The following is a 47,237-nucleotide window of genomic DNA, read 5'->3' on the forward strand; positions in this document are numbered from 1 at the left end:
AAAGAAAGCTGCGCCACAGCCTTGGCAGGCCATCGCGCAGCGATTTTGTTCAACTTGAAGTTGTAGGTTTCTTTGCTATTATATCTTTAAAATTCGTTTTGCTTTCGCATTAACAAATTGGATAATCGGGCCTGAAATGATAACTGTAATGATTGTGCATATGCCAAACTTCCCGCCAAGCAAAACACCTATTATCACAACCAGAATATCTAATGCTATTCGAACAATTTTAACTTGCCAGTTGTTCTTTTCTGCCAAGGCAAAAGTAACTGCTTCATAAGAGCCACGACCAAGTGAGGCAGACGCATATAGTCCGGTCCCGACAGCAAACAAAATAACACCCAGCAACATGATAAAGAAGTTGAACCATCGATATGTACTGTAGACATGGCAGGTGGCAAATACATCTACACAGGTGCTGTATACAATTTGATATAGCACCGTCCCAATATGGATTTGACTTTTATCGTAAATTAATGCAAACAAAATCATCCCCACTGCTACAACAAAAGATGCCATACCGATGCTCAAGTGAAACGTTTCAGCGATACCCTGCCATAGCACTGCGAGCGTGGCGCCACCAAATCCTGCATACAGTGCAAGTGTAATGCCATAGGCTGCAACAATGGAACCTATCACAATAATTATCAATTTCTTTAATAAGTCCCGCAATAGCAAGGATTCCCTTTTGTGCTTATCAAACATCATAATTCCTCTATTCTACAAATTCCGATTTTAATGTCTCTATTATACCATAATGATACTATTATAAAAAAGGAAAAAGAGCTCCTTCGAGCTCTTTTGATTCAGTTCTGTAAACTTGAATTTGACTTGCCTATTTTCTTAAAATCTCATGTGGAGCTTCTATTTCATTTGCCAAGGTATGCTCTGTTAATTCTGACATCAATTTCAATTTTTTATTAATCAATGGTCGCATACAATTAGGAACATGTTCCTGATGCGCTCTGTGGATTGCTACACATTCCTTACAGTTTCCGTGATAACGACAGGCTTTCAGGCAAGGACAGTGATCTTTGTCTTTATACTCCTTACGAAATTCCGCTGCAAATTCTTCTTGCAGTCTCAGTCCCTCGACACGGTTTCCCTTATGAAATTCTACCATTGCATCCAGTTCTTTCTGGTTCCCTTCAATCTTCATGTTATTATAGCGCCTCCATTTCAACTATTCTTCATTTTCTGATAAATTCCGATTTCTATTTTCGTTTCCATAGCATAGTGTACTCTTTTTCACCAGTAGCTTCATCCAAGCCTTCATATTGAATAATGAACCCTTCTCTTTGGTAAAAAGAAATTGCTCTGGCATTCTTCTGGTATACATTTAATCGTAAGCTAACTTTTTTATCCTTAACATAATCTAATAAAAGCTTACCTATGCCACATGACTGCATTTCATCGGAGACAAAAATACCTTCTATATATTTATCATTTAGTCCTACAAATCCTTGTATCATTTTATCTGCTTCAAACACATAAACTTCGTATTGTGACATCATTTCTTTTACTAATTCATAATTACTTTTCCAGTATTGATTGGAAATAAAATAATGGGCTTTCAGATTTGTCTTTAACCATATGTCAGCAATTCTATCGATATCTCCGTTCAGCAACTTTCTAATCATAACAAATATTCTCCACAACTACATCCTTTATGCTTTTCTCTTTTTTCCATTCTATCACAAGCTCACCATTAATCATCAATTTTTTGATATTTTTTCTTTTTCCCCACTGTAAAACAGCCTCTGAGCGTTTCGTTATATAGAGGGATACAAATAAGAGCAAGATCCACCCAGGTATTACCGTATCGCCATTTTATGGCTACGGCATACCTCCGGGTAAGTCTCTTGATGGGGATTCCGATTCCCCATACCCTCGTACAGACATCAAAGATATCTGTTGGCTCTCTATCAAAGATAGTCGCAGCACTTTATATAACCGGAAGGGACAGCCGGTTAAAAAGTGTAATCGCACATCCAAGATGTCTTATCAAAAAAGAAGGAGGACTATGGCACCAAAGAAGAAAGAAAAGAATCTCAAGAGGAGTAACATCATCACATTAAAATTAACGGATATTGAATTGGCAGTATTAAATGAAGCCGCTGACGTTACAGGACTTTCTCGTTCTGAATATGTGAGAAAACTACTACTTGAAAAGCAAATCAATCATCAGATTGAAGTGGTTGCAGACATGAATGATCTCAGAAAACTGGTCAGTGAATATGGAAAAATTGGATCGAATCTCAATCAGATTGCCAAGCATTTTAACAGCGGTGGCAGTCAGTCACGTGCTATAGAAAATGAAATCCATCAGTGCATCACGGACTTATTCCTATTGAGAAAAGAGGTACTGAAACTGGCAGGTGGTATGAATGGCAATCGTAAAACACATTAAAAGCAGAAATGCAAATTACTCAGCTGCTATCAATTACCTTCTGTTTGAACATGATGAAAAAACCGGGAAAAAGATTGTAGACGAATCCGGACGAAGCATCATGCGAAAAGAGTTTTATATGGATGGGCTGAACTGTGATCCGATGTCTTTTGACAAGGAATGTGAACTGACAAATGCTCATTTTCACAAAAATAAGAAACGTGCAGATATCAAAAGTCACCACTACATTATCAGCTACGATCCAGCCGATGTTACAGAAAATGGACTTACCGGACCAATAGCACAAGCAATCAGTTTGGAACTTGCAAAGCAGATGTTTCCTGGATATCAGGCACTGGTGGTTACTCATACTGACGGTCACAATGAGTCCGGAAATATCCATACCCACATCGTCATAAACAGTGTGAGGAAGACTGCAGTGGAAAGGCAGCCGTATATGGATAAGCCACATGAGGAAGCTGCCGGTTACAAGCATCGTTCCACCGATAAATTCATGAACGCATTCAAGAAAACAGTCATGGAACGGTGTCAACAAGAAGGATTTCACCAGATAGATCTTCTTGTTCCAGCTGAAAGAAAAACTACTCAAAAAGAATATATAGCACAGAAACATGGTCAGCAAAAACTGGATGAAATCAATCAGAAAATTATCGAAGATGGTCTCAAACCAACATCCACTGTATTCCTTACGCAGAAAGAATATTTGCGAAATGCGATTGATGAATGTGCTTCCACATCCAATAGTTTTGATGAATTCCAATCCAAACTTCTGGAACAATTTCAAATCTCTGTAATTGAGCATCGTGGCAGATACAGCTATCTTCATCCTGATCGACAGAAGCGGATTACTGAACGTTCACTGGGAACACGATATGGAAAAGAACACCTGAAACAGACCTTCTTACGCAAGGATCCATTGGCCATTCTCTACGTCAGATCTCACCTGCGCCTGGTTGTAAATCTCCAGACAAATGTGAAAGCAATGCAGAGCCCGGCTTATGCTCATCGGGTAAAACTTTCTAACCTGCAGCAAATGGCAAATACCATTATCTACGTGCAGGAACATGGATTTGATACGCAGTCAGATTTGAAAAATACACTGGTTGCATCAAAGCAGGAATTGAAAGAAATGCAGACACAGTTTGCTCAGCATCGTTCCGATCTAAGGATCCTCAACGATCAGATTCGTTATACCGGTCAGTACTATGCAAACAAGGAAGTTTATTCCCAGTTTTCAAAAGCAAAGTACAAAGGAAAGTACCGAAAAGAACATGCGAAGGAAATTCAGAAATATGAAGAAGCCAGAAATTGGCTGAAATCCTTTTATCAGGATGGAAATATGACAAGCCTAAAAACCTTGACTTTGCAAAAAGAAAAACTGCAACAGCAGATAGCTTCCGAAGAAGAAGCAATAAGCAGCTTGAAAGAAAAATTAAAAGATCTGGATACTGCCGATCAGAATGTTGATGCCATTCTTCAGATGCAGATACCAGAACCAGTAAGATCAAAAAACAAAGATCTCGAACGATAACTATCACAAAACAAAGGAGGAACTATCACATGACACAAGAAGAATTTAATATTGTATTTGAACTTCAGATGAGAAAGTGTGCCGATATTCTGGCACATAAAAAGAAAGAATATACCGGTGACAATATTGACCGCCTCAGTGCATTCAAGATTGCTGCCGCCTTACAAAACTGCGATCCAAAAGCAGCACTGGCCGGTATGATGTCGAAACATGTCGTATCCCTTTACGATATGTGTTATTCCACTCTGTTACATTTTGACATGGAACAGTGGGATGAAAAAATCACAGACTGCATCAATTATCTGATCCTTTTAAAAGCTCTGGTAAAGGAGGAACAGGCCTATGGATCACATTGAAACAGCTATCTTAAACTGCTATGGAATCCGGGAAGCAGAACAGAATATGGTCTTTGCTGCCAGACTCACACAACACGGTCATACGATCCAGAACATGGCAGATCTGATGGATCTTTACCGTCAATCCTACAGTCAGAAGACTGTAGAAAACATTGCAGGGCTTCCGCATCCAACCGTGCAGAAATTCATGGTCATTACCGTAGCTGTTGTTGGTGCAAGCAGACGCTTCCTGGCACAGATCACAAGACATCAGAATGAAGTAAAGTACATGAGTGCATCTCTGCAGTACAGCAATTATTCCGGTCATGCTGCATTTGCTATTCCATATGGAATCATGAAAGCAGATAAAGAAATCCAGGATATTTACAAGAAAAGCTGTCAGTCAGATCTGGATCATTATGCAGAGCTTTGTGCCTTAGGCATTGATCATGATTCAGCCGGATATGCCACACCTCAGGGACTTCGAAACGTACTGATCATCAGCGCGACACCTTACCAGTGGAAGCATATGATTGGTCAGAGAACCTGCAGAAGGAATACGGATGAAACCAGGATTGTGATGCTCTATATCTGGCAAAGATTGTACAAATTAAGCCCGATTCTTTTTGCACCAGATCTGACCGGTCCATTCTGTCAGAGAGGAAGCTGCATGGAAAAACAGATGTCCTGTCAGAATCCCATTTCAAAACTTTGGATGCCTGCAGATATCTTAAAAACAGATTATCCATTGCTGATCCGGAAGGAGATGAGCAGCCATAAAGATTAAACTGATTGACTTTGGTCTGAAAGCAGATCATCATCCATTCCGGCCACATGAAAATGATGCCGGTGCTGATGTATTCATGCCTTATGATTGCGTATTAAAACCAGGCGAGGTTGCAAGAATTCCGCTTGGATTCGGTCTCATCATCCCAGATGGATTTGCCGGATATGTCTTTCCACGAAGCAGCATGGCAGCAAAAGGACTGGTATGTGAACTTCCACCGATTGACTCCGGTTATCGTGGTGAAATCCATGCCATTATAAGCAACGTGAGCACATCTTCTCAGACCATTCATAAAGACACACGCGTCGGTCAGCTGGTGATTACACCGGTCGTGATCGCAGATTTTGTCCTGGACCTTGGTGAAGAACGAGGAACTGGGGCATTCGGAAGCACAGGAGAATAATACTATGATTACATTTGGAAGAAAATTAAAACACTTAAGACAAAAAAATCATCTCACCCAAAAAGAACTTGGCATGGCTGTTGGATTTCCCGACAGCTGTGCTGATGTCCGGATTGCTCAGTATGAGAGTGATGTCCGAACACCGAAAGAGGATCTTATGAAGCTCTTCGCATCAACACTCGGTGTTCCGGTTGAACTCTTTACCGTACCGGTACTCTCAGAACCCAGGGAGTATGAGGCGGCGGAGTATTGGAGGTATGAGTTAGGGGCGGAACTAGATTAAGTGTCGTATACTGTAATGAGGCAACGGATTATCCGCTGCCTCTCTTTTATCATTTTAGGGGTAATAATTGAAAATAACCTGTATTGAGCAATCCTCTTTTTCTGCGCTTTATCTACATATCTATATATTTCACTTTATTTCTGTTCCATCGATAAGAAGCACATATTTATCCGGATTATGAACAAGATCATAATCTTTTCCATATTCAATCGGTCTAAATTCTATTTGCATAATGGATTCGCCATTTTCGATATCTTCTTTCCAAGAATATACGGTCATATCAAGGCTGGTTGCATATCCATGATCTGTAGAAAATTTTATTGAATGAAATGAATTCTCTTTGTACATTTTTAAAAGCAGTCTTGCAAATGCTTCTTTATCAGAAATATTTTTTCTGTTAGCAACTACTGTAAAATTTTCATCTCTATTCATAGAAAAACTGCCAACTACATCTGGCTCACCTTCTTTATACTTTAATAAGCTTTTTCCAATTATCATTCCAACAATAATCGAAAAAACGATAGCAACAAATACAAGTGTTATATTATTTTTCTTCATTTTATTAAGTTCCTTAGAATTATATAGTTGAATTAAATCTGTATTTCAAATAAAACGCCTACAAAGTGGGCGTTTTATTATCTTAATACTATTTAATTTTTTTCATTTCTTCAACAAACTGTTCTTGTGTAATTCTCGCATTTAATACATTTTTTCCTAAAAACAATTCATCTTTATCACATGTAGCAAAACATGATTTTACCCAATTAACTTTTTTATTTAATTTTAAATAATGTATGAAACCAGATAAGGAGAAAACGTAAATTGTGTTAATGATAGCAGACATGAGTATGGAGTGAATATCTTATTTGGAGGAAAAACAAATGGTACAATCAATCTTTGAGGAAATGGGCGGCAGATACGAACGGCAAGGCGAATACATTTTACCCTGCCTTACCATACCACCCGAAAAGGAACAGTCGATAGACTTATTCGGACGGCGGCACTTGGACTATCTGCGGGAGTACCGCAAAATTACATACACCAATCTTCTCACAAGCGGCAGGCTCAATGCTTACCTTGCCGACATTGACAGACAGGCACAGGAACACTTTGAACGGCTCATAGAGGGCATGAAGCAAGCACAGGGCATAACGGAATGCCTAAAGGAAGAAAACGCCTTAGAATGGACTGGAAGAACGAATAACATAAGGGCTTGTGCGAGGGAGATTGTGGAAAAGGAAATTATTTTTGCATAAACAGATGATTAGTGGCAGGGGGAAATCCTGCCGCTTTTTCTGCTTTAGTTTGTCAGCTTGACAAATAAAGGGTTAAGGAATATAATTAGATTCAGTATTATACAAGGAGTTAATAAATATGCGGCAAGGTATTCTTAAATAAACTGTCAATTTGATAGTGGGAACAAAAAGTAGCAGTCCCGTTTCACTTTTAATATGGGGCTTAGTTTTTTGTACCCAGTTTAAGAATACTTTTATCATGTAATTTTATATGCCCGAAAACATATAAGTGTTTTGGGGCTATTGGAGTTATTTACCCAGTGATAGGAGTATTTATCACTGGGTATTTTTATGCCCTTTTTTGGGTGTTGATAGGAGGAAAATCACATGAAAATAATTAACTTAGGCATTCTGGCTCACGTTGACGCAGGAAAGACAACATTAACGGAGAGTTTATTGTATACCAGTGGTGCAATTGCAGAACCAGGGAGCGTAGATAAAGGCACAACAAGGACAGATACAATGAATTTGGAGCGTCAAAGGGGAATCACTATCCAGACAGCAGTGACATCTTTTCAGTGGGAGGATGTAAAAGTCAACATTATAGATACGCCAGGCCATATGGATTTTTTGGCGGAAGTATACCGTTCTTTATCCGTATTAGACGGAGCAGTATTATTAGTTTCTGCAAAGGATGGCATACAGGCACAGACCCGTATACTGTTTCATGCACTACAGACAATGAAGATTCCGACAATTTTTTTCATCAATAAAATTGACCAAGAGGGGATTGATTTGCCAATGGTATATCAAGAAATGAAAGCAAAGCTTTCTTCGGAAATTATAGTGAAGCAAAAGGTTGGGCAGCATCCTCATATAAATGTAACGGACAATGACGATATGGAACAGTGGGATGCGGTAATTATGGGAAACGATGAACTATTAGAGAAATATATGTCAGGGAAACCGTTTAAAATGTCAGAACTGGAACAGGAAGAAAACAGGAGATTCCAAAACGGAACGTTATTTCCCGTTTATCACGGAAGCGCTAAAAACAATCTGGGGATTCGGCAGCTTATAGAAGTGATTGCCAGTAAGTTTTATTCATCAACGCCTGAAGGTCAATCTGAACTATGCGGGCAGGTTTTTAAGATTGAATATTCAGAGAAAAGGCGGCGTTTTGTTTATGTGCGTATATATAGCGGAACATTGCATTTGAGGGATGTTATTAAAATATCTGAAAAAGAGAAAATAAAAATCACAGAGATGTGTGTTCCGACAAACGGTGAATTATGTTCATCCGATACAGCCTGCTCTGGTGATATTGTAATTTTACCAAATGATGTTTTGCAGCTAAACAGTATTTTGGGGAACGAAATGCTGTTGCCGCAGAGAACATTTATTGAAAATCCTCTCCCTATGCTCCAAACAACGATTGCAGCAAAGAAATCTGAACAGCGGGAAATATTGCTTGGGGCACTTACAGAAATTTCAGATGGCGACCCTCTTTTAAAATATTATGTGGATACTACAACGCATGAGATTATACTTTCTTTTTTGGGGAAAGTGCAGATGGAAGTCATTTGTGCCATCCTTGAGGAAAAATATCATGTGGAGGCAGAAATAAAAGAGCCTACTGTTATATATATGGAAAGACCGCTTAGAAAAGCAGAATATACCATCCACATAGAAGTCCCGCCAAATCCTTTCTGGGCTTCTGTCGGGTTGTCCATAGAGCCGCTCCCTATTGGAAGTGGAGTGCAGTATGAAAGCAGAGTTTCACTTGGATATTTAAACCAATCGTTCCAAAATGCGGTTATGGAGGGGGTTCTTTATGGCTGCGAGCAGGGGCTGTATGGATGGAAAGTGACAGACTGTAAAATCTGTTTTGAATATGGATTGTATTATAGTCCTGTAAGTACCCCCGCAGACTTTCGGCTGCTTTCCCCTATCGTATTGGAGCAGGCTTTAAAAAAAGCAGGGACAGAACTATTAGAGCCATATCTCCACTTTGAAATTTATGCACCGCAGGAATATCTCTCACGGGCGTATCATGATGCTCCAAGGTATTGTGCAGATATTGTAAGTACTCAGATAAAGAATGACGAGGTCATTCTGAAAGGAGAAATCCCTGCTAGATGTATTCAAGAATACAGGAACGATTTAACTTATTTCACAAATGGGCAGGGAGTCTGCTTGACAGAGTTAAAAGGATACCAGCCAGCTACTGGTAAACTTATTTGCCAACCCCGCCGCCCGAATAGCCGTATAGATAAGGTTCGGCATATGTTCCACAAGTTAGCCTAACAGCTTGCATAAGTCGTATAAAATGAGATTTGAAAGGATTAGAAGCTAATTATGATGAAATGCGAATGGATATTATGTCCTGTTTGTGGGAGCAAAACCCGTAATAAAATTAGGAAGGACACTGTTTTGAAGAATTATCCCCTTTATTGTCCAAAATGCAGACAAGAAAGATTGATTAAAGTTGACAACTTGAAGATAACTGTCATCAAAGAGCCAGACGCTTAAGACGCAGAGCCGATGAAATTGTGGAACAATTCACGAATCATCGGCTCTTTTTGTTTCGTATTTGAAAGAACAAACTCACCAAATAAAAAAAACGATATTCGGGTGGGTTATTTTGTTATACCCTAAATTACCCTCTGAATTTGTTTTTAAATTTGGAGGGTTTTTATGTTCCTTTTTTCGGGCGGTTGCCCATCTGCTTATATAAAGCAAAGTTTATTTATACATAGCACATCAGGGAATGGCGGGAAGCCAGTTAAAAAAATCCCTGCCAGTGCAACGGTACTTCCCACCATGAAGGTAGAAGTACAATCTCCATACAACAGAATTAGTATTTCCCATAACCGTAAAGGTCACAAAGCCTTTGCGGTTTTTCTTTTGTCGTTTTTGGTTGGAAAGTGCCGCAGGACTATTATTGGTGTTAAGTGTCGTTCGCCGCCTTTCAATCTGGATTTTTATGTTTTCAAAGATTCAGATTGATTGGAGGAAAAAAGAATGGCATATAACAACGGACGTGAGGACAGGAAGTGGCGTATCTGGAAAGAAGCCGAGGAAAAAGTGTTGCGGGAACATGGAGTTGATGAAGCTACCATCGAACAAATCCGTATTGACGACAGGGCAGACTTTAATTCCAACAGGTGGTTTTACCATTGGACAAGCGATTTCGGGGAATACCTTGAGGGAATGGCAGACAGGGAACAGTCAGCCGAAGTAAAGACCGTTGAAGATTTACTGGATGAAATCGAAGATGAAAATCTGTATCAGGCATTACTTACGGTGGACAGGCGTACACTGCAAATCGTTCTGCTGAAAATGAAAGGGTATTCCACAAAAGAGATTGCCCCGCTTGTGCATTTAACGACGGGTGCTATCTATGCACGGTTAGACCATCTTAGAAAAAAGTTGCGGAAGATTTTATAGTCATCTAATACAGCATGCTTTCTTATGGGCTATTGGGTGGGGGATAAAATTCTCCCACCCAATTTTAGAATAAGTGAATAAAATCCCTGTCCATAGAGAATACTAAAAAGTTTGTGCAAAATCTTGACAGCCATATTGCCGCTATGGTATTCTGAAATACCAATGGGGAAATTGGAAGATTGAAAATTAAATAAGCACATAGATATAAGATTGAAATGTCAGCCAATCGGCAAGGCTGACATGGGTTTTGAATTTCAAAGCCGCTACATAGCATTGCGAATCAGAGCGGGAGGGAATCCTCTTGTCGTTCGTGATGCAGTGTGGCGGCTTTTTCATTTATCCAAAAGTCAAAGGCAATAAAATCCAGAACGGAGGTGGAAAGGACATAGGATTTCCTTTTCGGAGGGTAAAGGCAGGCATTAAGAAAGCCGTTACACAGAAAAATGCTCTGCGGAGTTGTCCACAGAGATAGCGAGCATCGGATTGTGTCAGCCACAATCCAATCCACACCCTAAAGGCGTGTGGACTAACTTAGGGGACAACCCCTAGCTACCCCGATAAAAGGAAAAATAAAACTGGAGGATTAAGAAAAATGAGTAGAGAAAAATCAGAAAAAGTATGCATTACTTTTAGATTGAGCGAAGAAGAACATGAAAAATTAAAGCAGTATTCATCCGCCTGCGGTCTGTCCACCGCAGAATTTATGCGTCAGTTATGCAGGGGAAACGCACCGCAGCCACAGCCAGAGAAAGAATTTTGGGAACTATTAGGCACGCTTTACGAAGTACACGTAGCCTTTAAAAAGTGTATCCCCTACGCCCCTTCCGCTGATGAAATATGCAGGGAGATTGAGGATTTTATCTTGGAACTGCAACGGAATTATACCCTCCCACAGCAGTTTGACATGGAAAAATTGACGGAACAGGGGGCAGTCTGATATGGCGGCAACGAGCCTCTGGCACATCGAAGGACGGTTGAAAGACTTAATTTCTTATGTGGAAAACCCAGAAAAGACCGTGCCGAATAAGGAGATGCAGGACTTCTTTGACGTGTTCTCCTATGTGAAGAATCCACAGAAAACGGACAATGGAGAGTTTGTTTCCGCCATCAACTGTTTAAAAGAAACAGCGTTACAGCAGATGATTCTAACGAAAAAGCAGTACCAGAAGACAGGCGGGTATATCGCTTGGCACGGCTACCAGAGCTTCAAGCCAGACGAAGTAACGCCCGAACAATGCCACGAAATCGGCTTAAAACTTGCGAGGGAAATGTGGGGCGACAAGTACCAGATAATCGTTGTCACCCACCTTGACAGGGGGCATCTCCACAATCACTTCTGCTTCAACTCTGTTTCCTATCTGGATGGGAGCAAATATAATTACTCAAAATCGGAGCAGAAACGGCTAAGGGAAACGTCAGACCGCTTGTGCAGAGAGTACGGATTATCGGTGATTGAGAACCCGAAGAAAGCACCGTCAAGACCGCTGTATCTGGATGAAAAGAGCGGCAAGCCGACACGCTACAACGTCTATCTGGAAGATTTAGCGGAGGCAATCAGCGGCAGTCGGGATATTCCGCACATGATGAAGTATCTAATCGACAAAGGCTACGAGGTTGATTTTTCGGGCGGGCATTGGAAAATGAAGCTGCCGCAGTATAAGCATTTCACAAGATTAGATACGCTTGATGAACGCTTAACGCCCGATTTTATCCGTTCACATTTAGGCACAAGGGCAAGATATGGGAACTACAAAGCAAAGATTTCCTACTCTCCCCATATGCCCGAAGAATATAAAAAGGCTTGGAAACCGCACCAGAAAACAAGGGGAATCTTAGCGTTGTATTACTATTGGTGCTATCAGTTGGGGATATTTCCCAAAGGCACGGACTACAAGCCGACAAGCCCGCTTATGAAAGAGGAGCTTCGGAAACTGGATGAGATTACCACACAGGTACGCTATATGTCGGAGCATAACATCTCCACCCTCTCCGATTTGCACGCCGACAGGGAGAAGAACCAGACGGAAATGGACAGGCTTACCAACTATCGGCGGCATTTGCAGAATAAGATACGGCGTGCTTCACCCGCCGAGAAAGAAACGCTCCGAGAAGAAAAAAACGGGGTGACGGAACGGATAACGGAGCTGCGAAAGCGGCTGAAATATGCGGACGGGATTGAAAAACGCTCTGCCCACATTGATGACTGCTTGAACCAAATCCACGATACGGTTGAAAATCAAAGGTCAAACCAGAATGGCAGGACAGACCGCAAGAGGGAGGACGCATTGCGATGAGCAGACTGACAGAACAGGAACTTACGGAAATTTTAGACGAAAATAAGGGTATCTCAATGGTAAACCCGAATAGGGTGTACCCGCCCCTGCCGCCTGCTGAAAACATTATGCCCCTTATGCGTATCCCTGAACAGGCAACGCTCTGCGAGAAAATCGGCGGCACGGAATATACAGTGACCGCACATTTCCGAGAGGACGGGAGGGACTTGCTTGGGCTTCTCAGCAGGATATTCATGCGGGACACAGCAGATTACAGTTTTGATTCCGAGGGTTATGATGAGGATTAAGAAATATCGGAAAGATTATCGCTTTAAAGCGTTGAAGTTTGACCGCAGGCGTGGTATACTGTATCTACACTTCATACTATCGTGTCTGCTGTCGGAAAGGAGAAAGCATTGCAAAGACAGCAGGAAGAAATCACCGCCTTGTACTGTCGTCTGAGTCAGGACGATGGACGTGAAGGCGAGAGCAACAGTATCGTAAATCAAAAAGAATATCTATTCAAGTACGCTAAGGAACACGGGTTTCCAAATCCCACCTACTATGTGGACGATGGCTATACGGGTACGAATTTTGCTGAGGTTAGATAGCGATACTTTTTACATCTACCATGTTGCGGCGGTCATGGTTGACAACTTGCGTCGGCTCCTGCTCGGTATCAACCTGTCCGACAAAGCTGTAATGGATTTCGATTTTCCGGGTGTTGGTTTCCCGGTCTAATTCATGTATCAAAATACGGTCGATAAACTCATGGACGTTTTCATAGGTCAATTCCTGTATGTCGCTGTATTTCCCGACAATCTGAATAAACCTTGATATATCCCTTTTTCGCTCGGTAACGGTTGCGATCTGCTGTTGTAACTCGTCTATCCTTGCGGCAAGGGATTTCTTTTCGTCCTCATAGCCGGAAGTTAGAAACACAAACCGTTCATCTGTCAGTCTGCCTAATGCGTTGTCCTCATACAGCTTGCGGAAAAGCGTGTCAAGTTCGGTCATACGCGCCTGTGCTTTGAAAAGTTCCTTTTGCTGCTGCGCTAATGCCTTTCTCGCTTCCATGTCGCCGTACTCGGTAGCTTTACAGATAAAGTCCTGTTCGTGTTCCTTAACATACCGCAAAACCCGCCGCATATCTTCCAGCACTAAATCAAGAAGTACGTTTTTGCGGATATAATGAGAGGTACACTCGCTGCCTGTCCTTGCCCTGTTGCGCCATGCGCCGCAAGAATAGGAAAACTTGCGCGGCTCGATATTTACGCCCTGTTGGTAATACATCTTATGTCTGCAACCAGCGCAAAACAGCAAGCCGGAAAAAATATCAATCTCCGCTGCTTTTGTCGGGCGGTGGCGGGTAGCAATCCGCTTTTGCGCAAGTTCAAAGGTTTCCTCGTCAACAAGCGGCTCATGGGTGTTTGGGAAGAAATAGCGTTGTTCTTCTTCGTTCTTCCGGGTCTTTTTCGACTTGTAGGATACCTTGTGAGTTTTCGCGGTTATGGTATGCCCTAAATATTCCTGCCTTGCTAATATGTCATAGAGCGTTTTGTCCGGCCAAGTATAGGGGGCGATCATTGCCCGCTGATACCGCGCCTGTCCTGTACGCTGATAGCGCAACGCTCCAATCGTCAAGACTTTGTTTTCCGCAAGCCATTTTTGGATTTCGCACATACGCACACCGCTAACAAACATAGCGAAAACCTGTTTGACAATCGGCGCGGTTTCCGGGTCGGGTATAAGGTGGTGGCGGTTGTTCGGGTCTGGGATATAGCCGTATGGATATTCCCCGTTGACGCGCTCGCCTTTTTGCGCCTGTGCCTGTTTAACTGCGCGGATTTTCTTGCTTGTGTCGCGGGCGTAAAACTCGTTAAACCAGTTCCGCAAGGGGGTAAACTCGTTATCCTCCCGCGCTGTGTCAACTCCGTCGTTGATCGCGATATAGCGTACTCCGTTTTCGGGAAATACAATCTCTATGAGTTCGCCCGTTTTCAGATAGTTTCTGCCAAGACGGGAAAGGTCTTTGGTAATGACCGTCGCCACTCGTCCGGCTTCCACTTCCTGCAACATCGCTTGCAGCCCCTCGCGCTCAAAACTCACGCCGGAAAATCCGTCGTCCACAAAAAACTTTGTGTTCAAAAAATGGTGTTCGTCCGCATAGCGTTGAAGTATCATTTTTTGGTGCTGTATGCTTCCGCTTTCTCCGGCTTGCATATCCTCTTGACTTAAACGGCAGTAAAGGGCGGTGATTTTATTCGACTGTAACATTAGTCCTCCTTTCCGACAGCCGAATAAACAGGTATAATGTGTTGCTATCATTATACCATATCCCGCCGCCTAATGCACTACTCGGACGCTAAAAATCCCGGATTTCCGGGCTTTTTCTGCAAATCCTTTACAATGAGTTTCTCAATCTTTTTATGGATTGTATCGGTTGCCTTTTCACTCGGCAACGCTTGAACAAGATAGGTGATTTTCCCTATTTTGCGTTCGGTTGTAATTGTCTGTTTTTTATCCATTAGAAAAACCTCCTTTTCCTGTATGGATAAACTATATTCGTCAAAAGGCAAAAACGGGCGGTTGTTAGCTGCAACCTCACGGGAGTTTCACCCCGGCCCATGCTTATGGGTGCGCCGCGCAATACTTTGAGGGTGTTCAACGCGGGAGTATCATTGTGCCGCCTTGTATGTCGTCGCCCACAAGCTGCTAAACCTGTTTTACGGCGCGGTAGTTCTCGCTCGGCTTTTCCCCTACGGGGAAAAGCTGTCATGGCGTACCCGCCGACTGGCTCGGTACAGACGGAATGTACCCGTTTGCCTGTTATGCTGCGCACCAAAGGCCGCTTTCTTTGTCAAAGAACAATAGGCTTTGTCGGCCTGCAAAAGCACATCAACAGCGGATATGCTTTTGCGGAACGACAAATAGCCCATAACGGGAAGCGTGGAAAGGGGACACGCTCCCCGCATGGGCTAAAAGATTATCCTACATGAAAAGCAAGGGTGCGGGTAATAAGGCGCACTTGCAGCCTGTTACGCATTTCCTCGTCCACATAGGAATAGGTATTGCCCGCGTCGTCTTTCAGCGTGCGGGTACAAAGTTTCGCTATGTAACCCTCGTAGTGCTTCAAGATCGCGCACATGGCGGTTGTGTCGCCGTTTGCCGCTGCGGAAATGACAGGGAACGGCAACAGATTTTCAGACTTCCTAACGGTATTCATCATCTGCTTTTCCCTCCAAATACTGTTTGATTTTCGCAAGCGCGGATTTCCTGTGCCGGAAAACCGTCGTGCGTACAACATTCAGCAGTTCGCCAATTTCCGCGTCGCTCATATCCAAGAAGTAGGACAAAAGGATAATGTCGCGTTTCCTTTCGGGCAAAGCGTTAAGGGCTTCGGCAAGCAGTTCATTTTTGACGAGTACATCAAAGCCGGACACTTGAAAACGGAAATAATCGCTTTCGTATTCGTCCGTTGTGAAAAGCTGCGCGAGTTCGCTTTCGCTCAAATCCGAAAAAGTAACTTCGCGTGCTGCGCGTTTCGCAAGAGTGCGGCGGTGGCTTTTCGCTTCGCCGACCAAAGTTTTCTTTGCTAATGCGTCGTACTGATGTTGTATTCTTTCCTTGTCGGAAGAAGATAGCTCCATAGAGTTCACCTCCTTCCCGCGTGGAGTAGAGGACGGGAGTTAAGGGCTTGTCCTCTCTGCCCCTTTCGCTCCGTACCCGTTCGGGAGATGGCTCTTGAGTGCGCTTTTCAGAAAAAAGTTGAAAAAAGCAAAATGCGCCCGTCCGCAAGACGCGGACGGGCGCAAAGGAAATGTAAGCAGTAGCTAAATGTATTGACAGTTCACATTCATAGCCGGAATATCCCGCTTGCGGAGCATAGCTTTTTTTGACCGCAAAGCATTAGGCGGGTTACAGTAAATAAAAATGGACACGGCGATACCTCCCCGATACCGCCGTATCCTTAAAAAAGGGCGACTTTAATACACTACCCGCAATCCATTCTATAATAGGGAACAGCGGCTTTTGCGCAATATTAAATAAAAAAGCCGATAACACATAGGTTTTTTGACCTAATGCGTTATCGGCTCTGCGTCTATGCGTCTGGCACTTTTAATCATTTTTTTTTGAATTTATTATATGTGTTAGCTAACTGTCCACAAGCCGCGTTAATCTCTCTGCCATGAGAAACTCTCATAGTAACTTCAAGTCCTGCTTGCTCTAATTGATGTTTGAATGCAACTATTTCCCGTTTCTGTGGTGCTTTAATTCTTGAATTGCTTGTTGGGTTGTATTGTAACACGTTAATCATAACTTTTTTGCCCCGAAACCATTTTGCAAGTTGTCTTACATCTGAGGGCCGGTCATTTATACCCGGTAAAAGCAAATACGCAAAGACAATTTTGCGATTATGCCTTTCAGAATAGGATAAGGCTTGCTTAACAACATCTTCAATAGCATATATGCGCATGTGAGGAATAATACGATTTCTTGCAGATTGTGTTGCTGCGTGTAAAGATATTGTCAACTGAATTTTAAGATGTTCCTCGCGCAATTTTTTTAATTGATCGACCGGACCAACTGTTGATATGGTAATGCCGTCGGTTGGAAAGTTGAGCCCATATCTATCTCGGAGAATATGGATTGCTTTTATCAAGTTGTCATAATTGAATAAAGGCTCTCCCATACCCATAAAAACGATACGGTTTACTTTTCGACGCAACAATATAATCTGTTGTACGATTTCTGACGATGTTAGATTACGAACAAAGCCATTTCGCCCGGACTCACAAAAAATACAACCAACAGGACAACCGACTTGTGTGCTCACGCAAACAGTTCCACCATCTCGCCGCTTGATAAAAACCGTTTCAATGTATTTGTTGTCTTTCAGTTCGTAAACATACTTTTCAGTATCACTGCTTTTGCAAATATTTTTTACCAACATTGATAGATTTTTTTTGCGTGGTAATTGCTTATATAATTCTTCATATAAGGCTTTTGCTTCATTCTCGCCAATAACTTCCGACATTTCTTTGTAAGTAAATCCGTATGGATCATTCCGTACTTCCGCAGGCGTATATTTAGGTAAACGTTTCATTTTTATATCCTTTCTTCTAAATAATAAAAGTTTGTTTTTCTGTATTTTTGATTACAATCTCTAATTTTTCTACATCAATGATATGCGTCAATTTGCATTTAGGGCAGAAAAGAGGAAAATCTTTTAATACAGTATTATGAAATACTTGAACTCTCGTCTTTCCGTTACAAATCGGACATTTTATCCAATATTTTTTAAGCATTATATTTCACTCGTCCTTTTTACACAAAAAAATGCAGGTCAATCCTCAACATGAGCATTGACCTGCATTTATAATGCACAGAGCAGTACAACAAAACTAAGGCATAGCTTGCACTATGTCTATACTATATCTATACGTCGTTAGTTTTTTGTATAGCATCCGCAAAATAAGCATGACAAAAAAGCCCATGTTGAAAATGGGAAAATCCTTTTTTTCAATGCTTATCTAATACGCATGCTATGCAACATAAACGCCGCCTCCTTTTACATAAATTTTATTTTATCAGAAAATCAGTCTACTGTCAATACACAACAGGAAGTATTTAACCTAATGATATGAATTGTGTGGACATATCCAAAAAGAAAGGTGAACTGTAAAATGTAACAGGGTGAATGAAAATGGCAAAAAGACCCGTACCATTGTACGACTTTAAGGCTTTCGGGGCAGCTATAAAAGCCGCGAGAAATGAATACGGCGAGAGCCGCAAAAAGGTAAGCGACGAGTTATATATTTCCCCGCGCTACCTTGCGAATATCGAGAACAAGGGACAACAGCCGAGTTTACAGGTATTCTATGACCTTGTAACCCGGTATCATATTTCGGTAGATCAATTTTTCTTCCCGAACAGCAATGCGGAGAAATCCACCGGGCGGCGGCAGCTTGACGCGCTGCTGGACGGTATGAGCGATAAAGGCATACGGATTGTAACCGCAACAGCAAGGGAGATACAAAGCGTCAAAGGGCGTCGGCGTGGCGAGGGTTTCGGAAAATCCGTATTGTTGGGAGCCGTCAGCCGTAGCTGCTATTCTGGAAAATGTGGCGTATATCGGCTGTACGGAGAGCTTCAAATCCACCCGTTTGGGCTTTAAAAGCAAGAAGCGTATACTCATCTACCCAATACCGCGTTTTTCTTGGCATGGTATCTTGCGGGACACGAAAAGCCATATCCCCAAATCTATATCCAACCCAAGCTTTATTCTCTTTAATATACGGAAATATTTCTTTATAAGTAATAGCATTTTGATTACCAATTAATAAATACTTCTTATCATACTTTACCAACAAAGAAAATAGTTCTGAAAATAAACTAAACGGTGGATTTGTACAACAGATATCACATTCTTTTAAATACTCGATACACTCTTGCGAACGAAAATCACCATTTCCAGATAGTTTTCTTACAACATTCTTTTTCTGTAATACATTTTTAATAACATTATCCGGTACTTCTTCTTCATGCTCTCCTGGTATTTGTGTAATAGTTAATACATATCCATGTTTGTTGTTAATAACTGGATTGCCATCCGCATCCAAAAGATCTAATGTTAATTGACCATTGACTAACTGATCTATTTTGGATCCAGAATAAGATGTACATATCAGTTTTTTGAGTTTTAATTGATTAAAATGTCGCAAAAAATAATAGCAAAAATTTGATTCAAACGGATCATCACAATTACAAAGTACCACCTTGTCTATAAACTGATTTTTATAATGAGATAATTCTTCAGCTATCGTTTCATATGTAGTATACCATTCATCCGTGTTATCTGCAGAATATTTTGCGTTATTTAATATTGAATTTCCTGTTTTATTTATAGTTATAATTTCTTGATCTTTGCCGTTGATCATTTGCTTGATTCTCCCCTGCATGAATTTCTCATTTGTCTTGATTAGATTCTAATTCTTTTAATTTCTTTTTCATTTCTTCATATTCATCGAAATAAGAAATTAATGCTCTTTCAACAGCAACCGTTTTTGTATGTCCTGCATCTTTACAAAAATTTTCTAATCGCTCATAAATAGGAGTTTCAATACATACATTAAGGTATGTTCCATTCTTTTTTGGTCTTGCCATTTTTTTCTCCCTGCATTTAATACTATTACATGAATTTTCCTCAAATAATTGTACCACTGAAAACTACTTAAATCAACTATTCACTACTTGTTATCAAATATATAAAAGATAAAATCAGGTTTTGTACTACTAAATGATTTTAAACAAAATAAGGCCCAAAAGGGAACTTTCCCTTTTGAGCCTATACACTTTATCAGCTAACATATTTTGCTTTCATTTTTCCTCATGGTCATGAGGCTTTTTTCTCTTAAATCGCATTCTATGAATCCTTTGATTGTTCCTTCTGTTCTTCAATAATTCGTTCTGTTGCTTTATGAATTCTGTCCTTAGAATAGGGTGGTCTTAAATTCAATGACAACCGGCCCTTTTTGATTATATACGTTTCACTGCCATCCTCCGAAGATCCTTTCAACCAGCAATCATCCGGATACTTCTCAGCGAATGCCCGTAACCGTTTCTGCAAGCTCTGATTGAAGGTATACACATCATAGAATCCGTCATCTTCATTGGTCAGAATAATCGTTTCTTTTTCACACTTTAACCTTCGCATATTCTACCCCCGCTTTCTTTCCATTTCCTGATCCAGGTATTTGGGTATCGGTTTTCCGGACCGGCGAGCAATGGCAATCTGTTTCTGATGCAGACGTTTGATCACGGATCTTCGTTTCTTAGATTTTCCATCCTGTTGATTTCGGGAGGTCTGATTGTTGCTGCTAGCATCAGAGGTCTTTTCCTGATTCTTCTTCTGATTATTCACCAGACCGTCCACCATATCATAATTGGCTTCGGTACCAGATTCTCTGCTTCGTTCATAAGTGCCGTTCTGGTAGAATTTCTGGTAATGTTCCAGACGGATTTTACCATCTTGTTTTAGCTGTTCGACCGGATTTAGCGGTACTTGCTGTTGGATGTAATCATGAATCTTTTGTTTTGTCTTTTCATCGAATTTCTTACATTCTTCGACAACCATTTTTCCATAGGCATCCAGGATAACACCCTGGGCCTGATCTCGGTATACCTGATGTTCCATCAAATAAAACTGTTTTCCATCAATAATGATGGTGTCTGTGGCAATCCAGTTTCCTTTTTTCCCATCGATCTGATAATTCTCAGTTTCCATAGTGATCAGTGCACCGGATGTATTGATACGAATGAATCCGGCCAGATACTGTGGATAGTTTTCATCTACATAGTAGCAACTGATTTCTCCGTTCTTGTTCAATACGAGCACGTCACTGACTTCGCATTGCTTTTTCATTCGTTTCCAGATGTCAGCGACTTTTTCATTTTCCTGCATTTCATGAATCGAGACTAATCGGTAATTTTCGACAGTAATCGACACATTCTGCTGTCTTGCCTCTTGATATGGCAGATGCCACAGTGCTTTTCCTGCTGTCTGCTGATCTACTCGGTAGACTGCAAATTGATTAAGCTTCATAGGCATCGTTCTCCAAGTTATTCAGATAATAATTCAGATCCAGAGAATAGTAGTATTTGTCTTCGATCTGCTGTAATTTTCCAACTGTAGAATTGATGATCTCAATCATTTCATCATTCTCAGGATCACTTTCTTCCTGTTCCATAACTTCCAAAGCTTCTTTCAGTGTTTGGATTGTTTCTTCCTTTGTGTGCTGCTGGAAGATAGCAGTAATAGTCAGTTCGTTTTCTTCCAGGTTTACATTTCTCATAGGCTCATTTCCCCCCTTTTCTTTTTCGGTATTGGTTTCATCTGTATATTCAGCTCCTTCTCGTTTTTTTCTTTGCTTATATTTTTTTCGTTATCCACTTTCTTATTGGATTCCAGAGGATTTTCCACATTTGGATGTCTTTCTTCCAAGTACTTTTCCACACGACTGATTGCATTTTGCACATAAGAATTTTCTCTAAATCCAGGAATCGAATTCAAAAATTCTTTCTGTATTTTTCCTTCGATCATCAGACTCTGCATTCCTTCATAATCACTTCCGTCTTTCAGATCAAAGCCAACACATTTCAGTCCATGCATACGTTCTGATGGGATTTTCTCATAAGCTTCCAAGGCTTCCGGTAATGTCAGGTCATAATGTACTTCACCCATCACAGGAAATTCAGCACATTCAGCCGCATAAAAGCTGATACATGTAAGATCATTTTCATAATCCACATTTTCTATTTCCGGGACAATATCGAGTATTTTTTCTCTTTGTACTGCAAAGTCTGGAAGTTCTGCAAATCCAAATCGATCCACGTAATATGCCTGCATATCCCCACCACGGTTTGTAATGATAACATCACTAACCGACATAGAATGTGCTTTATAATCTGCCGGTGGATTATCGTTGAATACGGCATACAAATCATCCAGCTTTTCATTTTCATGTAATCTGCCAGAATAGACACATTTATAATTTGCTGCATCGATTGTAATTCCATCTTCTTTGACCATTGCCATATTCATAAATAAATGTTGTTTTCCAGGTGTGTCTTCATCCACGTGGTAAATCGCATAGCGGTCACCATTACCTCTGAACATTTCTTCCTCTAGGGTATAATCAAACTTAAATGGATACAAAGCCCGATCAACTCTTTCCGAAATATCCGTTCCTTCTGCAATCGTATCTTCCAGCCAGTCTTTGATATCTCCCCATGATTCAAACTGCAAGTATCCGGCAATTTCATGTGTCCCATCCGGCGCCAGTACAATATGTCCCGGTTCGCTTTCCCGATAATCATAGCGGTATCCGGCTGCTTCCAGTGCATCTACCAGAATGCCGTATTTATCATGTAATTCTGTTTTCTGTTTTTCTTCAAGAATGATTTCCAGCTCTTCTGTAAGCTGATCGATCATTTCACCGGCTGTCTTGCGGATCACATCCATAGATGCTTTCATTTCTTTCATTTCCCGGCTGCTGCTCCAACCTGCAATGTAAGGGAAACTATAATCCGATGTATCCAAACCAAAGGAAGAACACACACAGTAAGCAACGGATTCAGCCTCAACCTCTTTTGTCAATCGGTCTTTTTCTACACCAAGGCTTTCCATGATCTCCCTGTCATGCAATTTTGCATGGACTGTTTCATGAATAGCAGTCTTTAAGGTCTGGCTTTCACTGAGTCCTTTTTTGATCACAATTTCCTTATCTGCATTATGATAATATCCATTGGCATTGCCATCGATCTCATCGAATCGTATCGGCACTGGGGATATTTTCTGAATAGCCTGCATGAAAGAATCAAAATCCTGTACAGCTGCAGTCAATAATTCCGGTGCCAGTGTCTGGATTGGTTCCCCGGATGTCTGAGCAATATCAAAGACGGTAACTGCTTTAAAATGCGGAACCGTAACTTCCACCTGTTCAGTCTTAGGTTTTCCATCGGTTCCCATGATCGGTCGCTGATTTTCATCCAGAACCTCTTTTTCCTTCATTTTCTTATATGGTGCCGGTGCAATGATTGTAATTCCTTTTTCACCTTTCATGACCTGTCTACCCATGGACTGCCAGTTTTTGTAGCTGGTAACAAGTGTGGCATCCGGTCGCTGCATAGCGATCAGCATTGTATTGTTAAAGGAATAATTGTGAAACTTTGCCATGGTTTTAAGAAATTCCTGATAGCGGTTACTTGTAAATAGTTCTTCCACACCGGATTCCAGTGACTGCATAATGCTGTCCATATCTTTTCCCTGGACCGGCAGTGGAATAGTAGTAGTTTTGTTTTGTTCTGTCATAATACTCCTTTCCAAAAACGCCCTACGACATTGTGTTTATGCCGCAGGGCTTTTTATTAGTTGACGAGATGATTATTTTTTATTAGAGTTCCATATCGTGCTTCTTTGTTTTCGGTTTCTGATCCGGCTGTTCTTTTCCAACTTTCTCTGTTTTTGCAACCTGCGCTTCTTTTTCTTTCTGACGTTCTGTGAACCTGTCTGCCTTTTCAAAGACGTGATCCTTTGTGTCAAAGTGATATACATCATTGGTAAGGCGTTCTGCTGGTGCTACCTGAGTGGCATTAACTTCTTTTACCATATCTCTTAACATTTCCGCATCCACTTGCCCGTCATCCGGCAAGATCAGCATTTGATGGATGGATGATGGCAAAATGAAGAAATCATTTCCCAGAAGTTCCCCCATGTTATCCATGAATTCCGGATAAAAGATCACACCGGCTCCATCAATTCTTTCTGTATTTGTAACAACAAAGAATGTCGGCATCTCGCTTGACTCCTGCAATGTTTCTAGCAGCATTTCACGTTCATCTGGTGTCAGCATGAGAATATTTTTCTGATATATTTCATCTATCAGTACACCTATACTTGATACCTCTGGGACCATGACACGCGGTGAACTTTTCATAGCGTCTTCATGAATCTGCTCCTGTGTCACTCCATATTCCTTCATCATTTCATTTGTAATCAGCATGGAACTTAATCCATCCTGATTCTTGCCTACTGCCACATGATAGGTAATTGCAAGATCTTCCTTTAGCTGGTGTGGCACAATTTCGAGGACTTCCTTATTTGCTTCGGCTGATGACACACGGATAAACAGCTTGTCCTTCACATCTTCATAGTTTAAAATAGCTTTCAGATCAACCTGTATCGGTGCCTCAATAACTATATCTGCAATCTTTCTGCATACAGTTTCCATTGTTACGCCAGGCTGTGCTTTATATGCTTCATACAGCTGGTTAAGATTGATCGTCGGGGTAAGCATCTCACCTTCTTTTCTCACCATCAGTCCCGTATAGGCACGGTTCAGTTTATGACACTCCATCGTTGATACTTCTGCATTCTCATAATCCCTTGGTAAAAAGAGTTTGATATTGTCCTTTACTTCATTTACAAATTCATTAAAATTCATTCTTCGTTTCCTCCTCTAATCTGTTTTCTTATTTCTTTTTGCTTTTGTTTTTTGGTTTCTTTTTGGGAAAGGATAAAGAAAAATTCACCCTTCCGGTTTCATCTGCATCCATATGAAGATCTGCCTCAAAGTACATATTCTTCTTTCTGGAATACAGGTCTTTTACATGCACACATCCACTTTTCAGAAGTTCTGCAGCCATCTTTTTATCCATGGTTTTTTCCATGCTCTGCAGATAGCGGTTATCTTTCCAGAGAGCAAAGTGACAATCGTGGTTGCTACAATAGAAGTTGGTTTTGCTTTCATATACCAGGCTTCCACATACCGGACATGTTCCAATGCTTTCTCTGGTCTGAAATCTTCTTGTTTCTTCTTCGGAAATCGCATCGCATCCATTCAGCATCATGGTCAGCATGTTTTTGATCCCGGTCATAAACTGTTCCGGTGCAATCTCTCCATGCTCCATCAAGAGCAGCTGATTTTCCCATTCTGCAGTCATACTTGCAGATTTCAGAAAGTCTGGCAGGATCTCCACAAGGACTTTTCCATCATCTGTTGGAAGGATCTGTTTCCCTTTTCGGGTGGCATACTGGGAATAGATCAGTTTTTCGATGATACCAGCTCTTGTTGCCGGAGTTCCTAATCCTTTCTTTTCTGTGTCTTCATCGAATTCCTTATTTCCAGCAGTTTCCATTGCTGCAAGGAGAGTATCTTCACTGTATGGTTTTGGTGGCGATGTAAAATGTTCTGTCTTTTCTGCAGCTACAGCATAGAAAGTCTGTCCCTGGGTTACTTTCGGCATCCTCTCTTTCATTTCCTGATCTGGATCTACGATTGCCATGCGATCCTTATTCTTGAAGCAGTTTTCAAAGAGTTTCCATCCATCCTGCAACACAGTTCTTCCTTTTGCTTTGAAGATTTCTCCCTGGCATTCCACTTCAATCTCTGTTTCCTGGTAAATGTGATCCTTACTCATTGCCATGACCGTATGGACTGCAATCAGGAACAGAATCTTTTCTTCCCAGGATTTCAGTTCATCCAGATGGCTGGATGCAAGCTCCATCGTTGGGATGATTGCATGGTGATCTGTCACTTTGCTGTTATTCATGACTTTCTTCACATCTGGCTGCTCCGGCTGATCAAACGGACCTGTCAGCTGATATTTCTCATAAATCTGACGAACCACATTTCTTGCGGTCTGTTCCATATCTTCTGTCAGATACTGGCTGTCTGTTCTTGGATAAGTGATCAGTTTCTTTTCGTACAGGCTCTGAGCGGTATCCAGTGTCTGTTTGGCTGTCATTCCATAGATACGGTTTGCTTCTCTCTGCAGTGTGGTCAGGTCATAAAGCTTTATCTGAATACTGGATACCTGCAACAAGCACTGCATAGATTGCAACGCATACCATCATCAGAAATGCCTGGAAAGCCAGGGCAAAGAGTCCTCTGAAATAATTCGTGCCGATCTGTCCCCATTCTCTGTTACTCATAGTTGCGAATGGAATCGGCGCAACTGAGGTATATAGGTAAATCTCTATCATACGTCCATACATGATCACTGTGATCAGTACAGACAGGATTCTCATACAGAAGCCGGCGATAAGGGTTTCCAGCGCCAATACAACAAGTTCTCCGATTTCCATACTTTCCAGGGTTGCGGAAAGATCCGTCAATGCCGAAGAAATATCAATGGCGGTACTTCCGCTGATAACACCGGCCGCAGAATTAACTACGTGCTGGCCCACATCGAATACCGCCATTGTGATCGTAAATGTGTTACTCACCAGATATACAGCGATCCACATTTTTACGAAGTACTTGAAAAACATCCAGGTATCAATATCATGCATGTTGTTGCGCTCGGTCAGCATAGAAATCAATTCGTAGCAGAGTACGAGTGTGATAATAATGCCTGCGATCGGCATGATCACGGAATCCGATAAGTTCCGGATCATACTGAATATGCTGCCGTTCCACCCTTGCGGGGTCTGTCCAACCTGGGTAGCGATCTCACCAGTCTTTTGATTGACATCAGTAAACATCGTGTCCAGGTTGGAAGTGATCATCCCGGTTAAGAGTTCCCTCATCCATTCCTCAATCGCATCAAAAATCTGACTGAACATGGATCTCTACTCCTTTCTCTTAACCAAATAATCCACTCAGAAGCGGGATCAGCTGTGTTCCGATCAGGATAACACCACCACCGCTCATCAGCTGTTTCATCCCCAATTAGGTGTAAAAACTCTGCTCGATGGCGGGCGGCGGCGTACAAAAAATCTATATGGTGTTGTTAAGAGAACCGTCCCGGCGGGACAGGTCAGGCAGTGACCTGTTCCACCTCCGGGATGGGTTTGAGATTAAAATGAATTTCGATAGAAATGTGTCTTGTTTTATCTTCGTCAATGCGCTCATGCACAACGATTTCTTTGATTAAGCGGTTGAGGGTGGCTGCGTCCAGCTCTGTGATGTTGGCGTATTCCTGAATGGCTTCCACCCATTGTTTTGCATCATTGGCAAGCTGGACTTCATCGGACAGCCGCTTTCTGCCCTCGGACACTTTTGTTTTAAGCTCCGTCTGCTCGGTCTGTGTCTTTTCCAGCATGGTGTTGAAATTCTGCTCACTGATACGCCCTGCAATCATATCCTCATAAAGCCGCATGACCATTTTGTCCAGAACCTCAATCCGTTCCTCGTCCCTTGTAAGGGAGCGTTCCATTGCTTACTACAGACAGCTCATTCTATTCTGTTATGATCCCTGATTCATCATCTTTCGGGAATACGTCCGCATTCCAATATGGTCATCCACATGCTTTGCTACGATATCCATTGCGATCTTAGCAAGATACAGATTGGTTCCCACACCTGCAGTTGCAGTGATGCCAGTTTCCTCCATGACTGCCTGCATAAGCTTTACCGCCATTTCTTTTGCAGTGAGATGATAAAGCTGTAGATAGTTTGTCACATCAATAAAACATTCATCGACACTGTACACATGGATATCTTCTTTTGAGACATACCGCAGATAGATTCCATAGATTTTTGCGGAATAATCCATGTACAGCTGCATCCTCGGCATGGCTGTAATGTACTTCACACAATCCGGTATCTCATGGATCCGGCACCGGTTCTTGATGCCAAGAGACTTCATAGCCGGAGTGATTGCCAGGCAGATTGTTGACTTTGATCTGGTCGGATCTGCAACCACCAGGTTTGTTTTAAATGGATTCAGCCCACGTTCTACGCATTCTACAGAAGCATAAAAGGACTTCAGATCAATACAGATAATAGAAGTCTGATCCTGACTCACATTGCCACCTCCCATACGTCTTTCCTCTTTTTGTAACATGTATCCCATTTTGACTATCAATGATTGTCTATCCTTCCTGCTTTCATTGAATTACAGGAAATTCATTTCACATATCCATTGACAAAAGAGGAAATATTGTGTATCTTATAGGAAAGATGTTTCCCTTATCTGTGATTCACATTATAGGAGAGATATTTCCCTTTGTCAAGATTAATTTTTAATTTTTAGGAGACACATTTCCCGTTTTGCCTTGAGGCGGCTAATGAAACTTATAAGACAAGGCTTAGAAAGAGGTATGTTTATGACATTCGGTGAAAAAGTAAGATCATTAAGAAAAGAAAAAAAGATGAGTCAGCAGGAACTGGCCAGTATGGTTGGTGTTTCATATAGGACCATTCGATCCTGGGAAGTAGAAGGACGTTTTCCAAAACAAAATGTTCTGTATCAGAAACTGGCAGATGCATTACAGTGTGACGTTTCTTATCTCATGAGTGAAGATGAAGCTTTTATCACAGAAGCATCCGAACAGTTTGGAAACCGTGGTGCCAAACAGGCTCAGCAGATTCTGGAACAGGCTGCAGCTATGTTTGCCGGTGGATCACTGACTGACGAAGATAAAATAGCTTTTATGGATGAGATCCAGAGCCTTTATCTTGATTCCAAAAGACGTGCAAAGAAATTTACACCGAAAAAATATCTGAAAAACCAAGAGGAAAAATAATAGAAGGCGGGATTATTGTACACCTAATCTGTTACCTTATAGTTACAAGGATATTTCTGCCCTTTTTATTTTTACTTTTGAGGTGATTTATTTGAGAAACACTTACATATATACAGAAACAAAGAAATTAATCAAGAAATATGGCACCAGGGATCCCTTTGAGATCATGGATCAGATGAACATTGTTGTCGGGGAAACTTCCAGATATAAGACACTGAAAGGATACTGTTTTATGAGCTGTAAGACGATTTATGTCATGATCAGCAGTTTCCTTTCTGAAGAAGAAAAGATGATTGTTGCCGCCCATGAATTAGGGCATATCATCCTGCATCGTTCCCAGCTGAAAATGGCTCCAATGCAAGATGATACACTCTATAATATGACGGATAATACAGAATACCAGGCCAATCTGTTTGCTGCCGATCTTCTGATTGATGATGAGGAGATCGAAGATATGGTTCAGAACGAAGACCTGGATTATTTCGGACTCTGCAGCTCTTTGAATGCGACTCCGGAACTCATGAGCTTTAAACTATACAGCCTGACAAAACGAGGCCAGGCTTATCATATGCCGATGGAGATACAGAGTAATTTTCTGGCGAAATAATAGCGGATAAGATTATTCTACAATAGAAAAACTATAGATTTATCTCACTGAAAGGAGGATCATTTATGTCAAGACATCATATAGAAAAGGTAACTTGTCCTTCCTGCCATCATGAGGGAGATTTTGAGCTCTGGGACAGTATTAATACTGCACTGGATCCTGAAATGAAAGAGAAGGTACTTAATCAATCTATTTTCCTTTATACCTGCCCGAGCTGTGGAGAGACCTTTCGTTTAAACTACTCCACACTCTATCACCAGATGGAAGATCTTGTCATGATTTATCTGGTTCCTGAATCAGAAGTAAAGAAGACATATGAAATATTTTATGAAAAAAATGCTTTGGCTGATTATCGTACCGAAAAGTACTTATACCGGATTGTGACATCAGCAAATCAGCTCGTTGAAAAGATCCAGATCTTTGATGCAGGTAAAGATGACAGGGTAATGGAACTTGTTAAATTACTTGCGACAGATTCTATTCTCAAAAATGATCCCGATATAGAATTTGATGAACTGCGCTTTGCTGTCGACGACGACGGAACAAATATTCTTGTAATCATTAATAAGGGTGAGATTACTGGTGCAGTTGACATTGACAATATGTATGAATTTGCTTCTTCACACTGCAATGATTTCAAGGATCTCCGCGATGATGATGAAATAGTTATCAATAGGGAGTGGATCCTTAACAAACTTGCCGAAGCAGAAAACGAATAGTATATTTGGTGGCTACACCCCCAAGCCCCTGTGGAATCAATAACGCCGGTACTGGATATCAAAATCCCGCACCGGCGTTATTGATTAAAATATTTTGTTTTTTAATCTTCAACACTCTCTACTGAAACTTCTTTTTTCTTCCTACTTTTACCAGAAATCATCTTGTGTCCTGTATAAATAGCCATAATCATGCAAAGCAAAGAACTTGCTGCAAAGTACTTATGGCCTTCTTTTGATCCCTTATAACCTGTATAAAAAGTTCCAAGCATTGTAATCAGTGCACCGATAGACCAATATTTATGTGATTTCATTCAGATACCTCCTGCCGTTTTTCTTAATCATATACCTTTTAAAAGATATATACAAACTGGTATTTTGAATCAATCGACAAGCAGCTCGGATCTTCCACTATAAATTCATACCTTCAGCAAATAGGATATGGCAATAAAAATATATCCGGAGATTTCTCTTCCTACTGGATGCAGTCATCCTTAAAGATTTCACCAGTAGAACAAGTTGAACTTTTGAAAAATTTATATCGAAACAACTTCAACTTTACTCCTGCTAATATTCATGCCGTCAAAAATTCCATCCATCTTACCGCCTCTGAAAATGGAGAATTTATGGAAAAACCGGAACCGGACGAGTGAACGGGCAGGATATAAATGGCTGGTTTATAGGTTTTATAGAAAGCCAAAATAATACATACTTTTTCTCCACAAATATTCAAAGCGAACAACGTGCAACTGGTAGTAAAGCATCAGATGGTGCTTTATCTACTCGTATTGATTCGTCACATAAATATAAGCATCTTCCAACGTTGCAGGAATTGACATACACTCCAATTCTGGCTGTATTTCAGAAATCACTCTTAACTGCAATCCCCCCTCAACATACTGTTTAGATGTAATACGATACTTCTGTTCCACTTCTCTTGCTTTTCTCTCATCAGGTACTTTGCAAATCCAGATTTTCCCCTGTGCTTCTTCTGTCAAATTCTTCATAGAACCCGTATACAGAAATCGACCTTTATGCATAATTGCAAGCTGATTGCAGGTGGCAGCTAAGTCTTCTACCACATGAGTTGAAAACAAAACCGTTCTGTTTTCAGAAAAATCTACTAACAAATTGCGGATGCGAATACGTTCCTCCGGATCTAAACCGGTAGTTGGCTCATCCACAATTAAAAATTCCGGTTCATTTAAAAGCGCCTGCACCAATCCTACCCGTCGCTTCATACCGCCTGATAACTGCTTCATTTTCTTCTTACGATGTTCTATAAGACTGGTCTTTTTCAAATAATAATCTATCCGCTTTCTACATTCTGCTTTCGGAACACCTGCCAGATCTCCCATATACTCCAAACACTCCTGAACCGTCAAATTAGGATACAGTTCAATTTCCTGTGGTAAATACCCTATCTTTCTTTGGATTTTTTCATAGTTTCCTTCGCTATACAAAATTCCGTCTAATGTAACCATTCCGTTTGTAGGTTTAAGCACAGTGGTCAAAACTCTCATCAAAGTTGTCTTTCCCGCTCCATTTTCTCCCAATAGTCCAAATATCCCATTTGGTATATCTAAATCTGCATGGTCGATTGCTGTGACACTATTCTTAAATCTTACCGTTAAATCCTCAATATGAATACTCATAAATTTACCCTCTCTTTCTTACGATCTTCGGCAATGCCAGTAACAAAATCAGTCCGATACAAATACACAAGCCTTTCCCATACAGCCATGTAATATCGGCAGTATTTTCTATATCTCTAAAAGAATAAGAAAACAGATTCCATGCTCCAAAAAGTTTATCTCCACCTGTGGAATTTGTTGCTACCCATATCAAAAGACTGCTTCCAATTCCCATCCACATATTGCGAAAAAGCATAGACAATGTATTAGCCAATATTCCCCAAAAGAAAATAGTTACTACAATCGCCCCAAAACAGGTAATAAACTGAAGTATTTCACTTTCTGTTACTGGATGTGTAATTGGTTTCTGAAACGCAAAAAACAATCCATATCCAAGAACAGCGAGCAGCAGCAAAAAAGTTCCCTGTATCATCAGTCTCTGTATAATAGAATAGATTCTCTTTTTTATCTGATACAGTCTCTGAACTTCGGAACGGTTGCTTGTAATTTCCTGCACATAAGTATCTGCACAAAAAACAGCAGTCAATATCGCAAAAGGCGGCTCTATGGATAGTCCTATTTCATACGTGAAAACAACTGCACGAATCACACTTAAAATTACAACAAAGGATACTGCATAAGCAATTTTATAAAATGGCAGAACAATCTTCATTTCCTTCTTCATTTATATTCGCCTCCGCTTCCAAATCTGTATCGAAATCAGTATAATTACTACCGATACAATAATAAGAAAACTTTGATTTAAGAGCGCCATCGGGGGCGGTGTCGTATCAAAAAGCTGCCCCGGAAATCGTACCATGATTGCCAAAGGTTTGCCCCAATATCCGTAAACTCCCTCTGCATTAGTTCCGCCCAAATTGGAATACACCATATAAAGAATCAAAAGTGGTACACCAGGAAGTGGATTTTTAAATATGAGTGAAATCAATGTATATATACTCACAATCATCAGCATATTAGGCAATATATAAAGTACCGTAGAAGCCACAAAATCCCATAGTCGCACTTCAAATCCACTATCCTTTGTATAGATGCGGCACAATACCCAAAACAGTATATTCAAAATAGTTAGCACAAGCAAACAAATTGCAAATCCTGCACTCACTTTTCCCATTACATACTTCCCGGCAGTCACAGGCTTTGTATGCAACAATTCATAAGTATGCTTTTTTGTATCTTGTAAAAATAAAACCGCCAACATAATAATTGCAAAAAACACCATATACAGACCCGCAAAATCAGCAAATTTTCTTGCGTAATAAAAAGAAAATGTCTTATCTTCCAATTTTTTATCTAGATATGCGTTGATTTCTTCTGCCGTTCCCTTATAATACGTACTGTCCTCGTATAAATACCTTGCCCCGTACCAGTTATATTCCTGCTCCAAATACGCATAGGCCTCTTTTAAATTCATGCTTTCCAGCTTTTCAATGACATTCTGTGCTTCTGAATCCGTCAATCCAAACACATCCGTTAATTTTATTTTTATCTTTTCATGCCATACCTCTCTGTGCTTTTCAGGCGTGGCTGGAATATAGCCCTCATACACTTCTCCTTCAACCGAAGTGTTGGACTGATCATTGATGATTTCCTCCCCCGTTGTAAGATAATGTGTGGTTAAATATGGACTTGTCGCATTAAACACACCATAAATCACAAGCAGAACACCTACCCAAAATAACGGTCGCTTTAGATAATTCCTAATCTCTCTTTTAAAAATAGCAATCATACGTATTCCTCCTTTCCTTCGTTATAGACATCATAAAATATAAATCACAACAAAAAGACAACAGCATAAAAAAATCGGACCGCTCATGCAATCCGATGAAATACTGCTGTTATTACAGCTCCACTCTGTTTTTCATTTTCTATCAGTAACTGACCACCATGCTTTTCACAATACAATCTGCTGATATACATGCCCATTCCTGAATGTTTCAAACTGTCTTTCACATTTTGCTGATAAAAAAGCTCTGTTGCCTTTTGCTTATCTATTGTAAATCCCACTCCATCATCCTTTATTCTGATCTGTAATTCAGAACAGGTAAGAAACACTTCCATTTCCACTTTTGTCTTGGCGTAACGAAAGGCATTTGACAAAAGGTTTTCTATAACCTCTAAAATCACTTCCTTATCTCCTGAAAATTTTTCTTCTGTTTCCGAACATTCTAATTCATATAGCTTTCCAAATTTTTTCCTAAACACGTTCATCTCTGCCCGTACGTCTATTTCTACCTGTTTACTGGTAATTTCTTCTGCTACTAACTCCCTTGTATCTAAACTGCTCATCTTTCGCATAGTTTCCACAAAGATATCCATACGTTCAATCTGTTTTTTGCTTTCATTTACCATTTCTAAGGCTTGCTCCATATTTATCTCTTTCTTCGGAAGATATTCTGAAAGCATTTCCTGATACCCCTCCAGCACAGAGAGCGGAGAACGTATATCATGTGCAATGGCAGCCCGCAAAGCCTTTTCTTCCTCAAGCATTTTCCATAACTGTTGATTATTCTCTGCCAGCTGTCCTCTCATTCGTTCAAACTCTTTGCACAATCCGCCCATCTCATCTTCATTTTCATAAGTGATATGGAAATCTAAATTATTTCGACCAACTTGTCGGGAAGCCAGTTCTAATTCTTCGATAGGGCATTTCAGTTTATGCTTATAAAAAAGAAATACCGCTATAATACTCCCTGCAACAGATACGATAAGCACTGTAAATGTCTGAAGAAAATCACATATTTCCGATACATGATAATCAAATTCTTTCATTTCATAAGAATGTGGTCTCGGAACATCTGGCAAATACCTTCTACCATCCCCTTCAGCCATTTCAAAATATTCTTCTTGGTCTACATAATTCCACCAAATGTTGTTTTGTACTGTGCTTGCTATTCGCATAATTAGTGCTGAAAGATAAAAACTAATTATTAAACTAATTATCATATACAAAACAATGGTTTTCCTTAACGAAAGATTTTTTATTTTGCCCATTTATATCCCCTCCCCCATACCGTTGCAATATATTCGTGTTCCGAATACATTTTCATTTTCTTGCGGATTCTGCGAATCAACTCCGTAACCACCCGGCTGTCCCCTTCTGCATCATATCCGCCAATCTTCTCATAGATTCGTTCTTTATCAAATACCATTTCAGGGTTCATAGACAAAAATTCTATGATCTCATACTCTAATTTCGTAAGCTCTAAAGCATTCCCTTTAATATGTACACATTTACTGGCATAGTCAATCACTAATTCTCCATAAAACCTTTGTTCTTTTTTCCTATGTAAACGTTCTTCACGTTTCAAATGGGCAATAATTCTAGCATCTAATTCTTTCAAACTGAATGGTTTTAAAACATAATCATCACCACCAGACAACAATCCCATTACTCGATCCTGTTCTTCTACTTTTGCAGTCAAAAAAATAATCGGACAGGAAACCATATCTCTGATTCTTCTGCACACTTCAATTCCGTCCATTCCCGGCATATTTACGTCCAATAAAATAATATCGGGATTTGCACTTATCTTTTCCATTGCTTCTATGCCATTTTCTGCAATCATTACCGTATAATTCTTCAATGTAAAGTATTGATTCAGCATTTTTAGCAATTCTCTATCATCATCAACCATTAAAATTTTATAGTTCATAAATTTCACCTCTGGCTCTAATGTTATCTTTTCCTTATAGTATAGCTTATAAAAAACAACAAATAAACAACAATTCCTAAAAGGCAACAGCCTTTCTAAACTGCCGCCTTTTCTCCTTCATTTTATTTCCATTTTTGGGACAACATCATACAGGGTTGGTGCCTGATGACTTAATTTTACTCCATTTTCATTTGCATCTTTAAGCAGATTCTTAACTTTTTCTCTTGAATTCTCCGGTACTTTCATGTACTTCCACATAAATGCTACCACATCAGATGGTGTGTCTTTTTTTAGTGGTGGTAACTGAATATAATCATTGTTTTCACTCATTTTCATATTCTCCTCACGATATAATAAAATCAATAATACGTTCTCTTGTCATGTCCAGTACAGTATCTACGAACACTCCTGCAAAAAGGATCAGATACAGAATTACACTCAGCGAAAACAGAAATGCAACCTGTGCCCAGTCATGGTAACAGTATGCAGTCGCTATAATCAACAAAGTGAATATAAACCCAAGGATCCCTCTGACAACCGCATAAGTCTGTACTGTCATCTTTACTGCCAGGCCGATCACAAAAAGGATCAGCCATACCGGCAGTAATAATATCTTCCCAGCAAGTTTTAAAATAAACATGTGCACCTCCTATCTTGCCAGTCCTGGCATATCATGGTTCACCTCTGCCTGATAATACCCGTTCATCGTTGACGGTGCATTAAACAGGGCTGCTAATAAATATTTCTTGATGTTCTTCACCTTTGTGGTGTTACCACTCATACAGTGTAAGACATACTCGATATGTGAATAGGTCAGCATCAGAAATTTTTTCTTCACCAGTGATGCCGGATACCAGTTGCTGGCAATCAAGATCTTGTCATTTTTACACATCACAGTCTCTACGATCAGGTTCACGATTTCATCTACCTGCCGCATATCGTCATGATGGGTTACTTCCAGTGATTCATAATCAATGGTCTCTTTGACAAGGTTTTCATAAGCCTGATAATCCTCAGAGCGGTTATCGCTATCAAATCTTTTCTCATCCACAGATATGATATGATTAGATTTATTATCATTCATTTCAGTATCACTAAGATTAGTATTATTAGGGTTTGAAATGTAAACTTCTTGAAGTTTGTTTTCGGGACTTCTAGAAGTTTGATTTTGGGACTTCATGAAGTTTGAATTGTAAACTTCTGTAGGTTCCTCATTTTCCAAAGAAGTTTGTTTTTTAAACTTCTTTAATTCCTCTTCAAATTTTTTCTCATCTGTTTTCTCGGGCATAAAGGTTTTCACGTAGATAACGTTCACCTTTCCAAATCCCTGTCTGCGTTTTTCAATCAAACCAATTCCTGTTTCGTCATCCAGTTCTCTCATGGATTTGATGGCTTTATTTCTGCCACAGTTCAGTAATTCCATGATATCTTCGATGGAAAAATAGATATATGCTCTGTTTTTGTCATCAAACCACTGATTCTTGATGGAAAGAGACATTCGATCCAACATCAGTCCATATAAAATTTTAGCATCGCTCGATAAATCTTTAAAATAACTGTCTGTAAATAATGCTTTTGGTATGCGGTAGAAGCTGAACTGATCAGCTTCGGTACCGTAAAAATAATTAAATGTCATTTTTTTCTCCATAGTTTCCTCCTTTCATTTTTTGCTAAGAAGTCCTCTTTTTAAACTTCTTTGACTTTGTTTTCTTAGCATTTTCTATCCTTAACAGGACTGTTCCTGCATCCATTTTTCTAATAATGATTCAATCACCTGCTCCATATCTTTGGCTGTATAATCATCCGGAAAGTACTTTGTCAGTTTCTTTTCTGAGAAAGTAAGAGACCGGGATACTTTCTTTGCCATCACACAGTTATTGAAAATTGATAACATCTGGATCTGATTGATTGGTCCATCATTCAGCTGATTTCTGAGTGCTGCAATCTGTTTTGGTTTGATAAATCCTGTGTCGCAGATATATTCGTAAATCCATCCCTGTACTTCCTTATCGATGTAAGAGATATCTACAGCAACCGTGAATTGAAGCTTTTTGTTATCTACCAGATCAAGAAGTTCCGGAATAAGCTCTGTCAGTCGGATATAACGCTGAATCTGTTTAGAGCTTTCGCCTACTTGATCTGCAAGAATATTTCTTGATATTACTGGTTTCAACTTCTGGTCAATTTGACCAGAAGTTATATCTGTCCGACTTCCCTGTCTTTTCATTGCATCAAGTTTCATCTTATACGCAAAAGCTTTCTCACTCGGTAACAGCTCCTCTCGTTGAATGTTAGCGTCCACCATAGCCACAATGGCATCATCATCGGATAATTCCCTTACGATTGCCGGAATTGTTGTAAGACCTGCCAGCTGTGCTGCATGCATTCTTCTGTGACCGGATACCATTTCGTAATCTTCGTTTTCATCCATACGGAGAAGTACCGGTGTCAGCACTCCATTGATCTTTACGCTCTCTACCAAATCCTGCATCTTTTCATCGTCCAACACCTTGAACGGATGATTCTTAAACGGATGGATCTTACTGATCTCTATCTCCATTGCAGATTCTTCATTTACTACTCCGAGCAGTTCATCAATACTTGCCAGCTTAATCTTTTCACCACTTCTATTTTTCATTCTTCAAAACCTCCTGTGTTAAATTCATATATGCCTCAGCAACTTTTCCTTTTGGACAATGCATGTAGATACTTTTTCCCTCTGCACTGGTCTCAGCAGCTTTTACGGACATCGGAATCACATTTTCAAATACCTCAATCTGGCTTCCATAGGTTGTATGTACTCTTGATGCAATGTCCCTTGCGTAATTGGTTCTGAAATCTACCATAGTCAACAGAATGCCCTCGATCGCCAGTTTCCGGTTCAATCTTTTCTTTACTGTAAGAATGGTCTTGATCAGCTGTTGAAGTCCTTTAACAGGCAGATATGCGGCCTGTACAGGTATCAGCACGGAATCGGAAGAAACCAGTGCATTGATCGTCATCATACCAAGGCTTGGCATACAGTCGATCAGGATATAATCGTATCGGGATCTTATCGCATCGATATATTCTTTCATGATCATTTCTCTGCTCATAACATTTCCCATCGTTACTTCCAGTGCGGAAAGTTCAATGTTTGCTGGAAGCAGATCTACATTTTCCTGATGATGTAAGATACCATCTTCTAGATTAATTTCTTCTTCATTGATAACATCCATCATGATCGTTGCCAGTGTAATTCGAAGATCATCCGGTTCTTCATATCCAAGACTTGCTGTTAAACTTCCCTGTGGATCCGCGTCGATCAGCAACACTTTCTTTCCTTCTCTTGCCAGTCCAATACCTACATTTACGGTTGTGGTGGTCTTGCCGACTCCACCTTTCTGGTTTACTACGGATATAACTTTACACATGATTTCTTCCTCCTTTAACTTTCCCATGATTCTTTTTTCCATAATTTTAGCAGTGCCAGTATTTCCCGTTTCATCATTGCCGGTGTATAAGAATTTGGAAAATACTTGTGTAGTTGCTCATTGGTAAATGCTACTCTGGTGATCTCACCTTTTTTAACTTCACTCATGATTTCTTCCATCTTTTCTAACGATAACTGTTTTTCTTTACTCAGCTGCTTTATCCGCTGAGCCTGTGAGAGTGACGGAATCGCCTGTGCATAATCCATTGCTTTAAGCAGTTCTCTTTGTTCATTTTCTTTCAATGCAGCAATCTCTACTGCCGGACAAAAAGAAATAATCTCATCATCCAGTTTCTGCAACATTTCCGGTATAAGCTTTGTCAGTGATATATAACGCTGCACTTGTTTTGGGCTATCACCACAATCCTCACTGATAATATCTATCGATCGTTTTCTTGGTGTTTTGTGGTCAACTTGGCTCTTTTTTCGACCACTTTTTCTTTTTAGTACGTCATTCTTCAGTTTGTAAGCAAAAGCTTTTTCGCTGTAGCTGATCCGTTCTCTGTGAAGATTAGAATCCACCATACTTAAAATGGAATCATCTTCACTTAATACCCGGATAATCACCGGTACTTTACGATATCCCAGTTTCTCCGCAGCATGTTTTCTTCTGTGGCCGGATATGATCTCATAGTAGCCATCCGGTACTGGTCTGACGATCAGCGGATTTAAAATGCCATACTTCTCAATGCTTTCCTGCAGAAGAAACATTTCCTTATCATCTTTTACTTGAAAGGGATGTTCCTTAAAAGGACGAAGACGCTCAATCTCAATTTCTATGATTCTTTCTTCTTTTTCTCCTGATTGTCTGTTTGACTCAGTCATCTTGACTCCTTTCCTCCAGGATTCAGGAACTAAAAAATGCCTGCCTGGAACTTTTATAGATAGTAAAGTTCCAAACAGACATTGCTGTTTGACCATTAGCTGTAGCTAATAGAATTGAATACTGTTTCAGCTAATTTATGTTTGCAGGTTTGGGAGAGATTGTTTCTTTTCCCGCCTTTTCTCTGATTTACATCCCCGAATAAGGGGTGACAACGGAGCGGAACCCAAATGTTAGCTGGACTTCCTAAAACCCGTGTTTGCAAACCGGCAATTTTGATTAGCTGTCAGCTAACAAAAATCGGATTGCGTTAGCTGGAAATTGATCATTTTGAATGGAATTTTGTGTCACGAACGTGATTTGAAAATAACAAAAGCGTTCGTTGTCAGCTAATCCAGCTAACATTTTCGAACGCTTTGAAGCCCGTCGCCAAGAGGATTTGAACCTCCGACCCCTCGCTTAGGAGGCGAGTGCTCTATCCAGCTGAGCTATGACGACACATGCCGCAAACCCTTGATTTTACTGGGTTTCTGGGATTTTTCCCTTCGGCCATATATAAGATTATCAACTCTATTTTGAGTTGTCAATCTACAGATTTTTTCGATTTGGTAACATTAGAACGTTCCCCAAATTGGGGAATGCTTTGTTGTCACCTTTAGCATTATTCAGAATAGATTCGAACTGAAAGTTGTTTTTTATTTTTTCCCTTTGGGGAATGCCTCGGCTTTCTCTTAGGAGGCACTTGTTCTATCCATTAAACTAACAGGACAAATACCGGATTTTTGGCTTAAAATCAAAGTTTTCAGCCATTTCAACGGTATTGGATTTTATGATTTAAAACTGACTTGCGTCAGCTGAATCAATCTTATATGATGAAATTTTTTGGTATGAAGCTATCGCCTTTTCCAAAAACACATGTCCCCTTAATTATGACATCACATAACAGAATCGAACTCAAATTCATTTTTCTGTTATATGCCGAAGCGATAACTCTGGTCACCGCTTAGGAGGCACTTTTTATATCCATTTAACTAAGGAAACACATATATTATTTAATATGGAGTAACGCATTGCGTCACTCCACATAAAATTGTACTATATCTTTCTTTAAAAAACAAGACCTTTATTTTTGAAGCTCAAAATTGCAACTGTCCCTGAAGCCATATGGTACCTTTGAATCTTCTTCCTACCTGTGGATCTCCCAGAAGATCTTTTCGGTTAATGCATACATCAAATTGCATATTGTTGCTTTCTATCGTCATCTGGACAAGTTCCTCATCTGTGACAATATTGTTGACAGTATGCACTTCCAAAATTTCACCCAGTATGCTGTACTGATCACACTGGATTCCATAAGGCATAAAATAGGAATCCACAATCGAAAGAATATCCTCATTCACAATTCTGGTTGAAATCATGGAATACGTATCCATTTCTTCCATTGTCAAATTTTCCATTGCCTCTTCATCACCATTTCTGGCAGCTGCAATCATGGAGCTTCTGTTCTTTGCAGATTCCTGCTCCACCTTGACAGCTTCTTTATCTTTGAGGACTGGAAGAAGGATTTTGCCTTCTCCCGCAAGTCCTGATAAAATCAATGGATAATTGTCAATTTTTTCTTTTCCACTTTCCTTCATATATTCAGCAGTATTCTGAAGATAAAAAATCAATGTGATTCCGATTCGCAGATCATCACATGCTCCGGAAAAAGCATTTCTATCTACATGCTTTTCTACGGTAACTGCCTCCTGTGTCGTAACTCCTGTCCCATGAAAGAACGGATAATAATACTCCACATGAAACCGGTCTTCCTCATCATACTGACCACAAACAGTGATTCCACAATCGTTTCCATAATTTCTCGAAAATTCAGCAAATGTGCCATCTGGGTAATCCTGAATAACATTTTTTTTATCATAATTCTTGATAACATCAAGAATTATTTTTTTCATTTCTTCTCGTTTACTGATCTGAGAAAAACCGATTGCTTTTAAAAAGCTGTGCAAAATATACCTCCGTACCCTTATGCCTGGGTCTTTTTCTCAATCTTTTTCATGCCGCCCATGTATGGCTGCAGTGCTTCTGGAATATTTACAGATCCGTCTGCATTCAGGTTGTTTTCCAAAAATGCGATCAGCATTCTCGGAGGTGCTACTACAGTATTGTTTAAGGTGTGAGCCAGATATTTCTTACCATCTTTGCCATTTACACGGATTCTCAGACGACGAGCCTGTGCATCACCAAGGTTAGAGCAGCTTCCTACCTCGAAGTATTTCTTCTGACGTGGAGACCATGCTTCTACATCAAGGGATTTTACTTTCAGGTCTGCCAGGTCACCAGAGCAGCATTCCAGTGTACGTACCGGAATATCCAGAGAACGAAACAGATCTACAGTATTCTTCCACAGTTTATCAAACCACATCGGGCTTTCTTCAGGTTTGCAGACAACGATCATTTCCTGTTTCTCAAACTGATGGATACGGTAAACCCCTCTCTCCTCAAGACCATGTGCACCTTTTTCTTTACGGAAACATGGGGAATAGCTTGTAAGTGTCTTCGGCAGTTCTTCTTCAGGAACAATCTGATCTATGAATTTACCGATCATAGAATGCTCACTTGTACCGATCAGGTAAAGGTCTTCACCTTCGATTTTATACATCATGGCATCCATTTCTGCGAAACTCATTACACCTGTTACAACGTTGCTTCTGATCATGAAAGGCGGTACACAGTAAGTAAATCCTCTGTTTATCATGAAATCTCTTGCGTATGCAATAACTGCAGAATGAAGTCTTGCGATATCTCCCATCAGATAGTAGAATCCGTTACCTGCAACACGTCTTGCGCTGTCCAGATCAATTCCGTCAAAGTTTTCCATAATTTCTGTATGATATGGAATTTCGTAATCCGGAACAACTGGTTCACCAAATTTTTCAATTTCAACATTTTCACTGTCATCTTTACCAATCGGGACAGATGGATCGATAATATTCGGAATAACCATCATATTTTTCAGAAGTTCTTCTTCTACTTCTTTTTCTCTTGCAGAAAGTTCATCAATACGTGCACCGGATGCTGCAACCTGTTTTTTTACTTCTTCTGCTTCTTCGCGTTTACCCTGTCCCATCAATGCACCGATCTGTTTGGAAATTTTGTTTCTTTCAGCTCTGAGTGCTTCTACTTCCTGTTTGATTTCTCTGTTTTCTTTGTCCAGAGCGATTACTTTATCAACCAGTTCCAGTTTGTTATCCTGGAATTTGTTGCGGATGTTCTGTTTTACGATTTCAGGATTTTCTCTCACAAATTTAATGTCTAACATAATTTCTCCTCCTGACAGTTTTTACTGTCTCTTTATTTTTCTATATCACTTTCTTCTTCATTGATATTGGCAAGTCCAAAGTTTACTGCCTTACGCAAAGCCTCTACTTCTTCCTGACTGAGCATTACATAAGATTCACCTTTGACAATTTCCTTTAAATAAAGGAAACAGTTGTCTCGGCTATGTACTGCATTCAGAATCAGGCCGGTATTGTCTTTATCCAATAATGCGAGTGCAAAACTAAGTTTACCACCCACATCATCAAACGCATCATATTTTTCTACGCCATATTTGCTGAAAATGATTTTAAAATGCTGTTCCAGTGCATTGATTGCATGCTCATGGTCTTCTTTTGCTTCATACAATCTGTCTATCTGAGCAAATTTACGTACAAACGTTTTTTCTAAGGATTGCGCATCGCTTCCTTTCATAAACATTTTGTATTTTCTTTCCAGTCGTGTCAGACGCATGCCATTACTGATCATCAATCCAATTAGAATAATTACAATAACCAGTAATACAATAATGATGATTCCAGAGTCAATACCCATACTATCAAAAATTGTACTCATATCATACTCCTTTTAACCAATGGATTCAAATAAATCAATAATTCTGTCCAAGTCATCTCTGGAATAGTATTCGATTTCTATTTTTCCTTTGTTATTTTTCTTGCGGTGAATGAATACACGTGTTCCAGTAATTCCTTTCATTCTTTCCTCAAGACTTTCATAAATGGCATCTTCTGCCGGATTTGTGACTTTATCTTTTTTCTTTGACGGTGCAAGAACCGTTTTTACCAGTTTTTCAGTTTCACGCACACTGAGTTTTTCATCAAACACTTTCATTGCAGTCGTGTACTGTTTCTCTGAATCATCAATTGCAAGAATTGCTCTTGCATGTCCGGCTGAAATCATCTCATCAACCATCATCTGCTGTACGCGTGCATCCAGTTTCAAAAGTCTCATAGAATTGGTTACTGCTGTTCTGCTCTTTGAAACTCTTTCTGCGATTTCATCCTGTTTCATGTGAAACTCATCAATCAGGCGTTTATATGCCATTGCTTCTTCAACCGGATTGAGATCTTCTCTCTGAATGTTTTCAATAAGAGAGATTTCTACGATTTCCTGGGTGGAAAGTTCTCTTACTACAACCGGAACTTCTTTCAATCCTGCAAGTTTAGCAGCTCTCCAACGTCTTTCACCGGCAACGATCTCATAATAGTCCTTTTTATCAGACACGAGAAGTGGTTGCAGTACTCCATATTGTTTTATGGAATCAGCTAGTTCTTGAAGTGCATCTTCATCAAATTTTTTACGGGGCTGCTCTCTGTTTGGCTCGATCATAGATAGCTTCATCATTCTCGCGCCATTACTGTTTTCCTGCTGACTGGATTTCTTTGTCTCTGCTGTAGCTGTTTTTGTTTGTTTTACAGTTTTAACTGTTGTTTTTGGCTTGCTCTGTACTGTTTTTTCCGGAAACAATGCATCCAGGCCGCGTCCAAGTCCTGACTTTTTTCCAGCCATTATTTATCCTCCCTGTTTATTACTTCTTCTGCAAGAAGGCGGTATGCCTCTGCTCCTGCGGATTTTGTGTCGTATAAGGTTATAGGCTGTCCGTAACTCGGAGCCTCTGCGAGTCTGACATTTCTAGGAATAATCGTTTTGTAAATATTCTGCTGAAGATTATCCTTAACATTTTCTACGACCTGCAGGGAAAGATTTGTTCTTGCATCATACATGGTAAAGACTACGCCTTCCATAACAAGTTTTTTGTTCAGACGATCTTTAACGAGATCAATTGTATGTATCAGCTGTGACAGTCCTTCCAATGCGTAATATTCGCACTGAATTGGTACTAATACGGAGTTTGCAGCCGTTAATGCATTGATAGTAAGCATGTTTAATGATGGTGGACAGTCGATAATGATATAGTCGTATTTTCTGCGAACCTTATCTATAATTTTTTTTAGGATATATTCTTTTTCATCTACACCAATAAGTTCAATTTCTGCTCCAGATAAGTTTACGTTGGATGGAATCAAATCTACGTTTTCAACTACATCTTTTACAATAGTATCTTTTGTCTCTGCTTCTCCTAAAAGTAATTCGTATAATGTGTTTTCTACATTATTTTTATCTACTCCTAATCCACTTGTAGTGTTTCCCTGTGGATCCATGTCGATTGTAAGTACTTTTTTTTCTTTTTCAGCAAGGCATGCAGAAAGATTGATTGCCGTGGTGGATTTTCCAACACCGCCTTTCTGATTTGCTACTGCTATTACTCTTCCCAAGTTTCACCCTCCCTTCGGGATGTCAGCTGCGTATTTATTTGCATAGCGCATTGATATTATTATAGCACTTTTAATATTATTGTTCCACAAAATGTTTCACGTGAAACATTAAATTTCGAGAAATTTTTTGAAAATTTATTATTTATATTTGACAAGGTGTTGGGGAATGTAGTTTTATTTCAGCTTACATGTTATATTTCACGCAATTGAATAAGATATGGTGTGCAACAACGGCTTCGTCGTCCGGTAGTTCTATGAGATAACCTGTCTGTTAAATGCATACGTAGAAAATCACAAACTCGCTGACGCTCAAACAGTGTGATTTCCTACGCATAACACAGCCAGGACATCTCTAAGAACTTCTCGAACTCCTGCAGAGGTTGTCGTACACCATATCTTTTCATTGCTGATATATAAATATGTAGTGAAATAGAGCAACTGTGAACTGCGGGCTGTGGTAGTTAAGCGTATATCTGCTTAATTATTTTTCACATGAAACATTGTAGAAAATCGACAGGATCTTATTGAGAAAGAATGGATATGGAAGCCTTGAAGAAATTTTCATAAATTCTACGCTAATTATCATATTTCTTACGTACATTACTGATATATAAATATATAATAAAATAAAGCAATAATGGGCTTTATCAGTTCAGTTATGTTTCACGTGAAACATTTCTAAAATACAGTAGCCTCTATAACAGGACAGATGCAGGAACCTTGGCCAAATTTCGTTACGAGCTTTGCGCTAGCTGCCGTCACCGAGAGCCCTGTCTGAGCATAGCGAGTTTGCGCGAATGGCGGCTTATCAGCGCGCGAAGTGAGTATAAATTGGGGCTTGTTCCTACAGCCATCTTGTTTATAGAGGCTGCGTGAGTTTGCATTGTGTTTCGGCTTGTATATGATTAAAATTATTATTTCAGATTACATGTTATATTTCACGCAATTGAATAAGATATGGCGTGCAACAACGGCTTCGTCGTTCGGTAGTTCTATGAGATAACCTGTCTGTTAAATGCATACGTAGAAAATCACAAACTCGCTGACGCTCAAACAGTGTGATTTCCTACGCATAACACAGCCAGGACATCTCTAAGAACTTCTCTAACTCCTGCAGAAGTTGTCGTACACCATATCTTTTCATTGCTGATATATAAATATGTATAATGAAATAGAGCAACAATGGACTGCGATTATTTAGAATGCATCTACCGAATTATGTTTCACGTGAAACATTGTAAAAAGCACAACACAATCTATAGTAAGGTGAATACTGAGTATGTAAGCTTATTTATTATGAACTTTATGCCAATTATCACGTTTTCTATTTTCATTATTGGCAAATATAAGGCAGCAACAAGACGTATACTTGTAGTTTGTCAGTTCAGTTATGTTTCACGTGAAACATTGCTAAAATACAGCAACCTCTATAACGCGACGGATGCAGAAACCTTGGTCAAATTTCGTTACGAGCTTTGCGCTAGCTGCCGTCACCGAGCGCCCTGTCTGAGCATAGCGAGTTTGCGCGAATGGCGGCTTATCAGCGCGCGAAGTGAGTAGAAATTGGGGCTTGTTCCTGCAGCTGTCCTTTTTATAGAGGCTGCGTGAGTTTGCATTGTGTTTCGGCTGATATATGATTGAAATTGTTATTTCAGATTACATGTTATATTTTACGCAATTGAATAAAATATGGTGTGTGGCAACGGCTTCGTCGTCCGGTAGTTCTATGAGATAACCTGTCTGTTAAATACATACGTAGGAAATCACAAACTCGCTGACGCTCAAGCAGTATGATTTCCTACGCATAACACAGCCAGGACGTCTCTAAGAACTTCTCGAACTCCTGCAGAGGTTGTCGTACACCATATCTTTTCATTGTTGATATATAAATATGTAGTGAAATAGAGCAACAATGGACTGCGATTATTTAGAATGCATCTACCGAATTATGTTTCA

At 40.1% G+C, this 47,237-nt stretch carries 52 protein-coding genes, 1 tRNA gene and 7 pseudogenes; 20 read left to right on the top strand and 40 right to left on the bottom strand.

The window, feature by feature from the left end; translation table 11 throughout:
• Positions 1 to 78 precede the first annotated feature (78 nt).
• The 3 genes from DWW86_RS16060 to DWW86_RS16070 form a co-directional block, all read right to left on the bottom strand.
• Positions 79 to 708 (bottom strand): YczE/YyaS/YitT family protein, encoded by a 630-nt coding sequence (locus DWW86_RS16060; protein WP_005608570.1) that lies wholly within the window; start codon positions 706 to 708, stop codon positions 79 to 81.
• Between the two features lie 127 nt (positions 709 to 835).
• Positions 836 to 1,159, bottom strand: coding sequence for a hypothetical protein (locus DWW86_RS16065; protein ID WP_004613237.1), 324 nt, complete (start codon positions 1,157 to 1,159; stop codon positions 836 to 838).
• A 55-nt stretch (positions 1,160 to 1,214) separates the two neighbouring features.
• Positions 1,215 to 1,640 (bottom strand): GNAT family N-acetyltransferase, encoded by a 426-nt coding sequence (locus DWW86_RS16070; protein WP_055163316.1) that lies wholly within the window; start codon positions 1,638 to 1,640, stop codon positions 1,215 to 1,217.
• Positions 1,641 to 2,023: 383 nt separating this feature from the next.
• On the opposite strand from DWW86_RS16070, the gene DWW86_RS16080 reads away from it, so the two are divergent.
• From DWW86_RS16080 to DWW86_RS16105, 6 genes are read left to right on the top strand one after another with little or no spacing between them, the layout of a single operon-like run.
• Positions 2,024 to 2,410, top strand: a complete 387-nt coding sequence (locus tag DWW86_RS16080) for a plasmid mobilization protein (protein ID WP_005349819.1) — start codon at positions 2,024 to 2,026, stop codon at positions 2,408 to 2,410.
• A complete protein-coding gene (locus DWW86_RS16085) occupies positions 2,388 to 3,941 on the top strand; it encodes a relaxase/mobilization nuclease domain-containing protein (protein WP_055163314.1) in 1,554 nt (517 codons plus the stop codon). The genes DWW86_RS16080 and DWW86_RS16085 overlap by 23 nt, the downstream gene beginning before the upstream one ends.
• A gap of 29 nt (positions 3,942 to 3,970) precedes the next feature.
• Positions 3,971 to 4,297 carry a hypothetical protein gene (locus DWW86_RS16090; RefSeq protein ID WP_003864545.1) on the top strand — a complete coding sequence of 109 codons (327 nt, stop codon included), beginning with the start codon at positions 3,971 to 3,973 and terminating at the stop codon, positions 4,295 to 4,297.
• Entirely contained in the window at positions 4,284 to 5,063 is a 780-nt protein-coding gene (locus DWW86_RS16095; protein ID WP_033126099.1) for an FAD-dependent thymidylate synthase, read from the top strand. Before DWW86_RS16090 ends, DWW86_RS16095 begins: the two co-directional genes overlap by 14 nt.
• A gap of 16 nt (positions 5,064 to 5,079) precedes the next feature.
• Positions 5,080 to 5,466, top strand: a complete 387-nt coding sequence (locus DWW86_RS16100) for a dUTP diphosphatase (RefSeq protein ID WP_227083712.1) — start codon at positions 5,080 to 5,082, stop codon at positions 5,464 to 5,466.
• Between the two features lie 4 nt (positions 5,467 to 5,470).
• Positions 5,471 to 5,749, top strand: coding sequence for a helix-turn-helix domain-containing protein (locus DWW86_RS16105; RefSeq protein WP_003864548.1), 279 nt, complete (start codon positions 5,471 to 5,473; stop codon positions 5,747 to 5,749).
• Positions 5,750 to 5,878: 129 nt separating this feature from the next.
• Here DWW86_RS16105 and DWW86_RS16110 read toward each other — a convergent pair whose 3' ends face one another.
• Positions 5,879 to 6,307, bottom strand: a complete 429-nt coding sequence (locus tag DWW86_RS16110; protein ID WP_033126098.1) for a hypothetical protein — start codon at positions 6,305 to 6,307, stop codon at positions 5,879 to 5,881.
• 323 nt (positions 6,308 to 6,630) lie between these two features.
• Between DWW86_RS16110 and DWW86_RS16115 the strand changes: the two genes are divergently transcribed.
• From DWW86_RS16115 to DWW86_RS17630, 8 genes and pseudogenes are all read left to right on the top strand, one after another.
• Positions 6,631 to 7,005, top strand: a complete 375-nt coding sequence (locus DWW86_RS16115; RefSeq protein ID WP_015535394.1) for a TnpV protein — start codon at positions 6,631 to 6,633, stop codon at positions 7,003 to 7,005.
• Between the two features lie 366 nt (positions 7,006 to 7,371).
• On the top strand, positions 7,372 to 9,291 hold the full coding sequence (tet(O), locus tag DWW86_RS16120) for a tetracycline resistance ribosomal protection protein Tet(O) (protein WP_008399617.1): 1,920 nt from the start codon (positions 7,372 to 7,374) through the stop codon (positions 9,289 to 9,291).
• A gap of 51 nt (positions 9,292 to 9,342) precedes the next feature.
• Positions 9,343 to 9,532, top strand: a pseudogene (locus tag DWW86_RS16125) (cysteine-rich KTR domain-containing protein).
• A gap of 476 nt (positions 9,533 to 10,008) precedes the next feature.
• On the top strand, positions 10,009 to 10,434 hold the full coding sequence (locus DWW86_RS16140; RefSeq protein ID WP_117944026.1) for a sigma-70 RNA polymerase sigma factor region 4 domain-containing protein: 426 nt from the start codon (positions 10,009 to 10,011) through the stop codon (positions 10,432 to 10,434).
• A 592-nt stretch (positions 10,435 to 11,026) separates the two neighbouring features.
• Positions 11,027 to 11,371: a plasmid mobilization protein gene (locus tag DWW86_RS16145; protein ID WP_033126096.1), complete on the top strand. Its 345-nt coding sequence runs from the start codon at positions 11,027 to 11,029 to the stop codon at positions 11,369 to 11,371.
• A gap of 1 nt (position 11,372) precedes the next feature.
• Positions 11,373 to 12,728 carry a relaxase/mobilization nuclease domain-containing protein gene (locus tag DWW86_RS16150; RefSeq protein WP_033126095.1) on the top strand — a complete coding sequence of 452 codons (1,356 nt, stop codon included), beginning with the start codon at positions 11,373 to 11,375 and terminating at the stop codon, positions 12,726 to 12,728.
• Positions 12,725 to 13,015: a hypothetical protein gene (locus DWW86_RS16155; protein WP_033126094.1), complete on the top strand. Its 291-nt coding sequence runs from the start codon at positions 12,725 to 12,727 to the stop codon at positions 13,013 to 13,015. Before DWW86_RS16150 ends, DWW86_RS16155 begins: the two co-directional genes overlap by 4 nt.
• A gap of 81 nt (positions 13,016 to 13,096) precedes the next feature.
• Positions 13,097 to 13,303: pseudogene (locus DWW86_RS17630) on the top strand (recombinase family protein); the annotation flags it as partial.
• A gap of 7 nt (positions 13,304 to 13,310) precedes the next feature.
• Here DWW86_RS17630 and DWW86_RS16165 read toward each other — a convergent pair.
• The 6 genes from DWW86_RS16165 to DWW86_RS16195 all read right to left on the bottom strand — a co-directional run bounded on the left by DWW86_RS16165 (position 13,311) and on the right by DWW86_RS16195 (position 18,016).
• A complete protein-coding gene (locus DWW86_RS16165) occupies positions 13,311 to 14,984 on the bottom strand; it encodes a recombinase family protein (RefSeq protein ID WP_002604471.1) in 1,674 nt (557 codons plus the stop codon).
• Positions 14,985 to 15,061: 77 nt separating this feature from the next.
• The gene (locus tag DWW86_RS16170) at positions 15,062 to 15,235 is read right to left on the bottom strand and encodes a transposon-encoded TnpW family protein (protein WP_002604472.1); all 174 of its coding nucleotides are present in this window, start codon (positions 15,233 to 15,235) and stop codon (positions 15,062 to 15,064) included.
• Positions 15,236 to 15,693: 458 nt separating this feature from the next.
• Positions 15,694 to 15,936, bottom strand: coding sequence for a helix-turn-helix domain-containing protein (locus DWW86_RS16180; RefSeq protein ID WP_002604473.1), 243 nt, complete (start codon positions 15,934 to 15,936; stop codon positions 15,694 to 15,696).
• On the bottom strand, positions 15,920 to 16,357 hold the full coding sequence (locus DWW86_RS16185) for a sigma-70 family RNA polymerase sigma factor (protein WP_002604474.1): 438 nt from the start codon (positions 16,355 to 16,357) through the stop codon (positions 15,920 to 15,922). Before DWW86_RS16185 ends, DWW86_RS16180 begins: the two co-directional genes overlap by 17 nt.
• Positions 16,358 to 16,830: 473 nt before the next feature.
• Positions 16,831 to 17,814 (bottom strand): 23S rRNA (adenine(2503)-C(2))-methyltransferase RlmN, encoded by a 984-nt coding sequence (rlmN, locus tag DWW86_RS16190; RefSeq protein ID WP_002584956.1) that lies wholly within the window; start codon positions 17,812 to 17,814, stop codon positions 16,831 to 16,833.
• Between the two features lie 16 nt (positions 17,815 to 17,830).
• Positions 17,831 to 18,016 (bottom strand): cysteine-rich KTR domain-containing protein, encoded by a 186-nt coding sequence (locus tag DWW86_RS16195; protein WP_003431289.1) that lies wholly within the window; start codon positions 18,014 to 18,016, stop codon positions 17,831 to 17,833.
• Positions 18,017 to 18,414: 398 nt separating this feature from the next.
• Between DWW86_RS16195 and DWW86_RS16200 the strand changes: the two are divergent.
• Positions 18,415 to 18,756: pseudogene (locus DWW86_RS16200) on the top strand (helix-turn-helix domain-containing protein); the annotation flags it as partial.
• 49 nt (positions 18,757 to 18,805) lie between these two features.
• Here the strand turns inward: DWW86_RS16200 and DWW86_RS16205 are convergent.
• From DWW86_RS16205 to DWW86_RS16260, 12 genes and pseudogenes are all read right to left on the bottom strand, one after another.
• Positions 18,806 to 19,648: an adenine-specific methyltransferase EcoRI family protein gene (locus tag DWW86_RS16205; RefSeq protein ID WP_117944031.1), complete on the bottom strand. Its 843-nt coding sequence runs from the start codon at positions 19,646 to 19,648 to the stop codon at positions 18,806 to 18,808.
• Positions 19,649 to 19,676: 28 nt separating this feature from the next.
• Entirely contained in the window at positions 19,677 to 19,874 is a 198-nt protein-coding gene (locus tag DWW86_RS16210) for a hypothetical protein (RefSeq protein WP_015535391.1), read from the bottom strand.
• Between the two features lie 259 nt (positions 19,875 to 20,133).
• Positions 20,134 to 20,424 carry a hypothetical protein gene (locus tag DWW86_RS16215; RefSeq protein ID WP_015535390.1) on the bottom strand — a complete coding sequence of 97 codons (291 nt, stop codon included), beginning with the start codon at positions 20,422 to 20,424 and terminating at the stop codon, positions 20,134 to 20,136.
• A 3-nt stretch (positions 20,425 to 20,427) separates the two neighbouring features.
• Positions 20,428 to 21,312, bottom strand: a complete 885-nt coding sequence (locus tag DWW86_RS16220; RefSeq protein ID WP_015535389.1) for a YodL domain-containing protein — start codon at positions 21,310 to 21,312, stop codon at positions 20,428 to 20,430.
• The gene (locus DWW86_RS16225) at positions 21,302 to 21,562 is read right to left on the bottom strand and encodes a transposon-transfer assisting family protein (protein ID WP_015535388.1); all 261 of its coding nucleotides are present in this window, start codon (positions 21,560 to 21,562) and stop codon (positions 21,302 to 21,304) included. Before DWW86_RS16225 ends, DWW86_RS16220 begins: the two co-directional genes overlap by 11 nt.
• On the bottom strand, positions 21,559 to 23,580 hold the full coding sequence (locus tag DWW86_RS16230; protein ID WP_117944033.1) for a YodL domain-containing protein: 2,022 nt from the start codon (positions 23,578 to 23,580) through the stop codon (positions 21,559 to 21,561). Before DWW86_RS16230 ends, DWW86_RS16225 begins: the two co-directional genes overlap by 4 nt.
• An 82-nt stretch (positions 23,581 to 23,662) precedes the next feature.
• Positions 23,663 to 24,712, bottom strand: coding sequence for a DUF5688 family protein (locus DWW86_RS16235; protein WP_117944035.1), 1,050 nt, complete (start codon positions 24,710 to 24,712; stop codon positions 23,663 to 23,665).
• Between the two features lie 28 nt (positions 24,713 to 24,740).
• Positions 24,741 to 26,102: a DNA topoisomerase gene (locus DWW86_RS16240; RefSeq protein WP_353652730.1), complete on the bottom strand. Its 1,362-nt coding sequence runs from the start codon at positions 26,100 to 26,102 to the stop codon at positions 24,741 to 24,743.
• On the bottom strand, positions 26,056 to 26,835 hold the full coding sequence (locus DWW86_RS16245) for a VirB6/TrbL-like conjugal transfer protein, CD1112 family (RefSeq protein ID WP_502696657.1): 780 nt from the start codon (positions 26,833 to 26,835) through the stop codon (positions 26,056 to 26,058). The genes DWW86_RS16240 and DWW86_RS16245 overlap by 47 nt, the downstream gene beginning before the upstream one ends.
• A 19-nt stretch (positions 26,836 to 26,854) precedes the next feature.
• A pseudogene (locus DWW86_RS16250) lies at positions 26,855 to 26,938 on the bottom strand (Maff2 family mobile element protein); the annotation flags it as partial.
• A 91-nt stretch (positions 26,939 to 27,029) separates the two neighbouring features.
• Positions 27,030 to 27,431 (bottom strand): annotated as a pseudogene (locus DWW86_RS16255) (DUF4368 domain-containing protein); the annotation flags it as partial.
• 66 nt (positions 27,432 to 27,497) lie between these two features.
• Positions 27,498 to 28,034, bottom strand: a pseudogene (locus DWW86_RS16260) (Y-family DNA polymerase); the annotation flags it as partial.
• Between the two features lie 286 nt (positions 28,035 to 28,320).
• Between DWW86_RS16260 and DWW86_RS16265 the strand changes: the two are divergent.
• From DWW86_RS16265 to DWW86_RS16275, 3 genes are all read left to right on the top strand, one after another.
• Positions 28,321 to 28,740, top strand: a complete 420-nt coding sequence (locus tag DWW86_RS16265) for a helix-turn-helix domain-containing protein (protein ID WP_040015614.1) — start codon at positions 28,321 to 28,323, stop codon at positions 28,738 to 28,740.
• Positions 28,741 to 28,831: 91 nt separating this feature from the next.
• A complete protein-coding gene (locus tag DWW86_RS16270) occupies positions 28,832 to 29,347 on the top strand; it encodes an ImmA/IrrE family metallo-endopeptidase (RefSeq protein ID WP_225876977.1) in 516 nt (171 codons plus the stop codon).
• Positions 29,348 to 29,412: 65 nt separating this feature from the next.
• Positions 29,413 to 30,066 (top strand): CpXC domain-containing protein, encoded by a 654-nt coding sequence (locus tag DWW86_RS16275; protein WP_029471597.1) that lies wholly within the window; start codon positions 29,413 to 29,415, stop codon positions 30,064 to 30,066.
• 101 nt (positions 30,067 to 30,167) lie between these two features.
• Here the strand turns inward: DWW86_RS16275 and DWW86_RS16280 are convergent, their stop codons facing one another.
• Positions 30,168 to 30,377: a DUF6219 family protein gene (locus DWW86_RS16280; RefSeq protein WP_008392833.1), complete on the bottom strand. Its 210-nt coding sequence runs from the start codon at positions 30,375 to 30,377 to the stop codon at positions 30,168 to 30,170.
• A gap of 99 nt (positions 30,378 to 30,476) precedes the next feature.
• On the opposite strand from DWW86_RS16280, the gene DWW86_RS17635 reads away from it, so the two are divergent.
• Complete coding sequence (locus tag DWW86_RS17635) at positions 30,477 to 30,716, top strand: penicillin-binding transpeptidase domain-containing protein (protein WP_333491578.1); 240 nt, start codon at positions 30,477 to 30,479, stop codon at positions 30,714 to 30,716.
• Positions 30,713 to 30,769 (top strand): annotated as a pseudogene (locus DWW86_RS17640) (hypothetical protein); the annotation flags it as partial. The gene DWW86_RS17635 and the pseudogene DWW86_RS17640, both read left to right, overlap by 4 nt.
• A 73-nt stretch (positions 30,770 to 30,842) precedes the next feature.
• Here the strand turns inward: DWW86_RS17640 and DWW86_RS16290 are convergent.
• From DWW86_RS16290 to DWW86_RS16375, 17 genes are all read right to left on the bottom strand, one after another.
• A complete protein-coding gene (locus DWW86_RS16290; RefSeq protein WP_117944037.1) occupies positions 30,843 to 31,718 on the bottom strand; it encodes an ABC transporter ATP-binding protein in 876 nt (291 codons plus the stop codon).
• A 4-nt stretch (positions 31,719 to 31,722) separates the two neighbouring features.
• A complete protein-coding gene (locus DWW86_RS16295; RefSeq protein WP_015521696.1) occupies positions 31,723 to 32,382 on the bottom strand; it encodes a hypothetical protein in 660 nt (219 codons plus the stop codon).
• Positions 32,383 to 33,447 carry an ABC transporter permease gene (locus tag DWW86_RS16300; RefSeq protein WP_117944039.1) on the bottom strand — a complete coding sequence of 355 codons (1,065 nt, stop codon included), beginning with the start codon at positions 33,445 to 33,447 and terminating at the stop codon, positions 32,383 to 32,385.
• A gap of 83 nt (positions 33,448 to 33,530) precedes the next feature.
• Positions 33,531 to 34,712: a HAMP domain-containing sensor histidine kinase gene (locus tag DWW86_RS16305; protein WP_025580964.1), complete on the bottom strand. Its 1,182-nt coding sequence runs from the start codon at positions 34,710 to 34,712 to the stop codon at positions 33,531 to 33,533.
• Positions 34,700 to 35,374, bottom strand: a complete 675-nt coding sequence (locus tag DWW86_RS16310; protein ID WP_025580965.1) for a response regulator transcription factor — start codon at positions 35,372 to 35,374, stop codon at positions 34,700 to 34,702. The genes DWW86_RS16305 and DWW86_RS16310 overlap by 13 nt, the downstream gene beginning before the upstream one ends.
• A gap of 117 nt (positions 35,375 to 35,491) precedes the next feature.
• Positions 35,492 to 35,704, bottom strand: coding sequence for a hypothetical protein (locus tag DWW86_RS16315; RefSeq protein ID WP_330366543.1), 213 nt, complete (start codon positions 35,702 to 35,704; stop codon positions 35,492 to 35,494).
• A 13-nt stretch (positions 35,705 to 35,717) separates the two neighbouring features.
• Positions 35,718 to 36,014, bottom strand: coding sequence for a hypothetical protein (locus tag DWW86_RS16320; protein ID WP_096240164.1), 297 nt, complete (start codon positions 36,012 to 36,014; stop codon positions 35,718 to 35,720).
• A 9-nt stretch (positions 36,015 to 36,023) separates the two neighbouring features.
• Positions 36,024 to 37,022 (bottom strand): replication initiator protein A, encoded by a 999-nt coding sequence (locus DWW86_RS16325; protein ID WP_015514765.1) that lies wholly within the window; start codon positions 37,020 to 37,022, stop codon positions 36,024 to 36,026.
• Between the two features lie 78 nt (positions 37,023 to 37,100).
• Entirely contained in the window at positions 37,101 to 38,012 is a 912-nt protein-coding gene (locus DWW86_RS16330) for a ParB/RepB/Spo0J family partition protein (RefSeq protein ID WP_117649599.1), read from the bottom strand.
• Positions 38,002 to 38,787, bottom strand: a complete 786-nt coding sequence (locus DWW86_RS16335) for a ParA family protein (protein WP_015535366.1) — start codon at positions 38,785 to 38,787, stop codon at positions 38,002 to 38,004. Before DWW86_RS16335 ends, DWW86_RS16330 begins: the two co-directional genes overlap by 11 nt.
• Before the next feature lie 14 nt (positions 38,788 to 38,801).
• The gene (locus DWW86_RS16340; RefSeq protein ID WP_330583916.1) at positions 38,802 to 39,671 is read right to left on the bottom strand and encodes a ParB/RepB/Spo0J family partition protein; all 870 of its coding nucleotides are present in this window, start codon (positions 39,669 to 39,671) and stop codon (positions 38,802 to 38,804) included.
• A gap of 422 nt (positions 39,672 to 40,093) precedes the next feature.
• Positions 40,094 to 40,167: transfer RNA gene (locus DWW86_RS16350), tRNA-Arg, on the bottom strand.
• Between the two features lie 638 nt (positions 40,168 to 40,805).
• Positions 40,806 to 41,675, bottom strand: coding sequence for a DUF3881 family protein (locus tag DWW86_RS16355; protein ID WP_072522502.1), 870 nt, complete (start codon positions 41,673 to 41,675; stop codon positions 40,806 to 40,808).
• A 17-nt stretch (positions 41,676 to 41,692) separates the two neighbouring features.
• On the bottom strand, positions 41,693 to 42,988 hold the full coding sequence (gene serS, locus DWW86_RS16360) for a serine--tRNA ligase (RefSeq protein WP_117944043.1): 1,296 nt from the start codon (positions 42,986 to 42,988) through the stop codon (positions 41,693 to 41,695).
• Between the two features lie 32 nt (positions 42,989 to 43,020).
• Positions 43,021 to 43,560 (bottom strand): DUF4446 family protein, encoded by a 540-nt coding sequence (locus DWW86_RS16365; protein WP_072522504.1) that lies wholly within the window; start codon positions 43,558 to 43,560, stop codon positions 43,021 to 43,023.
• Positions 43,561 to 43,572: 12 nt separating this feature from the next.
• Entirely contained in the window at positions 43,573 to 44,514 is a 942-nt protein-coding gene (locus DWW86_RS16370; protein WP_072522505.1) for a ParB/RepB/Spo0J family partition protein, read from the bottom strand.
• On the bottom strand, positions 44,514 to 45,281 hold the full coding sequence (locus DWW86_RS16375) for a ParA family protein (protein WP_072522506.1): 768 nt from the start codon (positions 45,279 to 45,281) through the stop codon (positions 44,514 to 44,516). The genes DWW86_RS16370 and DWW86_RS16375 overlap by 1 nt, the downstream gene beginning before the upstream one ends.
• Positions 45,282 to 47,237: the final 1,956 nt, after the last annotated feature.

It is taken from the genome of Ruminococcus sp. AF17-22AC (assembly GCF_003460065.1).
Classification (GTDB): Bacteria; Bacillota; Clostridia; order Lachnospirales; family Lachnospiraceae; genus Blautia_A.

Bases quoted from the DNA above. Each gene is read 5' to 3' on its own strand.
- DWW86_RS16245 (WP_502696657.1), bottom strand. From the start codon at position 26,835: ATGTTCAGTCAGATTTTTGATGCGATTGAGGAATGGATGAGGGAACTC.
- DWW86_RS16105 (WP_003864548.1), top strand. From the start codon at position 5,471: ATGATTACATTTGGAAGAAAATTAAAACACTTAAGACAAAAAAATCAT.
- DWW86_RS16370 (WP_072522505.1), bottom strand. From the start codon at position 44,514: ATGGCTGGAAAAAAGTCAGGACTTGGACGCGGCCTGGATGCATTGTTT.
- DWW86_RS16240 (WP_353652730.1), bottom strand. From the start codon at position 26,102: ATGCAGTGCTTGTTGCAGGTATCCAGTATTCAGATAAAGCTTTATGAC.
- DWW86_RS16070 (WP_055163316.1), bottom strand. From the start codon at position 1,640: ATGATTAGAAAGTTGCTGAACGGAGATATCGATAGAATTGCTGACATA.
- DWW86_RS16325 (WP_015514765.1), bottom strand. From the start codon at position 37,022: ATGGAGAAAAAAATGACATTTAATTATTTTTACGGTACCGAAGCTGAT.
- DWW86_RS16085 (WP_055163314.1), top strand. From the start codon at position 2,388: ATGGCAATCGTAAAACACATTAAAAGCAGAAATGCAAATTACTCAGCT.
- DWW86_RS16170 (WP_002604472.1), bottom strand. From the start codon at position 15,235: ATGGATAAAAAACAGACAATTACAACCGAACGCAAAATAGGGAAAATC.
- DWW86_RS16110 (WP_033126098.1), bottom strand. From the start codon at position 6,307: ATGAAGAAAAATAATATAACACTTGTATTTGTTGCTATCGTTTTTTCG.
- DWW86_RS16235 (WP_117944035.1), bottom strand. From the start codon at position 24,712: ATGAATTTTAATGAATTTGTAAATGAAGTAAAGGACAATATCAAACTC.
- DWW86_RS16065 (WP_004613237.1), bottom strand. From the start codon at position 1,159: ATGAAGATTGAAGGGAACCAGAAAGAACTGGATGCAATGGTAGAATTT.
- rlmN (WP_002584956.1), bottom strand. From the start codon at position 17,814: ATGAAACGTTTACCTAAATATACGCCTGCGGAAGTACGGAATGATCCA.
- DWW86_RS16165 (WP_002604471.1), bottom strand. From the start codon at position 14,984: ATGTTACAGTCGAATAAAATCACCGCCCTTTACTGCCGTTTAAGTCAA.
- DWW86_RS16265 (WP_040015614.1), top strand. From the start codon at position 28,321: ATGACATTCGGTGAAAAAGTAAGATCATTAAGAAAAGAAAAAAAGATG.
- DWW86_RS16305 (WP_025580964.1), bottom strand. From the start codon at position 34,712: ATGGGCAAAATAAAAAATCTTTCGTTAAGGAAAACCATTGTTTTGTAT.
- DWW86_RS16315 (WP_330366543.1), bottom strand. From the start codon at position 35,704: ATGAGTGAAAACAATGATTATATTCAGTTACCACCACTAAAAAAAGAC.
- DWW86_RS16215 (WP_015535390.1), bottom strand. From the start codon at position 20,424: ATGCGAAGGTTAAAGTGTGAAAAAGAAACGATTATTCTGACCAATGAA.
- DWW86_RS16280 (WP_008392833.1), bottom strand. From the start codon at position 30,377: ATGAAATCACATAAATATTGGTCTATCGGTGCACTGATTACAATGCTT.
- DWW86_RS16230 (WP_117944033.1), bottom strand. From the start codon at position 23,580: ATGACAGAACAAAACAAAACTACTACTATTCCACTGCCGGTCCAGGGA.
- DWW86_RS16295 (WP_015521696.1), bottom strand. From the start codon at position 32,382: ATGAAGAAGGAAATGAAGATTGTTCTGCCATTTTATAAAATTGCTTAT.
- DWW86_RS16060 (WP_005608570.1), bottom strand. From the start codon at position 708: ATGATGTTTGATAAGCACAAAAGGGAATCCTTGCTATTGCGGGACTTA.
- DWW86_RS16365 (WP_072522504.1), bottom strand. From the start codon at position 43,560: ATGAGTACAATTTTTGATAGTATGGGTATTGACTCTGGAATCATCATT.
- DWW86_RS16275 (WP_029471597.1), top strand. From the start codon at position 29,413: ATGTCAAGACATCATATAGAAAAGGTAACTTGTCCTTCCTGCCATCAT.
- DWW86_RS16330 (WP_117649599.1), bottom strand. From the start codon at position 38,012: ATGAAAAATAGAAGTGGTGAAAAGATTAAGCTGGCAAGTATTGATGAA.
- DWW86_RS16220 (WP_015535389.1), bottom strand. From the start codon at position 21,312: ATGAAGCTTAATCAATTTGCAGTCTACCGAGTAGATCAGCAGACAGCA.
- DWW86_RS16205 (WP_117944031.1), bottom strand. From the start codon at position 19,648: ATGATCAACGGCAAAGATCAAGAAATTATAACTATAAATAAAACAGGA.
- DWW86_RS16320 (WP_096240164.1), bottom strand. From the start codon at position 36,014: ATGTTTATTTTAAAACTTGCTGGGAAGATATTATTACTGCCGGTATGG.
- DWW86_RS16095 (WP_033126099.1), top strand. From the start codon at position 4,284: ATGGATCACATTGAAACAGCTATCTTAAACTGCTATGGAATCCGGGAA.
- DWW86_RS16185 (WP_002604474.1), bottom strand. From the start codon at position 16,357: ATGGAGCTATCTTCTTCCGACAAGGAAAGAATACAACATCAGTACGAC.
- serS (WP_117944043.1), bottom strand. From the start codon at position 42,988: ATGTTAGACATTAAATTTGTGAGAGAAAATCCTGAAATCGTAAAACAG.
- DWW86_RS16150 (WP_033126095.1), top strand. From the start codon at position 11,373: ATGGCGGCAACGAGCCTCTGGCACATCGAAGGACGGTTGAAAGACTTA.
- DWW86_RS16210 (WP_015535391.1), bottom strand. From the start codon at position 19,874: ATGGCAAGACCAAAAAAGAATGGAACATACCTTAATGTATGTATTGAA.
- DWW86_RS16090 (WP_003864545.1), top strand. From the start codon at position 3,971: ATGACACAAGAAGAATTTAATATTGTATTTGAACTTCAGATGAGAAAG.
- DWW86_RS16080 (WP_005349819.1), top strand. From the start codon at position 2,024: ATGGCACCAAAGAAGAAAGAAAAGAATCTCAAGAGGAGTAACATCATC.
- DWW86_RS16300 (WP_117944039.1), bottom strand. From the start codon at position 33,447: ATGATTGCTATTTTTAAAAGAGAGATTAGGAATTATCTAAAGCGACCG.
- DWW86_RS16335 (WP_015535366.1), bottom strand. From the start codon at position 38,787: ATGTGTAAAGTTATATCCGTAGTAAACCAGAAAGGTGGAGTCGGCAAG.
- DWW86_RS16225 (WP_015535388.1), bottom strand. From the start codon at position 21,562: ATGAGAAATGTAAACCTGGAAGAAAACGAACTGACTATTACTGCTATC.
- DWW86_RS16310 (WP_025580965.1), bottom strand. From the start codon at position 35,374: ATGAACTATAAAATTTTAATGGTTGATGATGATAGAGAATTGCTAAAA.
- DWW86_RS16180 (WP_002604473.1), bottom strand. From the start codon at position 15,936: ATGATGAATACCGTTAGGAAGTCTGAAAATCTGTTGCCGTTCCCTGTC.
- DWW86_RS16145 (WP_033126096.1), top strand. From the start codon at position 11,027: ATGAGTAGAGAAAAATCAGAAAAAGTATGCATTACTTTTAGATTGAGC.
- DWW86_RS16115 (WP_015535394.1), top strand. From the start codon at position 6,631: ATGGTACAATCAATCTTTGAGGAAATGGGCGGCAGATACGAACGGCAA.
- DWW86_RS16340 (WP_330583916.1), bottom strand. From the start codon at position 39,671: ATGACTGAGTCAAACAGACAATCAGGAGAAAAAGAAGAAAGAATCATA.
- DWW86_RS16290 (WP_117944037.1), bottom strand. From the start codon at position 31,718: ATGAGTATTCATATTGAGGATTTAACGGTAAGATTTAAGAATAGTGTC.
- DWW86_RS16195 (WP_003431289.1), bottom strand. From the start codon at position 18,016: ATGCTTAAAAAATATTGGATAAAATGTCCGATTTGTAACGGAAAGACG.
- DWW86_RS16155 (WP_033126094.1), top strand. From the start codon at position 12,725: ATGAGCAGACTGACAGAACAGGAACTTACGGAAATTTTAGACGAAAAT.
- DWW86_RS16140 (WP_117944026.1), top strand. From the start codon at position 10,009: ATGGCATATAACAACGGACGTGAGGACAGGAAGTGGCGTATCTGGAAA.